At 29.2% G+C, this 57,671-nt stretch carries 47 protein-coding genes, 3 tRNA genes, 1 pseudogene, 2 riboswitches and 1 other annotated feature (2 of these 54 cut by a window edge); of the genes and pseudogenes, 43 read left to right on the forward strand and 8 right to left on the reverse strand.

Translation table 11 applies throughout. The annotated features are described in order from the left end of the window. The 3 genes and pseudogenes from gltX to BHW04_RS03525 all read left to right on the forward strand — a co-directional run. Positions 1 to 424: pseudogene (gene gltX, locus BHW04_RS03515) on the forward strand (glutamate--tRNA ligase); it begins 1,230 nt to the left of the window's first position. A gap of 269 nt (positions 425 to 693) precedes the next feature. Further along, entirely contained in the window at positions 694 to 861 is a 168-nt protein-coding gene (locus BHW04_RS03520) for a hypothetical protein (protein ID WP_022212043.1), read from the forward strand. Positions 862 to 1,037: 176 nt separating this feature from the next. Continuing rightward, positions 1,038 to 1,202 carry a hypothetical protein gene (locus BHW04_RS03525; protein ID WP_022212044.1) on the forward strand — a complete coding sequence of 55 codons (165 nt, stop codon included), beginning with the start codon at positions 1,038 to 1,040 and terminating at the stop codon, positions 1,200 to 1,202. Between the two features lie 8 nt (positions 1,203 to 1,210). On the opposite strand, the gene BHW04_RS03530 is transcribed toward BHW04_RS03525, so the two are convergent. After that, a complete protein-coding gene (locus tag BHW04_RS03530) occupies positions 1,211 to 2,851 on the reverse strand; it encodes a glutamine--tRNA ligase/YqeY domain fusion protein (protein ID WP_302698899.1) in 1,641 nt (546 codons plus the stop codon). Positions 2,852 to 3,037: 186 nt separating this feature from the next. Here BHW04_RS03530 and BHW04_RS03535 point away from each other — a divergent pair, with 186 nt between their 5' ends. The 3 genes from BHW04_RS03535 (at position 3,038) to BHW04_RS03545 (ending at position 5,094) form a co-directional block, all read left to right on the forward strand. Then, on the forward strand, positions 3,038 to 3,370 hold the full coding sequence (locus BHW04_RS03535; RefSeq protein WP_302630704.1) for a DUF1540 domain-containing protein: 333 nt from the start codon (positions 3,038 to 3,040) through the stop codon (positions 3,368 to 3,370). Positions 3,371 to 3,656: 286 nt separating this feature from the next. Further along, positions 3,657 to 4,229 (forward strand): 5-formyltetrahydrofolate cyclo-ligase, encoded by a 573-nt coding sequence (locus BHW04_RS03540; protein WP_302698901.1) that lies wholly within the window; start codon positions 3,657 to 3,659, stop codon positions 4,227 to 4,229. A 178-nt stretch (positions 4,230 to 4,407) separates the two neighbouring features. Beyond that, positions 4,408 to 5,094 carry a YjjG family noncanonical pyrimidine nucleotidase gene (locus BHW04_RS03545; protein ID WP_302630702.1) on the forward strand — a complete coding sequence of 229 codons (687 nt, stop codon included), beginning with the start codon at positions 4,408 to 4,410 and terminating at the stop codon, positions 5,092 to 5,094. 104 nt (positions 5,095 to 5,198) lie between these two features. Here the strand turns inward: BHW04_RS03545 and thrS are convergent, their stop codons facing one another. After that, positions 5,199 to 7,130: a threonine--tRNA ligase gene (gene thrS, locus BHW04_RS03550; protein ID WP_186835013.1), complete on the reverse strand. Its 1,932-nt coding sequence runs from the start codon at positions 7,128 to 7,130 to the stop codon at positions 5,199 to 5,201. 66 nt (positions 7,131 to 7,196) lie between these two features. Further along, positions 7,197 to 7,410, reverse strand: a binding site (T-box leader). A 106-nt stretch (positions 7,411 to 7,516) separates the two neighbouring features. On the opposite strand from thrS, the gene BHW04_RS03555 reads away from it, so the two are divergent. The 3 genes from BHW04_RS03555 to BHW04_RS03565 all read left to right on the forward strand — a co-directional run bounded on the left by BHW04_RS03555 (position 7,517) and on the right by BHW04_RS03565 (position 10,994). Next, a tRNA-Leu gene (locus tag BHW04_RS03555) sits at positions 7,517 to 7,601 on the forward strand. A 5-nt stretch (positions 7,602 to 7,606) separates the two neighbouring features. Continuing rightward, positions 7,607 to 7,682 (forward strand) — tRNA-Gly (locus BHW04_RS03560). A gap of 282 nt (positions 7,683 to 7,964) precedes the next feature. Next, positions 7,965 to 10,994: a glycoside hydrolase family 2 TIM barrel-domain containing protein gene (locus BHW04_RS03565; protein ID WP_302698904.1), complete on the forward strand. Its 3,030-nt coding sequence runs from the start codon at positions 7,965 to 7,967 to the stop codon at positions 10,992 to 10,994. A gap of 79 nt (positions 10,995 to 11,073) precedes the next feature. On the opposite strand, the gene BHW04_RS03570 is transcribed toward BHW04_RS03565, so the two are convergent. After that, on the reverse strand, positions 11,074 to 11,478 hold the full coding sequence (locus BHW04_RS03570; protein WP_186834987.1) for an HNH endonuclease signature motif containing protein: 405 nt from the start codon (positions 11,476 to 11,478) through the stop codon (positions 11,074 to 11,076). A gap of 184 nt (positions 11,479 to 11,662) precedes the next feature. Here BHW04_RS03570 and BHW04_RS03575 point away from each other — a divergent pair, with 184 nt between their 5' ends. Both BHW04_RS03575 and BHW04_RS03580 read left to right on the forward strand, forming a co-directional pair. Beyond that, positions 11,663 to 12,337, forward strand: coding sequence for a hypothetical protein (locus tag BHW04_RS03575; protein ID WP_022212052.1), 675 nt, complete (start codon positions 11,663 to 11,665; stop codon positions 12,335 to 12,337). A gap of 51 nt (positions 12,338 to 12,388) precedes the next feature. Then, a tRNA-Lys gene (locus BHW04_RS03580) sits at positions 12,389 to 12,464 on the forward strand. A 215-nt stretch (positions 12,465 to 12,679) separates the two neighbouring features. Here BHW04_RS03580 and ispF read toward each other — a convergent pair. Next, positions 12,680 to 13,159, reverse strand: a complete 480-nt coding sequence (gene ispF / locus BHW04_RS03585) for a 2-C-methyl-D-erythritol 2,4-cyclodiphosphate synthase (RefSeq protein ID WP_022212053.1) — start codon at positions 13,157 to 13,159, stop codon at positions 12,680 to 12,682. Between the two features lie 63 nt (positions 13,160 to 13,222). Continuing rightward, the gene (locus tag BHW04_RS03590; protein WP_302623280.1) at positions 13,223 to 13,411 is read right to left on the reverse strand and encodes a hypothetical protein; all 189 of its coding nucleotides are present in this window, start codon (positions 13,409 to 13,411) and stop codon (positions 13,223 to 13,225) included. Positions 13,412 to 13,535: 124 nt separating this feature from the next. Between BHW04_RS03590 and BHW04_RS03595 the strand changes: the two genes are divergently transcribed. The 4 genes from BHW04_RS03595 (at position 13,536) to BHW04_RS03610 (ending at position 17,264) form a co-directional block, all read left to right on the forward strand. Then, on the forward strand, positions 13,536 to 14,138 hold the full coding sequence (locus BHW04_RS03595; protein ID WP_302698906.1) for a class D sortase: 603 nt from the start codon (positions 13,536 to 13,538) through the stop codon (positions 14,136 to 14,138). Positions 14,139 to 14,150: 12 nt separating this feature from the next. Beyond that, positions 14,151 to 15,239, forward strand: a complete 1,089-nt coding sequence (locus BHW04_RS03600; protein ID WP_022212056.1) for an anti-sigma factor domain-containing protein — start codon at positions 14,151 to 14,153, stop codon at positions 15,237 to 15,239. Positions 15,240 to 15,284: 45 nt separating this feature from the next. Further along, positions 15,285 to 16,064 (forward strand): 23S rRNA pseudouridine(2604) synthase RluF, encoded by a 780-nt coding sequence (gene rluF / locus BHW04_RS03605; protein WP_022212057.1) that lies wholly within the window; start codon positions 15,285 to 15,287, stop codon positions 16,062 to 16,064. 444 nt (positions 16,065 to 16,508) lie between these two features. Continuing rightward, on the forward strand, positions 16,509 to 17,264 hold the full coding sequence (locus BHW04_RS03610; protein ID WP_022212058.1) for a DUF3298 and DUF4163 domain-containing protein: 756 nt from the start codon (positions 16,509 to 16,511) through the stop codon (positions 17,262 to 17,264). Between the two features lie 107 nt (positions 17,265 to 17,371). Here the strand turns inward: BHW04_RS03610 and BHW04_RS03615 are convergent, their stop codons facing one another. Continuing rightward, positions 17,372 to 20,134, reverse strand: a complete 2,763-nt coding sequence (locus BHW04_RS03615; RefSeq protein ID WP_302698908.1) for a hypothetical protein — start codon at positions 20,132 to 20,134, stop codon at positions 17,372 to 17,374. 289 nt (positions 20,135 to 20,423) lie between these two features. On the opposite strand from BHW04_RS03615, the gene BHW04_RS03620 reads away from it, so the two are divergent. The 9 genes from BHW04_RS03620 to BHW04_RS03660 all read left to right on the forward strand — a co-directional run bounded on the left by BHW04_RS03620 (position 20,424) and on the right by BHW04_RS03660 (position 32,691). Continuing rightward, entirely contained in the window at positions 20,424 to 21,491 is a 1,068-nt protein-coding gene (locus tag BHW04_RS03620) for a mannose-1-phosphate guanylyltransferase (protein WP_302698910.1), read from the forward strand. A 125-nt stretch (positions 21,492 to 21,616) separates the two neighbouring features. Beyond that, complete coding sequence (locus BHW04_RS03625) at positions 21,617 to 23,134, forward strand: type I restriction-modification system subunit M (RefSeq protein ID WP_302630834.1); 1,518 nt, start codon at positions 21,617 to 21,619, stop codon at positions 23,132 to 23,134. A gap of 12 nt (positions 23,135 to 23,146) precedes the next feature. Then, on the forward strand, positions 23,147 to 24,379 hold the full coding sequence (locus tag BHW04_RS03630; RefSeq protein WP_302630833.1) for a restriction endonuclease subunit S: 1,233 nt from the start codon (positions 23,147 to 23,149) through the stop codon (positions 24,377 to 24,379). Positions 24,380 to 24,424: 45 nt separating this feature from the next. Further along, complete coding sequence (locus BHW04_RS03635; protein WP_302630832.1) at positions 24,425 to 25,312, forward strand: hypothetical protein; 888 nt, start codon at positions 24,425 to 24,427, stop codon at positions 25,310 to 25,312. An 82-nt stretch (positions 25,313 to 25,394) separates the two neighbouring features. Beyond that, positions 25,395 to 26,249, forward strand: coding sequence for a Piwi domain-containing protein (locus tag BHW04_RS03640; protein WP_302698943.1), 855 nt, complete (start codon positions 25,395 to 25,397; stop codon positions 26,247 to 26,249). 111 nt (positions 26,250 to 26,360) lie between these two features. Continuing rightward, positions 26,361 to 27,929, forward strand: coding sequence for an SIR2 family protein (locus tag BHW04_RS03645; RefSeq protein WP_302698912.1), 1,569 nt, complete (start codon positions 26,361 to 26,363; stop codon positions 27,927 to 27,929). Positions 27,930 to 28,119: 190 nt separating this feature from the next. Next, the gene (locus BHW04_RS03650; protein WP_302698914.1) at positions 28,120 to 31,305 is read left to right on the forward strand and encodes a type I restriction endonuclease subunit R; all 3,186 of its coding nucleotides are present in this window, start codon (positions 28,120 to 28,122) and stop codon (positions 31,303 to 31,305) included. Positions 31,306 to 31,320: 15 nt separating this feature from the next. Further along, positions 31,321 to 32,037, forward strand: a complete 717-nt coding sequence (locus BHW04_RS03655; RefSeq protein ID WP_022212066.1) for a M48 family metallopeptidase — start codon at positions 31,321 to 31,323, stop codon at positions 32,035 to 32,037. Between the two features lie 312 nt (positions 32,038 to 32,349). Beyond that, a complete protein-coding gene (locus tag BHW04_RS03660; protein WP_302698916.1) occupies positions 32,350 to 32,691 on the forward strand; it encodes a hypothetical protein in 342 nt (113 codons plus the stop codon). Between the two features lie 44 nt (positions 32,692 to 32,735). On the opposite strand, the gene BHW04_RS03665 is transcribed toward BHW04_RS03660, so the two are convergent. Further along, positions 32,736 to 33,965, reverse strand: coding sequence for a cation:proton antiporter domain-containing protein (locus BHW04_RS03665; protein WP_302698917.1), 1,230 nt, complete (start codon positions 33,963 to 33,965; stop codon positions 32,736 to 32,738). Between the two features lie 53 nt (positions 33,966 to 34,018). Further along, positions 34,019 to 34,091: riboswitch (Fluoride riboswitch) on the reverse strand. A gap of 128 nt (positions 34,092 to 34,219) precedes the next feature. Between BHW04_RS03665 and BHW04_RS03670 the strand changes: the two genes are divergently transcribed. The 18 genes from BHW04_RS03670 to guaA all read left to right on the forward strand — a co-directional run bounded on the left by BHW04_RS03670 (position 34,220) and on the right by guaA (position 56,111). Next, positions 34,220 to 34,726 (forward strand): hypothetical protein, encoded by a 507-nt coding sequence (locus BHW04_RS03670; protein ID WP_022212069.1) that lies wholly within the window; start codon positions 34,220 to 34,222, stop codon positions 34,724 to 34,726. Positions 34,727 to 34,798: 72 nt separating this feature from the next. Continuing rightward, the gene (locus tag BHW04_RS03675) at positions 34,799 to 35,227 is read left to right on the forward strand and encodes a PIN domain-containing protein (protein WP_022212070.1); all 429 of its coding nucleotides are present in this window, start codon (positions 34,799 to 34,801) and stop codon (positions 35,225 to 35,227) included. A gap of 229 nt (positions 35,228 to 35,456) precedes the next feature. Further along, on the forward strand, positions 35,457 to 38,075 hold the full coding sequence (locus BHW04_RS03680) for a calcium-translocating P-type ATPase, PMCA-type (protein ID WP_302698919.1): 2,619 nt from the start codon (positions 35,457 to 35,459) through the stop codon (positions 38,073 to 38,075). 191 nt (positions 38,076 to 38,266) lie between these two features. Beyond that, a complete protein-coding gene (locus BHW04_RS03685; protein WP_302622933.1) occupies positions 38,267 to 38,632 on the forward strand; it encodes an ArsR/SmtB family transcription factor in 366 nt (121 codons plus the stop codon). Positions 38,633 to 38,646: 14 nt separating this feature from the next. Beyond that, positions 38,647 to 40,740: a heavy metal translocating P-type ATPase gene (locus BHW04_RS03690; RefSeq protein ID WP_302698921.1), complete on the forward strand. Its 2,094-nt coding sequence runs from the start codon at positions 38,647 to 38,649 to the stop codon at positions 40,738 to 40,740. 415 nt (positions 40,741 to 41,155) lie between these two features. Beyond that, on the forward strand, positions 41,156 to 41,782 hold the full coding sequence (locus tag BHW04_RS03695) for a redox-sensing transcriptional repressor Rex (RefSeq protein ID WP_302698922.1): 627 nt from the start codon (positions 41,156 to 41,158) through the stop codon (positions 41,780 to 41,782). A 210-nt stretch (positions 41,783 to 41,992) separates the two neighbouring features. Further along, complete coding sequence (locus BHW04_RS03700; protein WP_302698924.1) at positions 41,993 to 42,775, forward strand: short-chain-enoyl-CoA hydratase; 783 nt, start codon at positions 41,993 to 41,995, stop codon at positions 42,773 to 42,775. A gap of 61 nt (positions 42,776 to 42,836) precedes the next feature. Next, on the forward strand, positions 42,837 to 43,976 hold the full coding sequence (locus BHW04_RS03705; RefSeq protein WP_022212075.1) for an acyl-CoA dehydrogenase: 1,140 nt from the start codon (positions 42,837 to 42,839) through the stop codon (positions 43,974 to 43,976). Positions 43,977 to 43,995: 19 nt separating this feature from the next. Beyond that, the gene (locus tag BHW04_RS03710) at positions 43,996 to 44,775 is read left to right on the forward strand and encodes an electron transfer flavoprotein subunit beta/FixA family protein (protein ID WP_022212076.1); all 780 of its coding nucleotides are present in this window, start codon (positions 43,996 to 43,998) and stop codon (positions 44,773 to 44,775) included. A gap of 25 nt (positions 44,776 to 44,800) precedes the next feature. Next, positions 44,801 to 45,805 carry an electron transfer flavoprotein subunit alpha/FixB family protein gene (locus tag BHW04_RS03715; protein ID WP_302698926.1) on the forward strand — a complete coding sequence of 335 codons (1,005 nt, stop codon included), beginning with the start codon at positions 44,801 to 44,803 and terminating at the stop codon, positions 45,803 to 45,805. An 82-nt stretch (positions 45,806 to 45,887) separates the two neighbouring features. After that, positions 45,888 to 46,733 carry a 3-hydroxybutyryl-CoA dehydrogenase gene (locus BHW04_RS03720; RefSeq protein ID WP_302630821.1) on the forward strand — a complete coding sequence of 282 codons (846 nt, stop codon included), beginning with the start codon at positions 45,888 to 45,890 and terminating at the stop codon, positions 46,731 to 46,733. A 274-nt stretch (positions 46,734 to 47,007) separates the two neighbouring features. Beyond that, the gene (locus BHW04_RS03725) at positions 47,008 to 47,928 is read left to right on the forward strand and encodes a DNA-3-methyladenine glycosylase family protein (RefSeq protein WP_302698927.1); all 921 of its coding nucleotides are present in this window, start codon (positions 47,008 to 47,010) and stop codon (positions 47,926 to 47,928) included. 144 nt (positions 47,929 to 48,072) lie between these two features. Further along, on the forward strand, positions 48,073 to 49,578 hold the full coding sequence (locus BHW04_RS03730; protein ID WP_302698928.1) for a 4Fe-4S dicluster domain-containing protein: 1,506 nt from the start codon (positions 48,073 to 48,075) through the stop codon (positions 49,576 to 49,578). A gap of 269 nt (positions 49,579 to 49,847) precedes the next feature. Further along, on the forward strand, positions 49,848 to 50,132 hold the full coding sequence (gene groES, locus BHW04_RS03735; protein WP_022212081.1) for a co-chaperone GroES: 285 nt from the start codon (positions 49,848 to 49,850) through the stop codon (positions 50,130 to 50,132). Between the two features lie 17 nt (positions 50,133 to 50,149). Continuing rightward, on the forward strand, positions 50,150 to 51,772 hold the full coding sequence (gene groL / locus BHW04_RS03740; protein ID WP_022212082.1) for a chaperonin GroEL: 1,623 nt from the start codon (positions 50,150 to 50,152) through the stop codon (positions 51,770 to 51,772). A gap of 143 nt (positions 51,773 to 51,915) precedes the next feature. Beyond that, positions 51,916 to 52,671: a prepilin peptidase gene (locus BHW04_RS03745; RefSeq protein ID WP_302698930.1), complete on the forward strand. Its 756-nt coding sequence runs from the start codon at positions 51,916 to 51,918 to the stop codon at positions 52,669 to 52,671. A gap of 184 nt (positions 52,672 to 52,855) precedes the next feature. Beyond that, positions 52,856 to 52,953: riboswitch (purine riboswitch) on the forward strand. A gap of 132 nt (positions 52,954 to 53,085) precedes the next feature. After that, positions 53,086 to 54,540, forward strand: a complete 1,455-nt coding sequence (guaB, locus tag BHW04_RS03750) for an IMP dehydrogenase (RefSeq protein ID WP_022212084.1) — start codon at positions 53,086 to 53,088, stop codon at positions 54,538 to 54,540. A gap of 29 nt (positions 54,541 to 54,569) precedes the next feature. Next, complete coding sequence (gene guaA / locus BHW04_RS03755) at positions 54,570 to 56,111, forward strand: glutamine-hydrolyzing GMP synthase (protein ID WP_022212085.1); 1,542 nt, start codon at positions 54,570 to 54,572, stop codon at positions 56,109 to 56,111. A gap of 123 nt (positions 56,112 to 56,234) precedes the next feature. Here guaA and BHW04_RS03760 read toward each other — a convergent pair whose 3' ends face one another. After that, positions 56,235 to 56,849 (reverse strand): ECF transporter S component, encoded by a 615-nt coding sequence (locus tag BHW04_RS03760; protein WP_302633266.1) that lies wholly within the window; start codon positions 56,847 to 56,849, stop codon positions 56,235 to 56,237. Between the two features lie 340 nt (positions 56,850 to 57,189). On the opposite strand from BHW04_RS03760, the gene BHW04_RS03765 reads away from it, so the two are divergent. Beyond that, positions 57,190 to 57,671: the 5' portion of an undecaprenyl-diphosphate phosphatase gene (locus BHW04_RS03765; RefSeq protein ID WP_022212087.1), read on the forward strand. 355 nt of this gene lie beyond the right edge of the window; 482 of the gene's 837 nt are visible here — the first part of the coding sequence; it begins with the start codon at positions 57,190 to 57,192; its stop codon lies beyond the right edge, outside the window.

The following is a 57,671-nucleotide window of genomic DNA, read 5'->3' on the forward strand; positions in this document are numbered from 1 at the left end:
AGAAGGCCCAAAACCAAGAAAAGACTTTGCAAAGTGGGATGAAGTTAAAGATAAGATATTCTACTTCTTTGATGAATTATTCTACAAGGAAACTGTAGAGCAAGTAGAATTACCAAAGAATTTATCATTAGAAAATGCTAAGGCTATAATTGAAGAATATGCTAAAAAATTTACATTTAATGTTGGAAGCCAAGAAGAATGGTTTGAAGAATTAAAAGTAATAGGAGCTGAGCTTGGATACTGTGCTAATAGAAAAGAATATAAAGCAAACCCAGAAAATTATAAAGGAATGATTTCTGATGTTGCTGGTGCTGTAAGAACTGCTTTAGCACATAGAACAAATACTCCAGACCTTTATACTATAATGCAAATTATGGGTGAAGAAAAAGTTAGAGAAAGATTCAACAAGTTTTTAAATTTATAATTAATAAAGGTTTGTTCCAAACTTAATCTTTAATCACTCATATTTCATAAGTATCTAATTAATTACTGTTCTTCATAATAAAATCAGGTATAGAGTTTGTCTAAAAAGCACACAATAGTAATGACTTAAGGATAGGATGTTGCTTTAGTCGATAGTCCTAAGAGTCTTAACAACTGAATAGAAAATTTAATGAGCAATGCTATAACTAGAGTTTTTGGACTGGCTATAGTATTGCAAAAATAAAAGATAGTTTATAGGAGGGCAAAAGTATGAGCAAATCTAAAAAATGTCACTGTAATCATGAACTGTCATCAACATCAGTGGAGGGCCATGGCTGCGGATGCGGCCAAAAGGCAAAAAAGAGTGCGACAAATAATCAATGGACAACTGCCAGCAGAGGAAGTTGTGTATGTGAATGTAACGAAGAGCATAAATAAGTAAAGAGACTTGGACAGAAAAATACCATTTTATAAGTGGGTTATATGAAGTTTTCAACCAATAAACTATTATTGGAAAGAAAAGCTTCATGTAGCTCATTTTTTAAATGAATAAAAATAGTAGAAAAACTAAAACTATATATAACTAAAAATTAGAAAGGAGAAGAATAAGAAAGATGACTAATGAAAAGAAAGGCATAAAGAAAAGTGCATTATTGAAGCTTAATAATATACGAGCAAATAATTGGGACATAGATTGTGATACAAATTTTTTAAATGACTATAGTGATGATTATGGTTTTTATGAAGATAGAATAAATATAGAAAATAAGTGGAGATAATTCTCCACTTATTTATTAAGTTTAAAAGAAGATTTTAAGGATACTATTCTATTGAAAACTAACTTTTCAGCTGTAGTATATTTAGGATCAACATTAAAGAAACCGTTTCTTACCATTTGGAATTTATCTTGAGGTTTAGCATTCTTAATAGCTGTTGGCTCAATAAATCCGTCTAATATTTCTATTGAATGAGGATTTATTTGTTCTAAGAAGTGTTTTCCTTCATTTCCTTCTGCAGCATCTAAGATTAATGGTTCATATAATCTAAATTCAGCAGGAATAGCATTTTTAGCATCTACCCAGTGGATAGTTCCTTTTACTTTTCTGCCTGTAAATCCTGAACCACTCTTAGTTTCTGAATCGTAAGTACAATGAACTTCAAGTACATTACCATTTTCATCTTTGATTACATCAGTACATTTAACAAAATATGCACCAATTAATCTAACTTCATTTCCAGGGAATAATCTAAAGTATTTTTTTATTGGAACTTCCATAAAATCTTCTTGTTCAATGTATAATTCTCTTGAGAAAGGAACTAATCTTTTACCAAAAGATTCATCTTTTGCATTATTGCTTACTTCTAGCATTTCAGTTTGTCCTTCAGGATAGTTAGTGATAACTAATTTTAAAGGATTTAGGATAGCCATAGCATTTGGTGCTTTCATTTGTAAGTCTTCTCTTACAAAGTAATCAAGCATTTGAGAATCAACTGTTGAGTTTGCTTTAGCAACACCTATAGCTGAGCAGAAGTTTCTTAAAGCTTCAGGAGTACATCCTCTTCTTCTAAGACCAGAAATAGTAGGCATTCTTGGATCATCCCAGCCATCAACAACACCTTCATCTACTAATTGCTTAAGCTTTCTCTTTAATCTAGCAAATTCAATTTGTCTAGGAACACATTCCATTTCACATTCTCTTACAACCCAGTCATAAAGAGGTCTATGATCTTCAAATTCTAACGTACAAATAGAGTGAGTAATTCCTTCTATAGCATCTTCTAATGGATGAGCAAAGTCATACATTGGGTAGATACACCATTTGTCTCCTGTATTATGGTGAGTTGCATGTGCAATTCTATAGATTATTGGATCTCTCATATTAAGGTTTGGAGAAGCCATATCTATTTTAGCTCTAAGAACTTTTTCTCCATCTTTGAATTCACCATTTTTCATTCTTTCGAATAAATTTAGGTTTTCTTCAATGGATCTATTTCTATATGGGCTTTCTTTACCAGGTTCAGTTAATGATCCTCTATATGCTTTTGCTTCTTCTGGAGTAAGATCACATACATAAGCTAATCCTTTCTTAATTAAAAGAACAGCTTTTTCATACATAGTATCAAAGTAATCAGATGCAAAGAATAAAGCATCCCAATTTCCACCTAACCATTTAACATCTTCTTTAATAGATTCAACATATTCTGTATCTTCCTTTACAGGGTTAGTATCATCAAATCTTAAATGTGTTTTACCATGGAATTCTTCAGCTAAACCAAAGTTTAATAATATAGATTTTGCATGACCTATATGTAAATAACCATTTGGCTCTGGTGGGAAACGAGTGATTATCTCATTATGTTTTCCACTCTCTAAGTCATTAATGATTATATTTCTTATAAAATTAGAAGAATTAATTTCATTTGACATTGTTTTACCTCGCTCAAAGTTTATTTATTAATTAAGTAAAAATATATAAATTTACCCTATTAACATAGTTTACTATTAATAATAATTTTAATCTAATATACAGAAAAAATAAAGAAAAACATTAAAAGACTGATTTATGTATAAATAAAGAAAGAAATTGTAAAAATAAATAGGTGGAATTTAGTAATGGATAGGAGTGATTTTATGCCAAATTTAATGTGTAATGTTACTACTTGTGGTCATAATAAGAATAGTCTTTGTTGTAAAGATGGTATACAAGTAGGTGGAAGTCAAGCTTTTGTAAGTGAAACTACATGTTGTGAAAGCTTTATTGAAAAAACAAAGGAATTTTTAAATAGTGCAGAAGAACCAAAGGCTGCTATGCCAGTTAATTGTGAAGCTGTAAATTGTGTATACAATGAACTAGGAATGTGCGGAGCAGAGTCAATAAGTATAGCTGGAGGCCCAGTTTCATCTGTTTCTAAGACAGAGTGCAACACCTTTGTTCCAAAATTCTAAATTATTTTAGAAGTTAATGCTACGCTAATTAAACACTTCGTTGACTAAGTAGGTTTATAGCTAATATAAAACCTAATTAAATTCTAAATGAATTATTAGTAATTGAATTAGCGTAGCTATATTCATGGTTTAATTGATATAATTATATATTTAGTGATATTGAGTACGAATATTTGACTAATAGTTTTGTAATGGTAGGACAAGCACTAACTAGATTGCTTATAGAGAAAAGGATATGGTAATTATTGAATGTAATTTTATTTGCATAAAATGAGTGAGGGTAAATATGGAAAAAAAGTTAGTAAGAAAAGAAATATTAAATATGAGAAATAATATGAGTAATGAAAAAAGAATCTTAAAGGATAAGCTTATATATAATATTTTTATAAATAGTGATTTATACAAAAAAGCTAAAGATATATTTATATATGTAAGTTTTGGTTCTGAAGTAAATACTCATGAAATTATTAAGAAAGCAATAATTGATAAGAAAAATATATATGTACCTAAAATAGATATGAAGAAAAAAGAAATGATAGCTGTAAAAATCCACAGTCTTACTGAATTAAGTGTGAACAACTATGGAATATTAGAGCCTATAAATGTGGATAAAGATAAAATAGCCAATGATTTTGATATAATTGTAATGCCAGGAGTGGCGTTTGATGAAAATGGAAATAGAATAGGTTATGGTGGTGGATACTACGATAAGTATTTAGAAAAAAATATTTTTAAAGCAAAAAAGGTAGCTTTAGCTTATGAAGAGCAGATTTTGGAAAAGATAGAAAGTGATTTTCATGATATAAAAGTTGATTTTATAATAAATACAAAAAAAATTATAAAAAAATATTGTGAATAAATTCTATATATATAATTAAGTAAGTTTCAATTGATAAAACTTTCGATTTATTTTTTTAACAAAAATGAGCTGTGCACTAATTATTTAGTGCAATAGCCCTTTTTTTATTCTATAAGAAGAAAGTATTATAAATTATTATGGTGAAATAATAAAATAAGAAAATGCTGGAGGTAAAGAAATGAAGTATGAAGTAATATTATTTGATGCAGATGAGACTTTGTTTGACTTTAAAAAGTCAGAGAGAGAAGCTTTTAGAAAAGCAATGATTGATATTGGAATAGAATATGATGAAAATTATCATTTTAAAATATATCATGAAATTAATAAAAAGATTTGGCGAGAATTTGAAGAGGGACTTATAACTCAGGAAAAGCTTAAGGTAGAAAGATTTAGAAGATTAGCAGATAAATTATCAATTAAATTAGATGAATATAAGTTAGCAGAGTTATATATTAATCATTTATCAGAAGCTTCCTTTTTATATGATGAAAGTATAAAACTATTGGAAGAACTTAAGGACAAGTATAAGTTAATAATTATTACTAATGGACTTACTAAGGTGCAAGATAAGAGAATAAGAAAATCTAAAATAGCAAAATACTTTAAGGATATAATAATTTCTGAAGAAGTTGCTATATCGAAGCCAAATGCAGAAATATTTCATCATGCTCTTGATAAAATAAATTATCATGATAAGAAAAAAGTATTAATGGTGGGGGATAGCCTTACTTCAGATATACAAGGTGGTATAAATGCAGGAATTGATACATGTTGGTATAATCCAAATGAATATATTAATAACACAAATATTAAGCCTACATATGAAATTAAATCATTATTTCAGCTTAGAGAATTATTAAAATAAAACCTAAAGGATGAGATACAGATATATTGAATCTCATCCTTTATATAATTTAAAGTTATTGAAACTCTACTTTTGTTGCATCAAATGTATTATTAAGTTTAAAATTAACGTTCTTTTTTAGCTATTTCATCAGATATTCTAGCAACAATAGTATTTAAAGCTATTGGACCTTCTTCTCCGTTCTTCCTGCTTCTTACAGCAACTTCGTTGTTAGCTTCCTCTTTTTCACCTACAACGAAGATGTAAGGAACTCTTTCAAGTCTAGCTTCTCTAATTTTATAACCAATTTTTTCAGTTCTGTAGTCAGCTTCAACTCTGATTCCATTGTTTCTTAATTCACTTACAACTTTAGCAGTGTAGTCATTGTACTTATCTGATAAAGGTAATACCTTAACTTGAACTGGAGCTAACCAAGTTGGGAACGCACCAGCATATTTTTCTATAAGCATAGCAATAGTTCTTTCATAGCAGCCAATTGATGATCTATGAATAACGAATGGTGTTTTCTTGTTACCATCTTTATCAATGTAAGACATTCCTAATCTTTCACCTAAAGCAAAGTCAATTTGAACTGTGATGATAGTATCTTCTTTACCGTGAACGTTCTTGAATTGGATATCAAGCTTTGGTCCATAGAATGCAGCTTCACCTTCAGCTTCAACATAATCTATATTTAAGTGATCTAATATGGTTCTCATTTGGTTTTGAGTAGCTTCCCAAGCTTCTGGGTTATTGATGTACTTTTCAGTGTTGCTTGGGTCCCATTTAGAGAATCTGTAAGATATATCTCCATCAATTCCTAAAGTACTCATAACATAGTTAATTAAATCAATAACTTCTTTAAATTCTGATTCTAATTGCTCAGGAGTACAGATTATATGTCCTTCAGATAATGTAAATTGTCTTACTCTTATAAGACCATGCATTTCTCCTGAAGCTTCTTTTCTAAATAGAGTAGAAGTTTCAGCATATCTGATTGGAAGGTCTCTGTAGCTGTGTTGTTCTGCATTGTATACTGTAAATTGGAATGGACAAGTCATTGGTCTTAATGCCATAACTTCAGTATCTTGTATTTCGTCACCTAAAACAAACATTCCATCTTTATAGTGATCCCAGTGTCCTGAAGCTTTAAATAAATCATTTTTAGACATGAAAGGAGTCTTAGTTAAAACATAGCCTCTTCTTTCTTCTTCATCTTCAATCCATCTTTGAAGAGTTTGGAATATCTTAGCTCCCTTAGGCATGAATAGTGGTAAACCTTGACCAACCTTTTCGTCAGTTGTGAAGATTCCAAGTTCTCTACCTAATTTGTTATGATCTCTTTTTTTAGCTTCTTCTAATGCTTCTAAGTGAGCATCTAAATCAGCTTTCTTTAAGAATGCAGTACCGTAAATTCTAGAAAGCATCTTATTCTTTTCGTCACCTTTCCAGTAAGCACCAGCACTTCTAAGTAATTTAATAGCTTTTATATTCTTTAATGACATTACGTGAGGACCAGCACAAAGATCTGTAAAATCACCTATTTTGTAGAATGATATTATTTCATCTTCAGCTAAGTCGTTGATTAATTCAACTTTGTAAGGCTCATCCTTCATAAGTTCTAAAGCTTCGTTTCTTGGAAGTTCAAATCTTTCTATAGCAGGATTTTCCTTGATTATTTTTCTCATTTCATCTTCTATTTTAACTAAGTCTTCAGCTGAAAAAGCTTTTTCAGTATCGAAGTCATAATAGAATCCATTTTCAATTGATGGTCCAATAGCTATTTTAGCTTCTGGGAATAATCTCTTAACAGCAGCAGCTAATACGTGAGAAACACTGTGTCTTACAGCATCTTTTCCTTCCTTGCTATCAAATGTGCAAATTTCAAGAGTACAGTCTTCATTTAAAATAGTTCTTAAATCTTTAACCTCTCCATTTACTTTTCCACATTGTGCATTTCTAGCTAAACCTTCACTGATTGATTTAGCAACATCTAAGATTGATGAACCTTTAGCAGCTTCTCTAACTGATCCATCTTTTAAAGTTATTTTAATCATTTTTTTTTCGTCCTTTCATTATGTATTTTTTAAAATAAAAAAAGCTCATCGTCTCTTTTCGTATAGAAAAGGGACGAGAGCATATATATTCCCGTGGTTCCACCCTTAATTGCCTAAAATAATAGGCCACTTAAGAATCATCGTAACGTGATGACAAACGGACTGGATTAGAGTCACTCCGAGTTAGTTTTCAACTAATTTCATTTAAATCTGCTTCCAGCTATTGCAGATTATCTCTGGAAATATACCTTTAGTTTACTCTTCTCATCATAGTATTTTTATATTTAAGATTATTATATGTAGCAAATTAAATTATGTCAATATTGAAAATTTGTTAAAATAAATATTGCATTAATTTACAAAAAATAGTAAAATTAAAATATCAAGCAGGTGTGGCGGAATTGGCAGACGCACTAGACTTAGGATCTAGCGCCAATCGGTGTAAGGGTTCGACTCCCTTCACCTGCACCATTTAAGCGGTAATGACTCAATTGGCAGAGTGTCACCTTCCCAAGGTGGACGTTGCGGGTTCGAGTCCCGTTTACCGCTCCATTTTTATAATTGAAAATTGATAATTTGGAATTGAATTCATAAGGGAGTTAATTTTTATTGCATAAATAATAAAAAAGTATTGGCAAAAATTAATGGATTGTAATAAAATAAACTATGTAAGAATAAAAGATATATGTATATATAATAAATTTGCGTAGTAGGAATGCGTAAGCCTAGAAATAGGTTTACGCATTTTTTTTTGAAAAAAATACTAAAAAAATAAGTAAACAAATGATATAATGAAAATGTATACAAAGGTGTTTAAGAGGAGGAATTTTATAAATGATAAATGAAGCAACATTAAAATGGCTTAATAATCCAGAGGTTTTTAGAGTTAATAGAATAGATGCTCATTCAGATCATCTTTTCTATGAAAAAAAAGAAGACTTAAAATTAGGATATAGCATGCCATTAAGACAAAGTTTAAACGGAAAATGGAAATTTAGTTATGCAGTAAATCCTCATGAAAGAATTGCTGATTTTTATAAAGAGGATTTTAATTGTGATAATTTTGATGAAATAAATGTACCAGGGCATATTCAAATGCAAGGTTATGATAAGTGTCAATATATTAATACAATGTATCCATGGGATGGACAAGAATTCTTACGTCCTCCATTTGTTTCAGAAGAGTATAATCCAGTAGGAAGCTATGTGAAGAATTTCGAAATAAAGGAAGAATTAAAGGGTAAAAGAACTTTTATTTCATTCCAAGGTGTAGAAACAGCATTTTATCTTTGGTTAAATGGTAAATTTATAGGATATAGTGAGGATACATTTACGCCATCAGAATTTGATATTACGGATTTCTTAAAGAGCGGAGAAAATAAGCTAGCGGTGGAAGTATATAAAAGAAGTAGTGCTAGTTGGTTAGAGGATCAAGATTTCTGGAGATTTTCAGGAATATTTAGAGATGTATATATTTATGCAGTACCGAAAACTCATGTAAAGGATATGTTTGTTAAGGCAAATTTAGATAGAAATTATAGTGATGGAATCTTAAGTGTAGCTCTTAAATTAGAAGGCTATGAAGAATGTACTGTAGAAGTAGCTCTTAAAGATAGGCTTGGAGAAATAGTATATAGCAGTGGAAAGGAAGACTTTAATAAAGAAATTTATTTTGATGCAATTATTGAAAACGTATATAAATGGAGTGCAGAAGATCCATATTTATATACATTATATGTAGAAGTAAGAGATAGAGAGGATAAGTTAATTGAAATAATACCTCAAAGAATTGGATTCCGTAAATTTGAATTAGTGGATAAAGTCATGAAGCTAAATGGTAAGAGAATTGTTTTCAAAGGTGTAAATAGACACGAATTTAATTATCAAAGAGGTCGTGCTATTACTAAAGAAGACATGCTATGGGATATAAAATTCATGAAACAACATAATATTAATGCTGTAAGAACATCTCATTATCCTAATCAAAGTTTATGGTATGATCTTTGTGATGAGTATGGAGTTTATTTAATTGATGAAGCAAACCTTGAAAGTCATGGTTCATGGCAAAAGATGGGAGCTTGTGATCCAGAGTGGAATATTCCAGGGAGCTTGCCAGAATGGAAAGAAGTTGTTATAGATAGAGCTGCATCTATGCTGCAAAGAGATAAAAATCACCCAGCTATATTAATATGGTCATGTGGTAATGAATCATATGCTGGAGAAAATATTTTGAAAATGACTGAGTATTTTCATGAAAATGATGATACAAGAATAGTTCATTATGAAGGCGTATTTTGGAATAGAGATTTTAATGAAATAAGTGATATGGAAAGCAGAATGTATGCAAAACCTTTAGATATTGAAGAATACTTAAATAATAATCCACAAAAACCATATATAAGCTGTGAATATATGCATGCCATGGGCAATTCATGTGGAGGAATGCACTTATATACAGAACTTGAAGAAAAGTATGAAATGTATCAAGGCGGATTTATTTGGGATTATATAGATCAATCTGTGGAAAAAGTTAATGAAGATGGGGAAAAAATCTTTGCTTATGGAGGAGATTTTGATGATAGAGCTACAGATTATTGTTTCTGTACCAATGGAATAGTATATGCTGATAGAAAGGCATCACCAAAGGCACAAGAAGTAAAATATCTTTATGCTAATGTAAAGCTTGTAGCTGATAGCAAAGGAGTAAGTATTAAAAATGATAATTTATTTATATCTACAGATGCATATGATTTTGTATGTTATGTAGAACATGAAGGAATTAAAATTTTTGAGACAACTATCAAACCTTCTGTAAAAGCAGGAGAAGAGTTATATGTGCCAATTGATTATCCTCAATTTAAAGAAGAAGGAAATTACACTTATAATATATCTATGAGATTATCAGAAGATACATTATGGGCAGAAAAAGGCTTTGAAGTTACTTTCGGACAAGCCGTAAAGGAAATAGCAAGAGAAAATAATAAAGAAGATCTTTTGAAGAATTATAAAATCCAAGTGGTTCATGGTGATGTAAATATAGGTATTAAAGGTGAAGGATTCACAGCTATGTTCTCTAAGCAAGAAGGGGGAATAATCTCTCTTTGTTATGATGGGATTGAATATATCACTAGAGTTCCTAAGACTTCTTTCTGGAGAGCAACAACTGATAATGATAGAGGAAATAGACATGATTTCAGATGTGCTACATGGCTTACAGCAGGAATGATGCAAAGACCTAGTAGTTTCCATTTAAAAGAAGAAGAGTATAAGATTATCTTAACTTATACTTATGATGTTCCAACTGTTGTGCCTACAAAGAATATCATTGAATATACAGTCACTGGTGATGGAACTATTAGAATTCAAGGAACTTACCATGGAGTAAATGGTCTTCCAGAGCTACCGGTTTACGGAATGGATTTTAAATTAAAGAAGGATTTAAATAGATTTGAATACTTTGGTTTTGGACCAGAAGAAAACTATATAGACCGTAATAAAGGAGCTAGATTAGGCTTATTTACAAGTAATGCAGTAGAAAATATGTCTAATTATCTTGTTCCACAAGAATGTGGAAATAGAACTAATACTAGATTTGTAAAGGTGGTTAATAAGGAAAATAAGGGATTATGCTTTAGTTATGAAAAAGAACCTTTTGAATTTAGCGTACTTCCTTACAGTGCATATGAGTTGGAGAATGCTCTTCATAAAGAAGAACTTCCAAGAGTTAATTATACTTGGGTGCGTATATTAGCAAAACAAATGGGTGTTGGAGGCGATGATAGTTGGGGTGCACCAGTTCATAGCAGATATTTAATACCATCAAATAAGGATATTAGTTTTACAGTAAATATTTCAAGAGCATAAATATTAATGTATATGGATGCTATAAAAAGAGGAAGTTTGAAAACTTCCTCTTTTTATAGATATATTATATAATAGCATTTTAAATAAAGTCTAATTCTAACAAGTCCAAGGCTAATTCATCTAAGGCTTCGTAGTTATATAATCTACAGCCCATTAGTTTCCAAATTATATCATCCTTTTTAAAGCCTTCCTTATATAGTTTTAAGTCCTTTAATAATCGTTTAAGAGCTCCATTATGGACTCCTAGTATAATTGATAATTCTTTAGGCCAGTAGTACTTTTTTGGTAAGATTTCGTATAGTTTTTGTTGTAATTCGAGCTTGTATTGCAAATCAATCATTTTGTTTTGATGAGGACCGCATTTTCCACGATGATGAAGAGCACAAAGATACTTATAGTTGAGCTCTATATCAAACCCACCCTCACTTCTATAAACAATATGATGCACATCAGCTTTTTCTCCACAAATACTACACTTATACAAACTGTTGCCCCCTTTATCTATATAAATTAATTATATTACGAAACATAATAACATTCAATTCAGAAATTAATTAGGATTTTTATAAGATTTTTACATTTAATTAAAAAACGGTTATAATTATAGTAGAAGTGGTAAATATAGTTTATAGTATATTATATTAATTTTTGAAAGAAAGGTGATAGATATGAAGAATAAATACGATTCTTTTAAGTATTGGGAAAGCCTTATAAGTGAAAATAAAACTATTAGAGGGCATATGTTCATGGATGAACTTCCAACAGAAAAAAGCCTATATATACACACGTTAATTTTTTCAAAATTTAATGGATTAAAAAATATATGGAGTTATTTTCCAGATGAGATGGCTCTTCTTGGATATATACAATATTCATTTTTACAAGAAGCTTTTTATATATGGATAAATGGTAGAAAAGATGTGGTTTCCTATATTCCTATAAAGCCTGTGGAAGAAATAATTAAAGATGGAGAAAGAAGAGATAGGATTACTAGAGAAGAAGCTATTGAAATGAAAAAACAAGTAGATAGAGTTAAGAAGTTATGGTCACTACCTAGAAATAAGATATTATTAGAGCTTAAGAAATTTGTTAGAGATTTTAATAAAGCATGGTATGGTGATAGCACAGAATTTTTATATTTAAAGATATTTAATACACCAGAAGAGCTTTGTGAGTTTGTAATAAACTCTAGTTATATGAGTAGTTCTGTAGAGGAGTTTGAGCGAAATACTAGCAAGAATATAGAAGACTGGAGAATAATTTGTAGTACAGCAGATAAAGATAAGATAACGGGAGAAGCTTTCAAAAAAATTCTATTGAAATATTTAACAGAAGTTATATAGTATTGTTGACAGTAAAATTCCAAAGTGCTATAATTTTATTGTAAACGATAAGCGCTATTAGCTCAGTTGGTAGAGCACCTGACTCTTAATCAGGGTGTCCCCGGTTCGAACCCGTGATGGCGCACCATAAAAACGTTGTGATTAAATTTCACAACGTTTTTATTTTTAATATAAATAATAAAATAATTAAGTGGACGAACAAATGAAGAAGGTAAGCATAAGTGCATTACTACCATTATTGATATTTTTAATATCTTATATAGGATTATCGATAATAGCTGGGGATATGTATGGTGTATAAGTTATAATACTATTACAATAGGAAAAGAGCAGCTAAATAATCTAGCTACTCTTTTTTGTAAGTAGGCAGATACTTTGAGAAGAAATTCCTTTACCTTCACCGGTAAAGCCTAAACCTTCTTCAGTTGTTGCCTTTACATTAATTTGACCAATATCTATGTTTAAAGCTTCTGATATATTTTTTCGCATATTTTCTATATGTGGAGCCATCTTTGGCTTTTGTGCAATTATAGTAGAATCTATATTTTCGATAAGCCAATCATTTTCTTTTAATAATGAGCCTACATATTTTAATAGTTCAATACTTGAAATTCCCTTATATCTATCATCACTATCAGGAAAGTGTTTTCCTATATCACCTAAAGCAGCAGCACCTAATAAAGAATCCATGATAGCATGAAGCAATACATCTGCATCTGAATGACCTAATAATCCAAGGGAATAAGGTATTTTAACTCCACCCAAAATAAGATCTCTATTTTCAACTAATTTATGGACATCATATCCCATTCCTATTCTCATTTTATCACCTCGTATAAATTATAAAACAAATATATTAATTTATAAATAGTAATGGGACTTTAATTAATAATTTGATGTTTTTCTTTTGGTAGTATTATTTAAACGTTTACTACTCTTATTATACTTAGGTAATGGTAAAATTTTAACTAATGAGAATGTTATTTTATATAAAATCATTAGAGTTTTTGATTTAATTTTTTTCTTTGTAAAAGTGAAATCAACATATATAACATTTTTTTTACCTCTTTTCATAAAACCACACCCCTCTATATTATTATCTTATGATAAGTAATCATTTTTAAAACCCTTTATGATATAATATATGTAATAAAATTTATATATGTAACAAAATATAAACAGGTAATGGGAGGTCTATATGGATAAGTTTAGAAGAATAATAGGTATCTTACTAATCATTATTGGTGTGGTAATAATTGGTGATGTTGCCTATAACAAAATTATAACACTTAACAAACAAAAAGAAATAGTAAAATTGTTTGAAAATGGTTTTTCTGAGGGTACTTCTACAGAAGAATCTACTGAGTCTAGTGAATCAGTAAATTTAGATGTGGTAAATGGATATAAGCCAATAGCAATGGTTGAAATACCAAGTATTAATTTATCACAAGCATTAGTAGAAGGAATTAGTGATGATGTATTAAAATATTTTTTAGGACATTTTCCAGATTCAGCAGCGCCTGGACAAGTAGGTAATTTTGCTATTGCAGGACATAGGGTATCTGATTATACAGATGCATTTATAAATTTATATAAAGTTTCAGCAGGGGATAAAATTATAGTTAAAACACACGATAAAAAATATACGTATGTAATAGAAGAAAACTATATTGTAAATCCAGATCAAATAGAAGTTTTAGATGCTACAGAAAATGCCACTATCACATTAATTACATGTACAGTGGGAGCAAAGCAAAGAGTTATTGTGAAGGGAACATTACAATCAACAGAAGACTTATAAAAGGTGGAAAAAATGAGTGAATATAAAAAGGGCAAATATAGCTTTTCTTTAGCTCCAGCTTTAGTATTAGTTGGCAAGGAAATAGTTGAAGAAAGAAAGAATCAGGTAGAAAAGTTTATTAGAGAATTAGAGGATTATGACGTAATATTAAGAGATCTGGCAGAGGAAGAAGTTAGCTTTGATTTGAGAAATGATCTTTTAAATATAGCAATGTATATTTCTGAAACTGCAGAAATATACAATGAGTTTTATGAAAAAAAAGAACTTCCCATTAACAAAATAAGTAAAGGTGTTCTTAAGTCAAGACAATTTTTACAAAAATGGCGAGATTATATAATAGTATATTCTTTAATATTAGGGGATTATAATTATAAATATATTGCAGATTATTTAAAGATAATTCAAAAGAAAGAAGATGTTGAAGAGAAAATAGATAATAATGTAATAAGCTTTAATAATATAGATAATTTTAATTCTAAAGATAAAGAGGATGAAAATGATGAATATTCTAATGAAGAGTCAGAAGAGCCATCATTGTTAGAAGATAATTCAGAAAAGGTAAAAGGTGTTATTTTATATAAAAGAAAAGAAAAGGCAATTATCCTTACATCTAGTGGAGAATTCATTAAATCAAAAATAGATAACGAAAATATAGGTGAGGAAGTAAGCGTAAATATAAAAAAGAAGTTTAAAAATATAAAGTTTTATATAGTTATCTTAATATTATTTACAATATGTGGATTATCTATAGGGACATATAAATATTTTAAGGGAGTGACCACTATCATATTTGAAGCTGATGAGCAGATAACATTAGAAGTCAATGTTTTTAACAGGGTAGTTAGAAGTAAATCTAATGTAAGCAATGTAAGAAGCATATTAGAAAAAGTAGAAGTGCAGGATAGAGATGTGGATACTGCTATTTATAAGTTAATAAAGTATTGTAATGAAGAGGAACAGATAAGCAAAGGACAGGTATTGATTACTGTAACAGGAAATGCCATTAAACATGGAGTTTTAAGTGATACAAGCCAGTATATCTCAGAAGAAGGAATTAATGTGAAGTTTAATAATGCAGGGTATGAGTCAAACTTAAAATAATAGCAACTAATGATGATTTTACAATTAAACTAAAGGAAGGTTCATATGAAATCAAATAAAAAGAAAGATCCAATAATAGTACATAATGATAGAGGAGAGAGCATAAGGCTTAATAAATATATAAGTGAATCAGGATTTTGCTCAAGAAGAGAAGCTGATAAGTTTATAGAAAGTGGCAAAGTTACTGTTGATGGAGTGAAAGCAGTTATGGGAACTAAGGTACAAAAGGGCCAAAAAGTAAAGGTAAATGGTAAGCTTATAAGCAAAGTTGAGGAAATGATTTATATAGTATTAAATAAGCCGGTAGGAATAACATGTACTACAGAGCATAAGGTACGCGGAAATATTGTTGATTTTGTTAATCATGAAAAAAGAATATTTCCTGTAGGTAGATTGGATAAGGACTCTGAAGGATTAATTATATTAACTAATGATGGGGATATAGTCAATAAAATATTAAGAGCTGGAAATAACCATGAAAAAGAATATATAGTTAAGGTAGATAAACCTATTAATGATGAGTTTGTTAAAAAGATGAGAAACGGTGTAAAAATATTAGGTCAAGTAACTAAAAAGTGCTATGTGAAAAAAGAAGGTCCTAATACATTTAGAATAATACTTACACAAGGCTTAAACAGACAAATAAGAAGAATGTGTGAAGTACTTGGATATAATGTTACTAAGCTTAAAAGAATTAGAATAATGAATATAAATCTTGGCGAACTTAAAAAAGGTCAATGGAGGGATCTTACAGTAAGAGAGCTTAAAGGTCTTAATAATCTTATTGTAGATTCAGGAAAAACTAAAGAAGTAGACGAAGAGTAAAAGGATTGAGCAGAAGCTCAGTCCTTTTATTTAGTAAGAACATTAAGAAAGTTAAGAATTAAGATAGTGTGTAAATAACTATAACTTTGAGCGAAACGTGTTATAAATTTTTAGCATACAGCAGAGAAGGAAAGATAGAAATTATTAATAAAGTTTAGTAATTACCAGAGACTTTCTAATATATGAATTTATCCACCGAAAATTATAAAATGTGGATAATTCTGTGGATAATTTTACTGATAAATATAAGTAAATTAAAGAAAGTTTTAAATAGTAAAATCATTGTTTATATATATAAAATTGGAAGTTACGCACATAATCCACAGATGCTTGTGGATAAGTTGTGATAAACTTGTTGATATATATGTTAATAATTATTTGGAGATTTGTAGATAATAATAAAAAAGATTAGAAAAGTATCGAAAGATAAGGGGTGAAAGTTACATGAAATGTCTAAAAAAGGCTATTTTACTGACTTGTGGAGTTTTATTTTTATTAACAAGTTATCCACAGGGGGTGTTGATAGATTGTGTATTAAATAATTATGCAGAAAAGTATAAAGTTGTGGATAAAAAGTATAAGAGTGAAAATGATTATCTTATTATTGATGTAATTATTCCAGTAATAGAAAACATTGATAGTAACCCTAATATAGATAAACTAAATAATAATATTATAAAGTGGACAGAAGATTGGATAAATGATGTGAAAAAGATTTCTGATGAATACTTTAAGGGATTAGTACCTCCACCAATCGGTCCATATCAACTTTATAGTCGATATAAGGTTACTAATAGTCAGAATATAACTAGCTTTTATATAGATTATTATCAGTTTACAGGAGGGGCTCATGGAATAACAACTAGGCTTTCGTATAATGTGGATAACATAACTGGTAAAGAACTTAAATTAAGCGATTTGTTTAAAGGTGGATATGAGTATAAGAATGTAATTAATTTAGAAATTGCTAATGCTATACAATTTGATAAGGATAAGTACTTTACTGGGAAGGATGGCTTTAAAGGTATTAGTGAAAAGCAAGGATTCTATGTAAGTTCAGGCAACGTTGTAATATACTTTAATGTTTATGAAATTGCACCTTATGTTACAGGAATTCCTGAATTTTATATACCATTTGAAAAATTTGATCAAAAAGAACTTAAATATGAATTACAACCATATAATATAAAAAATATATGAATAGAGTGTACTAATTTTAAGTTTTAATAAAAATTATTTATGAAAAATAAAAAATTATCTTATCCTATAATTAATGAACTATAGGAATAAGATAATTTTTTTATTTTTTAATTATTTTTTTTAGTAAATTTAAGCCCTGATAATATAGCTAATATTGCAACAAATAAACCTGTACATATAGCTATAAATTTAGGAATAAATGATTTCTTTGAATTTATAGTAGATGAAGATTCAATACTGGAAGGTATAACAGTATCATTAACAGATTTATCTATATTTGATGAAGTTGTAGCATTAGCTGAAGAGGTAATACTTTCAGGTGTATTTGTATCAACATCATTTTTAATTTCATTTATATTCTTATTGAGTTCATTAGTAGTATTAGTATTTATAGTATTATTTGCATATGTAATATTTGAACTTTTACTACTAGAAGTATTAATAACAGTAGATGTATATTTGTTATTAGAAGTATTAGAACTAATATTGTTATTTGTATTATCATTTCCATTAGTGTTGCTGCTACTATTATTACTATTGATATTGCTGTTAGTATTACTATTACTATTATTACCGTTGATATTGCTATTAGTATTACTATTATTACTATTGATATTGCTGTTAGTATTACTATTATTACCGTTGATATTGCTGTTAGTATTACTATTATTACCGTTGATATTGTTGTTAGTATTACTATTATTACTATTGATACTGCTATTAGTATTACTATTATTACCGTTGTTGTTAGATTTTATGTATATTTCTTGAGATATAGAAGAGCCATCATCTAATCTAATGTTAATTTTATAATTATTAGAATTAGAACTTATATAAGATAAAGTTTCAATAGGAATAAATAGTTTATTATTTTCAATATACACACTATGTTTAGAATTTCTATAAGTATATCCAGTTCTTAAATAAGAATTATTATCTCTATAAATAACATCTAAAATTTTATTATTAATAGTAATAGAAGTAATTTTAGAACCTTCAGGAATTAAATTAGGAATTTCTATTTCTCCATTAGTATTTGCATTAACATTTATCATTGGTTTAGTAGTTATATTTGTAGAATTAATAACAATTAAATCTGAATATCCAGATAAAGTAACACCATTTGAAAAAGTAAATACAATTTGATGAGTATTTACATCTAGGTTTAATGATTTTAATACATCAGCAGATATAATTATTGAATTATCAGTTGTAGAGAATTTTGATGAATTTAAAATTTTATTACCTATTGTAATATTTTTAAGTTTAGTTCCATCAAAGTTAACATGAGTTATTTCAATTCCCATTGGATTAGATAAATCAAACTCAAAATTTTGAGTTATCATGTTTGGCTGTCTAATAGTATCATCAGTATATTCATCTTTATTCCCTGGATTAAGGATATCATTATCTACTATTTGAATTGCTGCAACACCTGAAACATATGTGCCGTTAGAGAATATAGCAGATGTATAATAAGTACTATTTTTTAAATATAAATCAAAAATAACTTCTTTAGGGATAGTTATGGAGTTTTCAGTTATTTTTAATTTATTTATATCTATTTTTCTTCCATATATATAAAATTCAGTTAAAGTTAATCCTTTAAAGTCTACATTTTTTATAACAACATCAGTAGCATTATCTCTATTGAATACTATAGTTTGTTTTTCTACTTCTGGTTGTATGATTTCAACTTTATCATCAGATGTTGGTGGTTTAGCAATACTATCATTTCCTGAGTTATTATCAGGATTAGGAGTTTCATTATTATTATTATTATTATTGTTGTTGTTGTTGTTGTTGTTGTTGTCAGGATTGCTGTTAGGTGGTGGAGTAATTGCTCCAATGTTTTCATTAACTTGTGGAGGCTTAACATTAGCAACATTATCAGAATCAGTTATAGTAATAGATACATAATTTGATATAATTGCTCCATTAGAGAAATGGAAAGCTAAATAGTAAGTACCATTTTTAAATCCTAAATCAAAAATAGCTTCTTTAGATATTACTATAGAATTATCAACAACTTTTACTTTGTTTACGTCCATTTTAGCGCCATACATATATATATCAGTTATAGTTAATCCATTTAAGTCTACATTTTGTATAACCAAATCTTTAGCATCATCTCTATTGAAAACAAAATTCTCTCTGTTTATTGTAGGAATATGAGTGTTTTCAGTATCTCCATTAGGTTTATTATTATCGCTACTACCTTGATCAGGATTAGTTTCAGTATCATTTTTATTATCATCTGGATTATTAGGTGTATCTGTATTATCATTATCATCAGGCTTTTGCTCTGGTTTATTTGTTATATCATCTTTACCACTTGAATCTTCTTCAGGTTTAGAAGAACCACTATCAGAATCAGTGTTAGGTGGTATAGATGGATCATTTATTATATTAATAAAGATATATCCTGATGCATAAGAGCCATCTGTAAAATTTATTGATGTATTATAAAGTCTATTAGGAGTAAATTTTAATGCTAATATTTCTTCTTTAGGGATAGTAATAGAATTTTGAGTTATTCTTAATTTACTTGGATCTATTCTTTTAGCATAAACCATTAACTCAGATACTGTTAAACCTGATAAATCTATATTATCGATAACTAAGTCAGTAGGATGAGCCATATTAAATGTAATAGTTTTTTTAGTCAATCCAGGGATTTTTTTTGCATTTATTGAATTTTTATAATTTTCATAAGAGAAAGTATCAATTGATTGAGCAGATACAACTTGTGCACCTATAGTGCAGCTAACTAATCCCCCAGATAAAAAAACAGCTAATAATTTGTTTTTATTTTTTTTACTCAGTGTATTACGAGCATTTTGTTTTTGCAATATTTCTTTTGTATTCATAAGTAGCTCCTTTATTTAATTTATTGATTAAAGTGATTTTTTCTTTAGTTAAAGCCAATAAGCATTATGAAATAAATATCGAATAAAGTTTAATATAACTTAAATAGGCATGGTAATATTCTATAAATATATAAGAATTTAATCTGTACTGTTAATTGTATTGACCAATAATATTTAATTTTTGCAATAACAGAGTAGTTCACATAAAAGAATGAAATGATATTATAATTTCACAATTGATAAAAAGACCTCATATAATGAAATATAGCATTACATGGAGTTGAAGTGTGTGATATACGCGCTAATTTTAGCAGGGGGAAAAGGCACTAGGTTATATCCTTTATCAAGAATGAATAAACCGAAGCAATTTTTAAAAGTTATAAATAACAAAAGTTTTTTAGAAAATACAGTTGAAAGAATTACTCCCTTAATTAATAAGGATAATATCTATGTGGTAACTAATACTGATTATTTAGATAAAATAAAAAAAGAGTTATCATATATTAATTCTGACAATATATTCACAGAACCTTCAAATAAGGAAACTGCTACATGCATTGGGTTATCAGCAGTGAAATTATTGAAAAAGGATAATAATGCAGTAATGGTGGTGTTACCTTCTGATCATCATATAAAGGGTGAAAAGGAGTATACAGACACTTTATTAGAGGCTATTGAATTGGCCAATAGACGTAGGGGAATAGTAACTATAGGAATTACACCTACAAGACCTGAAACAGGATATGGTTATATAGAAATGGGGGACAGGCTCCAGTCATCAGATGGTGCTTATAAAATATCTAGATTTACAGAAAAACCTAATATTGAAGTAGCTAAGGATTTCTTGCTTAAGGAAACTTATCTTTGGAATTCAGGCATATTTGTTTTTAGAGCTGATGTTATCTTAAGGGAAATGGAAAAATATCTACCTAAGATATATAAATCATTAATGGAAATATATACACACATAGGAGAAGATGACGAAGAAGAGGTCATTAAGGAACAATATAATTTAATTGATGGAATATCTATTGATTTTGGAATTATGCAAAAAACAAGAAAAGCATATGTCATTAAAGGCAATTTTTATTGGGATGATATCGGTACTTTTAATGCCTTAAGTAGATATTTAAATAAGTGTAGTGGAAATGAAATAAGTAAAAATGTATATGTACAGGAATGTGAAAATTGCTCTATCTTTGGTGATAAAAATTTAATCATAGGTTTTGGCGTCAAGGATTTAGTGATAGTTGATGCTGGTGATGTTATTTTGGTAATGGATAAAAACAAGGATCAAGAAATTAAACATCTATTAAATGATTTAAATGAAAATGTTGATTACGGAAGCTATATTTAGCTTCCGTTTTTTATTGTAATACAAAAGTTAAATTAACATAACATAAATTATAATATTATATTTTTACTTTTATTTTATGATAGAATTAATACTATAAAAAATGTAGTAGATAGGAGACAATTATAATGTCAAAGCTTACATTACAAGAGTTAGAATCAACACTTTGGCAATGTGCTGATATTCTTAGAGGAGAATTAACTGGTGCAGAGTACAAAGATTATATATTTGGAATGTTATTTTTAAAGAGATTAAATGATGAATTTGATGAAGAAAGAGAAGCTAGAAAAAAAGAGTTCCTAGAAGATGGTCTTGAAGAAGATGAAATAGAAGAACTTTTAGAAGATGCTAGTATTTATGAAACTTTCTTTGTTCCAGAACAAGCAAGATGGTCAAAGCTTAAAGATTTAACTTTAAATATAGGACCTGAATTAGATAAGGCATTTAAAGCAATTGAAGATGAGCCTAAAAATTCAGAGCTTGTTGGTGTTTTAAGTACAACTAACTATAATGATAAAGAAAAAGTTCCAGATAAGAAATTATCTCAACTTTTAATATTATTTAATAGCATTAATTTAGCTAATTCAAATTTAGAATCAGAAGATATGCTTGGAGATGCTTATCAGTATTTAATTAAACAATTTGCAGACCAAGGTGGTAAGAAAGGTGGAGAATTCTATACTCCTACAGAAGTAGTTAAGATTCTTACTAATATCTTAAAGCCTCAAGAAGGGGATAGAATTTATGACCCAACTTGTGGTTCTGGTGGTATGCTTATTCAAAGTATAGAGTACGTTAAAAAGCATGGTGGAAATCCTAAGAATTTAAGTCTTTTTGGTCAAGAAATAAATCTTTCTACATGGGCAATATGTAAGATGAATATGTTATTCCATGGAGCAAGAGGAGCAGATATTCAAAAGGGTGATACTATAAGAGAACCTAAGCATACAGAAGGTGGAGCATTAAAGGTATTCGATAAGGTACTTGCTAATCCACCATTTTCTTTAAAGAACTGGGGAGTAGAAGAAGCAGAACATGATGCTTTCCATAGATTTAGTTATGGAATTCCACCAAAGTCTTATGGAGATTTAGCTTTTGTTGAGCATATGTTATCTAGTTTAAATATGAAAGGTAAAATGGCATCAGTTGTTCCTCATGGGGTTTTATTTAGAGGTTCTGCTGAAGGTAAGATAAGAAAAGGTTTTATTAATGATGATTTAATAGAAGCTGTAATTGGAGTTCCATCAAATATTTTCTATGGAACAGGTATACCTGCTGCTATATTAGTTCTTAACAAGGCTAAGTCAGAAGAAAGAAAAGGTAAGATTTTATTTATTGATGGTAGCAATGATTTTGTTAAAGATGGAAATAAGAATAAGCTTAGAGATGAGGATATAGAAAAAATAGTATCCACATTTGATGCTTTTGAAGATGTGGAAAAGTATGCAACTGTTGTGGATATTGAAACTATTAAAGAAAATGACTGTAATTTAAATATTAGTAGATATGTTGATACTACTGAAGAAGAAGAGCAAGTTGATATTCAAAAAGTTTTAGGAGAAATAGCTGAACTTGAAAAGAGAGAAGTTGAAACTAAAGAAAAGCTTAATGGATATTTAAAAGAACTTGGCTTTGATGTACTGTAGGGTGGTGATTTGGTGAATAAAATTAGAGAAGGATATAAGATGACTGAGTTGGGTGAGATACCTAGTGAATGGGAAATAAGTAAAATTGGAGAATTAACAGAGATAAAAACAGGAGGTACACCATCAACTAAATGTGAAAAGTATTGGAAAGATGGAGATATACCTTGGATGGCATCTGGAGATGTAAATAAAAAGATAATTAATGAAGTAGATGGTAGAATAACAAAGAGTGGAATGGAAAATTCAGCAGCAAAATTATTGCCTAAAGATACAGTAATGATAGCTCTAAATGGGCAGGGAAAAACTAAAGGAACAGTAGCATACTTGAATATTGAACTTACTTGTAATCAGTCGTTAGCGGGTTTTTTACCTAGTTATAATGTATTTAATTCAAAATATTTGTATTATAACTTACAAAGTAGATATTTTGAGATAAGAGGATTAGCTGGTGATGGTGCAAGGAATGGTTTGAATTTAGGATTATTAAGAGAGATATTAATACCTATACCATCAATAAAGGAACAAGAAAAAATAGCTTCAATTCTTTCAACTGTAGATGAGCAAATTGATAATGTTGATGCTCTTATTGAAAAAAATAAAGAATTAAAGAAAGGGTTAATGCAAACTTTATTGACTAAGGGAATTGGACATACAAAGTTTAAAAAGACTGAGATTGGAGAAATTCCTGAGGAGTGGGATGTTAAAAAATTAGAGTGTGTTTTTGAGATTTTAGATAGTATGAGAAAACCTATAAAAGCAAGTGATAGAGAGAAAATTGAAGGTAATATTCCGTATTATGGTGCTTCAGGAGTAATAGATTGGATTAATGATTATATTTTTGATGAAGAACTAATATTACTAGGGGAAGATGGTGAAAATCTTAATTCGAGAAATAGTGATTTGGCATTTAAAATATCTGGAAAAACATGGGTAAATAATCATGCTCATGTATTTAGAGTAATCAATAAAAAGGAATGTAATATTGACTTTATGGTTTACTACTTAGAAGCTAAGGATTATTCAATTTATATTGCTGGTTCTGCACAACCTAAAATAACTCAAGCACAGTGTAGAAAATTTTTATTACCATTACCAGAAAAACAAGAACAAGATAAAATTGCATCAATATTACTAGAGAGTGATAAAAAAATAGAAGAATATGAAAATAAGAAACAAAAATTAGAAGAACTTAAAAAGGGTTTAATGCAAGAATTATTAACAGGAATGATAAGAGTTACAGTATAAAAGAAATTTATAAATATATAAGACAACATAAAGAGAGGATATTTAATGAGAGAGTTTAATGTAATAACTGAATTTAAGAATAGTATTAATGCAAATAATATTGAAATTTATATTTATAAAATGAGAGTAAGGGATTTTGAAAATAAACATAATGAAAATTATGATATAGTTAAGGAATTAATTAAGCTAAATAACAATCCTACTATAATTTTCTATGAACAATATATTGCTTCATTTATTGAAATACAAAATTGGGGTAGTGAGAAATATATTGATGTAGAGAAGAGAATTATAACTTTAGATAGTAATGAAAAAAAGATATTGGAAAGATTACTATTAAAAGAAATAAAAGATAGTATAGATAAAGAAAAATATAAGGTTATTAAAAATTCAATTTATATTAACAAACCAGTATATTATGAAAAAGGAATAAAGATAGATAGATATTTTAATTTTGACATTAATATAAATTGTAATAATGAGATTATTATAGGCTTTGATGCAAAACATATTTTTGAATATATAAATACACTAGAGTGTGAGATAAAGAATGATAATGTAAAAATAGGAGATAAGGTTAAAGATTATTTTTATAATTTAACTTATGAATATGTTGGCATAGCTCCATTTACTATAAGTGAAGCTAATGAATATATGGGATGTTCTATAATAGATTATTATGAAAACAAAAATCAAGGTTATATAGTAAATAAGCTACCAAAAGATATGAAAGCTGTATTAGTAAAAAACAATAAAAATAGTATATTTCCTTACATACCAAGTAGATTAAAGAAAGTATGTAGATTTGAGAATTTACCACAAAATGTACTTAAAGATTTTAATAATAGAGTTAAGCAAAAAACAAATGAAAAGATGCAGTTTATGGTTAGTGAAGTTATAAATATAGTTAAAAATAGTGAGCATATAATTTAAAGAAATAAAAATTGATAATGAAGATATATTCAGTTATGAACTAAAGAAAATAGCGTCTAATTACAATGAAACCACTATAGTTATTTTAAGTGAAGAAAATCTAAGTAAATATTACAATATAATAAAGAAAACATTTAGTGGTGGAAATGAGATTCCAACACAGTGTATTGGATTTGATACTCTTAGTTATAATGAAAAGAATAAAGATAATATTTTTTTAAATATATTATTAGGTATTTATGCTAAAAGTGGTATACAACCTTGGATTTTAAAAGAAAAGCTAAATTCAGATTGTTTTATAGGTTTAGATGTAAGTAGAGAAAATAAAGTTAATAAAGCAGGAGTTATTCAGGTTGTAGGCAAGGATGGTAAAGTATTAAAAACAAAAGTTATTTCAGCATCACAAAGTGGTGAAAAGATAAAGTTGGAAACATTAAAAGAGATAGTTTTTGAAGCTGTAGGTTCATACGAAAATGCATATGGATGTAGACCTAAGCATATTACTTTTCATAGAGATGGAATAAGTAGAGAAGAACTTGAAAACTTAAAAAATACTATGAATAATTTAGAAATAGAATTTGATTATATTGAAATAACTAAAGGTATTAATAGAAGAATAGCAACAATATCGGATGATAAGCAGTGGAAAACAGTTATGGGAAGATGCTATTATAAAGATGATTCAGCATTTATTTGTACAACTAAACCATACGAAGGAATGGGCATGGCTCAACCAATAAGAATAAGAAGGGTATTTGGTTCTTTAGATATAGAAAAAATTGTTGAAGATGCATATAAATTAACTTTTATGCATGTTGGTGCAATAAACAAGGTAAGATTACCTATAACAACATATTATGCAGATTTAAGTTCGACTTATGGAAATAGAGATTTAATACCAAGTAACATAGATACAAATTGTTTATATTTTATTTAATATGAAAGAGTCACAGACAAATCTGTGGCTTTTTAATATTAAATAGAAGATTAATAGTTTTTAAAATAGTATATAATTGAGATAATAACTTTATTTATAGGAGAAATTTTTATGAAAAATAAAATAAAAGATATTTTAAATATACATGACACTCTTCCAATATTATTTGTAGGAGCAGGATTATCTAGAAGATATTTAGGTTTAGAGAATTGGGAAGGTTTATTAAGATATTTAGCTCAAAGAATATCAGATAATGAATTTGGATTTGAAATGTACAATAGTATGGCTGAGTCGTCTACAATTCAAGTTGGATTATATCAAAAAATTGCTGAGTTAATAGGAAATGATTTTTCAAAGAAATGGTTTATTGATGATAAATTCAAAGAAGTAAGAGAAGAATATAGAGATGATATTAAAAATAAAGTATCACCTATTAAGATACAAATAGCAAAATATATAAAGGATAATAGTTTAAATTTTGTAGAAGATCAAAAAAGTGAACTTGAGTTATTAAAAAAAGTTGGTAAAAAGAGTATTGCAGGGGTTATAACTACTAATTATGATTTGTTATTAGAAAATATTTTACTAGGATATAAAACATATATAGGACAAGAAGAATTAATTTTTTCACAACTACAAGGTGTTGGTGAAATATATAAAATACATGGATGTTGTACAAATCCATCTTCAATAGTAATAAATGAAGAGGACTATAAAGAGTTTGATGATAAAAATGCATACTTAGCATCTAAGATACTTACTCTATTTTTAGAACATCCAATAGTATTTATGGGGTACTCTATAGAAGATGAAAATATTAGAAATATATTAAAATCTATAGTGAGATGCTTATCTAAAGAAAATTTAAAAAAGTTAAAGAAAAGATTAATATTCATTGAATGGAGTTCTAATGATGAAAGTGAAATATCATCTCATACATTGAGCTTTGATGATGGAAAAGTAATTGAAATGACTAAAATTAAATTAAATAGATTTGAAGCATTATATGAGGCTATGTTAGAAAATAAAGCTAAATATTCTGCTCCCATATTAAGAAAACTTAAACAAGATATATATGAATTAGTTTTAACTAATGAAGCAACAGAGAAAATGAAAGTTGTAGGATTAACAGAAGATGATAAATTAGAAGATATTGAAGTTGTATTAGGTGTTGGTATACTTTCAGAATTAGGTAAAAAGGGATATGAAACATTTAGTGCAGAAGAAATTTATAATGATATAGTATTTAATCATAAGGATATAAATCCACAAATGATAGTTGAAACAAGTCTACCTAATTTGCTTAAACAGCATAGTAAAAGCATTCCAATATACAAATATATTAAAGAATTTAATGGAGTTTTACCTAGTATAGTAAGCCAGTCAATAAAAACAGAATTTGATGATTTTTTAAATAAAACATTAAAGGAAAGAAGAGAGAGTTTAAATTTAGGAGAGTTTACTATAAAAGATTTAAGAAAAGATTATGGTGATATGAGGTGTTTAGAATATATACCTCTACTTAATAAAGATAAAATATTTATAGAAGAATTGAGTGAATTTTTACAGTATATATTAACAGAATATCCAAAGTTATTAAGTACAGAAGGGAAACAGAGTGATAGAACAAATTTAAAGCGATTAATAAGAATTTATGACTGGATAAAGTATTACAAATAAATTAAAGAGCCCTAATTTAAGCAAGGAACATTCACTTACCTAAATTAGGACCCTTTATAACGATCAGTAAAAAGTACTATATTTTATTAGCAAAATCACCAATAAAATATGCACTATTTATTACATATGCAATTATAATTAAATTATACATTAAATTTGAAAAAAAGCAATAGAAATTAGGGGGATTGGCATGTCGTACTTAGGAAATGAAGAAACCTTAGTAGAGCTACCAGCAATTGAATATTTAGAGAATAAATTAGGCTATAACTTTATTCATGGAAAAGAATTAACTTCTATAAGTGGAGAAAGAGACTCTTTAGCTGATGTTGTATTATCTAAAAGATTAAAAGCTTCATTAAGAAAGCTTAATCCTTGGATGAATGAAGATAATTTAGATAGAGCAATAAGATATATTAGTAGAGCTAATAGTTTAGGAACAGGTTTATTAGAGATAAACGAAAAGATTTATGATGCTCTTGTAGATTTAACTTTTACTGTTGAGCAGGATTTACATGGGGATGGTCAAAAGAAGCATCACACTGTTCATTTTATAGATTGGGATAATGTTGATAACAATGACTTTTTAGTTGTTCGTCAATTTGAAGTTCAAACTTTAAGTGGAAAGTCTATCTTCCCTGATATAGTTATTTTTATAAATGGTATTCCTGTAGTTGTTTTAGAAGCTAAGTCTCCTTTCTTAGAAAAAGGAAATAATGAGAGCATTGGAAAAAAACAAGCTTTTGAACAATTAAGAAGATATATGAATGTTAGAGATGAAGCTTTAGGTGAAGGAGCTCCAAGATTATTTTATACTAACTTCTTTACTGGAATTTTAAATAGATATAATGCTTATGTTGGAACAATAAGCTCAAAATATAATCACTATTCACAATGGAAGGACCCACATCCATTTAAGAAAGAAGAGATAGAAAACTATAAAGATTGTGGACAAAACATATTTATTCAAGGATTTTTAGAAAAGAAAAATTTACTTGATTTAATGAGAAATTTTATTGTCTTTGAAGCTGATAATGGAATTGTTATTAAAAAGGTTTGTAGATATCAACAGTTCAGAGCTGTTAATAAAGCTATAGATAGAATTGTTAATGGAAAAGATAAGCTTACTAGAGGTGGAGTTGTTTGGCATACTCAAGGTTCTGGTAAGTCTTTAACTATGGTTTTCTTAGCTAGAAAGATAAAGAGAACTAAAGGGTTAACTGATTCTACAATAGTTGTAGTTACAGATAGAATAGATTTAGATAAGCAAATTTATGCAACATTTGATAGAACTTTATCTAAAATAACTACTCCAGTTAGAGCAGATAAAATTGATATTATGAAGAAGCTATTATCTAATCCACAACCACAAATAATAATGACAACAATACAGAAGTTCCAAAATGAAACTGAAGAAAGAGAAGTATTATTTGAAGATAAAAAAATTAAACAAAAATATGCTGTAGATTATCCTCTTTTAAGTACAAAACAAAATATTATTGTTTTATCTGATGAGGCTCATAGAAGCCAATATAAAGACACGGCAGCTAATATGAGAACTGCATTACCTAATGCTGTTTTTATTGGATTTACAGGTACTCCGATAGATAAAGAAGATAAATCAACACCAAGAACTTTTGGTGGATATATAGATAAATATTCTATTAAATCAGCAGTTGAAGATGGAGCTACGGTTAAGATTGTTTATGAAGGCAGAAGACCTGATTTACAAGTAGTAGGTGATTCTTTAGAAGAATTATTTGACCAAGCTTTTAGCGATAGAACTGAAGAAGAAAAAGAAGCTATAAAAGCAAAGTATGGAACTAAGAAAACTATTGTTGAAAGTGAAGAAAGAATTAACGATATAGTAGTTGATTTACTTAATCATTATAAGGAGCAAATACTTCCAAATGGATTTAAAGCTCAAATAGTATGTGTTTCAAGAGAAGCTTGTGTTAAGTATTATGATGCTTTAAATAAACACATGCCAGAAATATTAGGTGAAGATTTTGAAGCTAAAGTAATATTCTCTGGAGATAATAATGATTTACCACATTTAAAGAAACATTTTACTACAAAAGCAGAGCAAGAAAATCTAATTAATAGATTTAAACAACCTATAAATAAAGATAAACTTTGCTTCTTAATAGTAAAAGATATGCTTTTAACAGGCTTTGATGCTCCAATTGAGCAAGTTATGTATATAGATAGACCACTTAAGGAACATACATTACTTCAAGCTATAGCTAGAGTTAATAGAACTTGTACTAGGGAAGTTGAAGTAACTTTAGAAAGTGGTAAAACTACAAAAGAAAATATTATAAAACAATGTGGATATGTTGTTGATTATTATGGTATTTCCAACTTCTTAGAAGAAGCATTAGCTATTTTTGATAAAGAAGATTTAGGTAAGCCTATGGAATCATTAGATGATTTATATAATGAAATGCTTTCTTATAGAGAGGCTATAATGTCTATGTTCAGAGGTATAAATAAAAACAATTTAGATGAGTTAGTTAATAAAATTGAGCCTGATGATAAAAGGGCGGAATTTGAGCTTATGTACAAAAAGTTTTCTGGAGCAGTAGAAAGTTTATTACCTGCTCATGTAGATACAGATATTTTAAATGATTTAAGATGGCTTTCTTATATTAGAGCTGCTGCAAAAGCTAAGTTCAATCCAAGTGATTCTATAGATATTTCAGATTGTGGTGAAAAGGTAAGAGAAATAATTGAAAATCACTTAAAATCTCTTGGAGTTAGGGGATGGATTGAACCTATAACTTTATTTGAAGATAATTTTAAAGCCAAAGTAAATACTCTAAAATCAGATGAAGCACAAGCATCAGCTATGGAACATGCTATAAAGCATATTATTAATGTAAAAATAAAAGAGAATCCAGTTTACTATGAATCCTTATTTGAAAGACTTCAAAGAATTTTGGATGAAACTAAAAATGACTGGATTGCAAGAAAGAAGCAACTAGAAGAGTTTATTAAAAATGATGTTGAAACAGGAGCTTCTAATAAAGCTAATGATTTAGGACTTGATGAAAAGGAGTTTGCTTTCTTTGAAGTTATTAGAAAGTATTTAGAAGATGATGCAAATGAATTTAAACTTAAAGAAGAAGAGGCAACATATATTAGCGATGAAACAATGGAAATTTCCAAGGAAATAGCGAAAGATGTCAAAGCTGTGGTTAAAGATAATTACGTTATTGATTGGGTAATTAATCAAAGTAAAACTAATGATATTCAAAGAGCTATTAAGCTTATGATAATTAAGAAATATGCTAAGAGAATTCCTAGAGATGTTAGGGAAAAGATAATGGAACCATTATTAAATTTAGCTAAGATACATTTTGATGTATTAAATTAAAGAGGCGATAAAAATATGAAGTACAGTGTTAAGTACGGAACTAAAAATATAGAATTCAATGTTGAATTTAAGAATAGAAAAACAATGAGTATTTCTGTTGAGCCACCTAAGAAAATTACTGTAGTGGCTCCGGTAGGTACCAGTGAGAAAGAAATTAAGGAATCTGTTAAGTCTAAAGGAGCTTGGATAGTTCAAAAGCTTTTTGAGTTTAGAAATATTGAGAGTAAAAGAGTTAATAGAGAGTTTGTAAATGGAGAATCTTTTATTTATTTAGGAAGAAATTATTCTCTACAAATTCATGTAGATGAAAATTTACAGAATGGATCAAGTGTTAAATTATTTAGAGGAAAATTTCATGTTTATGTTAAAGAAAAGAATGATGAATTAATAAAAAAAGCCATGGAAGCTTGGTATAGGGAAAAAACTGATGAACAGGTAAAGAAAAGAATTAAATATTATCAGAAGTTCTTCAATAAAAAGCCAAGTGCCATAAAGGTTAAAGAACAAAAGAAAAGATGGGCTAGTTGCACTTCTAATAATGAACTTTTATTTAATTGGAGATGTGTAATGGCTAAATCTACAGCTCTTGATTATATAATTGTTCATGAGATGTGTCATATGTATTATATGAATCATTCACAAGAGTTTTGGGATTTAGTTTCTTCTGTAATGGCTGATTATGAAGTAAGAAAAGAATGGCTTAGGGATTATGGGATAAAAATGGATTTATAATTAAATATAAATCTAAAGATTACAGAAGGGGATTAGGATTTTATGATAAAAACAATTAAGAATTTTGTTTGCGAAGGAATTATAGTAGCCATAATAGTTGGTGTAATTTTAGATTATAAGAATATACCATCTTCTTTATTATTTTATTGATAATAGCAATGATTTTGTTAATTAAAGAATTAAAAATAGCATTAATATTAAATTATTAACTATAATTATTAGAAAATATAGCAACAATAATTCTAAGAAAAATTAGTTTTATGAAAAGAACTTACATTAACTGATATTGCATGGTTAGAATTTACTCCATTAATGGATAGTAAAATTAGTAAAGATAAAGTAATAGAGTCTGCACTAGAGTTAAGTACAGATATTAGTGATAAAGATGTGAAAAACCAATGTCAAACTATTTTATTATCATTGGCATTAAAATTTAATATTGAAATTAGTGATGAATTAGGAATGAAGATACGTATGTCACCATTAGGGCAAAAGATATTTAATGAAGGAATTGAAGAAGGAAAAATTGAAAAACAAAGAGAAATAGCAAGAAATTTACTAGATGTATTAAATGACCAAATGATTGCAAAAAAATGTGATTTATCATTAGAAGAAGTAAAGCAGCTTAGAAAAGAATATGAGAATAAGAAATAAGATATGGACATAGATTTTTCTATAACCATATCTTATTTTATTTATTAAGCTGATAATTCTCCAGAATAACCTTGAGATAAAAATCTAGGTGAAGTAAGTTTTATTCCAATGGCGCCTATAGGAGCTGTAATTAATACGCTTAATATGGCTAAAGCTTGCATTATTTCTCCACCAGCTATACCCATTTGTAGTGGAATACCAGCTTTGGCAGATTGAACAGTTGCTTTAGGAAGATAAGCTATTACACAAAAGATTCTTTCTTTTATACTTAAATTTGTACCTATCAATGAAATAAGGACACCTATGGAGCGAATACTTAAGGAAATCATAAGCATAATAACTCCAATCCAGATATATTCACCTACTAAAGTAGGGTTTATGGCCATTCCTACAAAAGCAAAGAGATATAGTTTGCCGTACTTCCATACAACATTAATTTTATCTTGTATATTCTTAGCAGTATCACCTAAATATGTTCTTAAAAAGAAACCATAAATCATAATTGTTAATAATGAATTAAAACCTCCTAAATGAAAATAGTTTTCCACAAATCTTATTAAAAGACAAAGAGAAAATGTGGATAATACTCTTATGTTTTGTGAATTAATATTTTTTAATAAGGCTTTAGTGGCTAATGATAAAATCCAGCCAATAAAAATACTGATAATAATAGTTAAAGGAATAGAAATAAGTTCATTAATAATAGAAACAGATTCACCATTTATACCTGCAAAATAAATGCTGATAAAAGTAGTAAACAGTGTTATGGCTACAGTGTCATCAGCAGATGCTCCAACTAAAAGCATTTGAGGAATAGCTTTATCCTGTCCTATTTTTCTATTTATCAAATCTACCATGGAAGGAACTAAAACAGCTGGACTTACAGCTGCAATAATAAATCCAAGTATGGCACCTTGTACAAAGGTGAATTTTAAAAATATGGTTGCTAAAAAAGCAATGGTCAATCCTTCTAATGTGGCAGGAACAACACTTAATAATATTGCAGGGCGTCCAATTTGCTTCATTTGCTTTAAGCTTATGCCAAGTCCGCCAATGAAAAGTACAGTAACTAAGGCAATATCCTTTAATGTAGGAGCTATATTTAAAGTTGCTTTTGGCACAAGATTAAGAAAAGAAGGACCTATAATCATTCCAATAAGAATCATGCCTATAAGAGAAGGTAATTTTAATTTTTCAGCTAGCTTTCCGCTAAAATGTGCTAAGAATCCTATTAAAATTAAGCTTAAAATAATTAGTATAATTTTAGTTAACATAAGAAACCTCCAGTTTAAAATAATAAAAAAAGCTAATGAATTCCACAACAAAAAAAGTTGTAGAAGTCATCAGCTATTACGCAGTTTTGATATTAATCAAGGGAGAACTTCATTCCCTACGTTAATGAATTATATCAAAATCTATCTTAGTATTCAATATATAAATAAGAAGTAAAAATAGAGGAAATATATGTAAAAAATATAGAGATATGGTATTATATACATATAAGTAAGAGGTAAATGGAGGAGAAATAATGAAAAAGGTTATATTAGCAGCAGTTATAGGAATATCAGCAATGTCTTTTGTTTCCTGTGGAAATACTGAAGTAAATGAAGATAATATTAAAAATAAATATAATGTTGATGAATATGTTGAAAAGGGAGCCACTGTAGAAAAATATTTGCCATCAGGTTCAGTAGTTATGAAGGATTCTAAAGGAACGAAGTTTTATTTAGGTAAAGATAGTTCCTATAAAGTAGCATTAAATGATGAGGGCATAATACTACCATATGTGGATGTAAATGATAATGTTTATTATTTTGATAGTTCGGTAAAAGCTTTACCAGAAGGCTTTGAAAGGTCAGGAAGAATAAGTAGTTATGGTGGGAGTGAAAATTTAGTGAAAAGTGATATTAAGGATAGTTATTCTTTTATTCAGAGTTTAACAGTATATAGTAATCCAAAAGAAAAAGATCTTATATATACACAATATAGAGGTGAAGATACCTATGATGTATGGAAAGTTTATGAAGAGCTATAATTAATCTAAGATTAAAAATAATATTATGGAAAATAAAGTCATAAAAAGTGTAGAATAGAGGGAAGTAAATTAATGAGTAAGATTTTTTTAGTGGATTGTGAAAATGAATTTAATGATGATTTTATAGAGCTGTATAATGCTAGAAAAGGAGATGAAGTACATTTTTTTATATCTCCAAATGCCCATAAGATAGATGGATATTTAATGAATAAACTAAAGGAAAAGCAAATAAAGTATTGGTTTGAAGAATGTGTAGTTGATGAAGATAATGATATGGGGAAATGCCTTATAGCCTTTTTAGGAGTTATGATATCTAGGTATCCCTTAAGTGGATGTGAATTTTATATTGTTTCTAATGATAAAGGATATGAAAATCCTGTTACCTTTATAAAAAATACCATTAGAGGAAATTATGAAGTCAATTATATTAATACATTTAAGGTAAGAAATAAGGATATAGAAACAGCTATAACTGAAATTCCTGAAATAGTTTTAGAATAATATAGTAATGATACACATATAATTTTAAAAATAACATAAGCACAAAATATTTATGATTTTAAAAGGGAGTAGTTTAAATTATAGCATCAACAATCCCGGCATTGCCTGGTGCTATAAGCCACCTAATGGTAACGAGACTTTTAATATAATTCTTAGGAATTAAGAATTATATTAAAGGTCTTTTTTATTTATCTAAAAATATTATTTAATAAATGAATGGAGGGATTATATGGAAAAGTTATATGCTAAAGATAGTGAAACTATATTAAAAGAATTTCAAACTACGGAAAAGGGGCTATCAGATAAGGAAGTAGAAAAAAGAATGGAAAGCTTCGGTAATAATGCTTTAAAAGAAAAAAAGAGAAAAGGTATTTTGAAAGTATTTTTCAATCAATTTAAGGATTTATTAGTAGGCATATTAATAGTTGCTGGAATTATATCTATAATTACCGATAATGTTGAAAGTACTTTAGTTATTTTTGTAGTAATACTTCTAAATGCAATTCTAGGAACTGTGCAATATTTTAAAGCAGAACAGTCATTAGAAGCATTAAAATCACTTACAGCAGCAAAATGCAGGGTTATAAGAAATGGAGTGAAGCAGGAGATATTATCTAAAGATATTGTGCCAGGAGATATTTTGTTTTTAGAGGCAGGGGATCTTATTGCAGCAGATGGTAGAATAATAGAAAATCATTCATTGCAAGTAAATGAAAGCTCTCTTACAGGAGAATCTTTAGCTGTTGAAAAAAGTGTAGAGGTACTTAGTGATGGGGAAATACCATTAAGTGAACGAAAAAATATGGTCTTTGGAGGAACATTAGTAACTTATGGACGAGCAATAGCTGTAGTAACTGCCACTGGTATGGATTCAGAGTTAGGAAAGATAGCAAATTTAATGGAAAATACTAAAGCTAAAGAAACACCATTGCAAAAGTCATTAGATAAGTTTAGTGGAAAGTTAGCTATAATAATAATTACCATATGTATTATAGTATTTGTTTTAGAAATATACAGAAATGAAAGTATATTAAATGCATTGATGTTTGCTGTAGCATTGGCTGTGGCGGCAATTCCAGAAGCACTAAGCTCAATAGTAACGATTGTATTAGCTTTAGGAACAGAAAAAATGGCAAAAGAAAATGCCATAATTAAAGATTTAAAAGCAGTTGAAGGATTAGGAGCAGTTTCAGTAATATGTTCCGATAAGACAGGAACACTTACACAAAATAAGATGACTGTACAAAAGGTTTATGTAGATAATAATCTTATTGAAGGACGAGAGCTTAAAAAAGATAATTTAGCACATACATTCCTAATTAATAATGCCCTTCTTTGCAATGATTCAGTAACAGTAGAGGGTAAAGAAATTGGTGACCCTACAGAAGTTGCTTTAGTAAATTTAGGTGAAGAACTTCATTTAGATGAACTGGTTATACGTGAAAAGTATCAGCGAATTTCTGAAATACCTTTTGATTCAGATAGGAAACTAATGAGTACGGTAAATATAGTAAATAATAAGAGCGTATTATTTACTAAAGGTGCGTTAGATGCATTAATTAATAAAGTTAATTATTTGACTACTTCTGATGGTGTAAGAAGGTTAAGTGATGAAGAAAGAAAGAAAATAATACTTGTAAATAAGCAATTATCAGAACAGGGGCTTAGGATTTTAGCCTTTGCTTATAAAGAATTGCAAGATAGAGAAGAAATAACAAAGGAAGATGAAAATGATTATGTATTTACAGGGCTTATTTCTATGATAGATCCACCAAGATTAGAAAGTAAAGATGCTGTTTATAAATGTATAATGGCAGGAATTAAGCCAGTTATGATCACAGGTGATAATAAAGTTACAGCAGTGGCTATTGCTAAGGAAATTGGTATAATGTCAAAAGGTGATATAGCTATTGAAGGACTTGAAATTGATAAATTAAATGATGAACAGTTAAAAGATAAAGTGAAAAATATAGCTGTTTATGCCAGAGTTTCTCCGGAACATAAAATTAGAATTGTTAGAGCTTGGCAGGCACTAGGAGAAATTGTAGCAATGACAGGTGATGGAGTTAATGATGCTCCTGCACTAAAGCAAGCAGATATAGGAGTGGCAATGGGCATAACAGGAACAGAAGTATCCAAGGATGCAGCCTCTGTAATACTAACAGATGATAATTTTTCAACCATAGTTAAGGCAGTTGAAAATGGTAGAAATATATATAACAATATCAAAAATTCTATAAAGTTTTTATTATCAGGAAATCTTTCAGCCATAATAGCTGTTCTATATTCAGCTATAATTAATTTGCCTATGCCTTTTGCAGCAGTACACCTATTATTTATAAATTTATTAACTGATAGTATGCCAGCTATAGCTATTGGAATGGAAAAAAGTAATGGTAATTTATTAAGGGAGAAACCAAGAGGTAGAAATGAAAGTATTTTAAATAAAGAATTATTAAAAATAGTAGCATTTGAAGGTATTATAATATCTATTTTTACTATAATATCTTTTTATGGTGGAAACCCTCATTTAAATCCTAAAGCGGCATCTACCATGGCATTTTCAACATTATGTCTTGCAAGATTATTTCATGGATTCAATTGCAGAGGAAATAAATCTATTTTTAAATTAGGAATTACTACAAATATATATACTATATTTGCATTTTGCATAGGAGTGCTTTTATTAAGTATAGTTTTGTTTATGCCACCTTTAAAGCAGGTTTTTAATGTTGTGTCATTAAGGGGTAATCAGTATTTGTTATTAATATTTTGTGCAATTATGCCTACAGTAATTATACAATTGTTAAAAATAATAGTTTTGTATAAAAAAGTTCAAAATAAGTAATAAGGAAGCCCAGAAGTTTATGGGCTTCCTTATTAATATATAATAATTTTTTAATCATTATTTTAAAAGGGAATACTAGTAGTAACAATTTTTTTAAAAAATATATAAAATTGTTGACAATAGAAGGTAACAAGCATAATATATAAATATAAACATATGAACAATTATTCATATGAAAAAGAGGTGCAGTTATGGAAAATAATGAAAGAAAAATTGAAAATTGTAATGGAAATATAATTCATGAAGATATTGTAGTAAGAGTTAAGGATAAATTACCAGCAGAAGAAACACTATATGATTTGGCAGAACTTTTTAAAGTTTTTGGAGATACAACAAGGATTAAGATAATATGTGCACTATTTGAATCAGAAATGTGTGTATGTGATTTATCTTGTCTTTTAAATATGACTCAATCAGCTATTTCTCATCAACTTAGAGTTTTAAAGTCAGCTAGATTAGTTAAGTTTAGAAGAGAAGGAAAAGTGGTTTATTATTCATTAGACGATGAGCATATAAAACACATATATGATGCAGGATTAAATCATATAAGCGAATAAAAGGGAGGATGGTTATGGAAAACAAAGAAGAATTGCAATTGACTTTAGAAGGATTAAATTGTGCTAATTGTGCAAGGAAGATTGAAGAAAAAGTTGGCAAGATGGAAGGAGTAAAAGAAAGTAATTTAAATTTTACAACTACAACATTAAATGTAAAGCTAGAAAGAAAAGTTAAGGAAGAGCATGCCATAAATGAAATTAAAAAGATAGTTGAAGCATTAGAACCTCATGTTAAAGTAGAAAAAAAGGTCTCTGGAAAAACAAATGTACAAAGGGCAAAATTTGAAGTAAAACCAACCCTTATAATTGGTACAATATTATATTTAATTGCTGTAATTGGTGATTTCCAAGGAACCTTAGGATTAATATTATTTGGAGCTAGTTATTTATTAATAGGTGGAGAAGTTGTTCTTACAGCAATTAAGAATATAGCCAAAGGACAGGTATTTGATGAAAACTTTTTAATGACTGTGGCAACTATAGGAGCATTTACTATCAATCAATATCCAGAAGCTGTAGCAGTAATGTTATTTTATGAAATAGGAGAAACTATTCAAGGGTATGCTGTTAATAAATCTAGAAGTTCTATATCATCACTTATGGATATAAGAGCTGACTATGCAAATCTTATTATAAATGGAAAAGAAAAAAAAGTATCACCTGAAACAGTGAAGGTTGAAGATGTGATTTTAGTTAAACCAGGAGAAAAAATTCCTTTAGATGGCATTGTTGTTGAAGGAGAAAGTTTTGTTGATACTTCTGCACTTACAGGAGAGTCAGTTCCTAGAAAAATTGCAGTTAATGATGAAATATTATCAGGTGGAATAAATACCAATGGTGTATTAAAGGTTAAAGTAACTAAAAAATTTGGTGAATCTACAGTTTCAAGAATATTAGAAATGGTAGAAAATGCAGCAAATAAAAAAGCCAATACAGAAAAATTTATAACTAAATTTGCAAAAGTATATACACCTATAGTTGTAGCTTTAGCAATATTAATAGCTGTAGTACCATCAATATTTATAAAGGATGCTTTATTTTCAACCTGGCTTTATAGAGCATTGGTATTTCTTGTTGTTTCTTGTCCATGTGCTTTAGTTGTTTCAGTACCTTTATGCTTCTTTGCAGGTATAGGTGGAGCTTCAAAAAAAGGTGTACTAGTTAAAGGTAGTAACTATTTAGAACTATTAAAAGATTTAGAAACTGTTGTATTTGATAAGACTGGTACTTTAACAGAAGGAGTATTTAGTGTTACAGAAATAAATACTAATGGCATTGATAAAGAAAAACTTATTGAAGTAGCAGCTATGGCTGAAAGTTTTTCTAATCATCCAATAGCTATTTCTATCATAAAAGAATATGGTAAAGAAATAGATAAGGAAGTTATAAAAGAGTATAAAGAAATATCAGGACACGGAATAAAAGCTGTAATAAATAATGAAGAAGTGCTTGTAGGGAATTCAAAGTTAATGAATGAATTTAATATTTTATATAATGAAGTGGATTCAATAGGAACAGTAGTATATTGTGCTATAAATGGAGAATTTAAAGGTAGTATAGTGATTTCAGATAAGATTAAGGAGAATGCAGTTGAAGCTTTAATAAATCTAAAGAAAGCTGGAGTTAAAAAGACAGTAATGCTTACAGGTGATAATAAAAAGACGGCATACAAGGTTGGAGAAAAGATTAATATTGATGAAGTTCATTCAGAGTTACTACCATTAGATAAAGTAAGGGAAGTAGAAGAACTTCTGAAAAGATCTAATAAGAATGGTAAACTTGCTTTTGTAGGTGATGGAGTAAATGATGCACCTGTACTTGCAAGAGCAGATATAGGTATTGCCATGGGAGGGATTGGATCAGATGCAGCTATTGAAGCAGCAGATATAGTATTAATGAAAGATGATATAAATGCTTTAGTAGATGCAATAAATGTGTCAAAGAAAACTAATAAAATATTATGGCAAAATATAGTTTTTGCACTGGGAATAAAGATATTAGTTATGGTACTTGGAACATTTGGCATAGCTAATATGTGGACAGCAGTATTTGCAGATGTAGGAGTAACCATAATTGCCATAATTAACTCTACTAGATGCTTTCGATAAATATTGACAAAAATCATCAACTTAACTATAATAAAGAAAGTCGAGAACATTTTAGGCATAGGGATGCATACAAAATTATTTTGTATCTTTATATAGAGCCGTTTGTTTAGGCATTTGGCTTTATATTTAGCTAGGGAGACTTATGTATAACGGATCTGCTACGTTATACATAAGTCTTTATTTTTATAATATATATTTAAAAAATGCTTAAAATAAGCTTATAGAAATAGTTGAGTTAATTGTTGGTTAAATTTTGAAAATGTATGAGGGAATATAGATTTAGAAAAAAAAGTATGTTATTATATTATCAAAGTATTTAAAGTTATGGGAGATACAGGGTAATAGAAAATATATTTTTAGGATAATTAAATTATCATAATGTTAGGTAAAATATAGGAAAGTGAGAGAATATACTATGGAAAAGAAGAAAAATGTTTCTATGGCAGTAATAAAAAGAATGCCAAAATACTATAGATATTTAGGAGAACTTGTCAAAAATGATGTTGATAGGATATCTTCAAAAGAATTAGGTGAAAAAATAGGTTTTACTGCTTCTCAAATAAGACAGGATTTAAATAACTTCGGAGATTTTGGTCAACAAGGTTATGGATATAATGTAAAAGAGTTGCATAATCAAATAGGAACTATTCTTGGTGTAGGAAAAGAATATAATGCAGTACTTATTGGAGCAGGAAATATAGGGCAGGCAATAGCAAATTATAGTAGGTTTACAGATATAGGTCTTGGAATAACAGCAATTTTTGATGCAAATCCAAAACTAGTAGGTATGAGAATAAGAGATGTTGAAATAAAAGATATAGATGAACTTAAAGAATATTTAGAAGAAAATAATATAGATATGGGAATTCTTTGTGTTCCTAGAATAAATGCACAAAAAGTATGTGATGTTTTGGTAAATGGTGGAGTTAAAGGCATATGGAACTTTGCACCAATAGATCTTCATGTACCAGAAACTGTTAAGGTAGAAAATGTTCATTTATCTGAAAGTTTATTAACTTTAGTTTATCAGATGAATAAATAAGAAATCATAGAAAAGATCAATAGTAATATTGTTCTTTTTTTATGTTAGTGAATGGAAAATAAAGTTGCAAATGTAAAAAAAAGTTATTATAATTAGAGTGTAATTAAGAATTAAATTAAGATTCACTTTATAAAAGGTATAAATTTTTTTGTTGATATTTGTTATATAATTAACAAATAGTATGTGGGATTGATGTATAGGGAGGCAACTATGGAATTTAATAATGTTCTTTTAGAAAAAGAGGGTAATATTGCTATTGTAACAATAAACAGACCTAAAGCTTTAAATGCTTTAAACTCTGAAACTTTAAAAGAGTTAAATGCAGTGATAGAAGATTTAGAAAATGATAAAGAGATTTACTGTGTAATTTTAACTGGTTCAGGAGAAAAATCCTTTGTTGCTGGTGCTGACATTTCAGAAATGAAAGATCTTGATTCAAAAGGTGGAAAGGAGTTTGGGTTACTAGGTAATAAAGTATTTAGAAGACTTGAAAATTTAGATAAACCTGTCATAGCAGCAATTTCAGGATTTGCTTTAGGAGGAGGATGTGAACTTGCAATGGCATGTGATATAAGAATTGCATCTGAAAAAGCTAAGTTTGCGCAACCTGAGGCAGGACTTGGTATAACTCCTGGGTTTGGTGGAACTCAAAGACTTCCAAGACTTGTTGGTGAAGGAAAGGCAAAGGAATTAATCTATACGTGTGTAATGGTAAAAGCTGATGAAGCATTAGCAATAGGATTAGTAAATAAAGTTGTGCCTTTAGATAAATTAATGGATGAAGCAAGAACTATGGCTAAAGCTATATGTTCCAATGCACCAATAGCTGTTAAAACATGTAAGGATGCTATAAATAGAGGTATGCAAGTGGATATAGATAAGGCTATAGAAATAGAGGCAGGGGATTTCGGAAGCTGCTTTGATTCTTTAGATCAAAAAGAAGGAATGAGTGCATTTCTAGAAAGAAGAGAAAAGAATTTCCAAAATAAATAATAATTTGTTTTAAATAAATGTGTTTAAGTATGTATAAGGGCAATTTATGGGAGGTAAAAGTATGAATTTTACATTGACTAAGGAGCAAGAATTAGTTAGGCAAATGGTTAGAGATTTTGCAGTTAATGAAGTTAAACCAATAGCTGCTGAAATAGATGTAACAGAAAGATTTCCAATGGAAAACGTTAAGAAAATGGGAGAGTTAGGAATGATGGGAATTCCTTTCCCTACTGAATTTGGTGGAGCTGGTGGTGATGTATTATCTTATATCCTAGCAGTGGAAGAGCTATCAAAAGTTTGTGCTACTACAGGAGTTATTCTTTCAGCACATACATCACTTTGTGCTTCATTAATAAATGAAAATGGTACTCCTGAACAAAAAGAAAAATATTTAAGAGACTTATGTACAGGAAATAAGATTGGTGCATTTGGACTTACTGAACCAGGAGCAGGTACAGATGCAGCAGGACAACAAACTACAGCAGTATTAGATGGAGATAACTATATATTAAATGGTTCTAAGATATTTATCACTAATGGGGGCGTAGCTGATACATTTATCGTATTTGCCATGACTGATAAATCAAAGGGTACTAAGGGAATATCAGCATTTATTGTTGAAAAAGGCTTCCTAGGATTCTCAATAGGAAAGAAAGAGGACAAGCTTGGTATAAGAGCATCTTCTACTACAGAGCTTATATTTGAAAACTGTGTAGTTCCAAAGGAAAATTTAATTGGTAGAGAAGGAAAAGGTTTTGGTATAGCAATGAAAACTCTTGATGGAGGAAGAATTGGTATAGCTGCTCAAGCATTAGGAATTGCAGAAGGTGCTTTAGAGGAAGCTATTAAATATATGAAGGAAAGAAAACAATTTGGTAGACCTATATCAGCATTTCAAGGATTACAATGGATGGTTGCTGAAATGAGCACAAAAATTGAAGCTGCTAGATTCTTAGTATATAAAGCTGCATGGTTAAAAGAAAATAAACAACCATATTCAGTAGATGCTGCTAGAGCAAAATTATATGCAGCAGAGGTAGCTATGGATGTTACAACTAAGGCTGTTCAATTATTTGGTGGATATGGATATACTAAGGAATATCCAATGGAAAGAATGATGAGAGATGCTAAGATTACTGAAATTTATGAAGGAACTTCTGAAGTTCAAAAGATGGTTATTTCAGGAAGCTTATTAAAGTAATTAAGGGAGGCTTAAAATAATGAATATAGTAGTTTGTTTAAAACAAGTTCCAGATACAACTGTTGTTAAAATAGATCAAAAAACAGGAACATTAATTAGAGAAGGTGTTCCTTCAATAATAAATCCAGAGGATAAGCATGCCTTAGAAGCTGCACTATGCTTAAAAGAAAGTCATGGAGGAAAAATTACAGTAATAAGCATGGGACCTCTTCAAGCAAAGGATGCTTTAAGAGAAGCTTTATGTATGGGTGCAGATGAGGCAATATTAATTACAGATAGAGCTTTTGGTGGAGCTGATACATTAGCTACATCAAGAACAATAGCATCAGCCATAAGAAATTTAGATTATGATGTTATATTTGGAGGTAGACAAGCTATTGATGGTGATACAGCACAAGTTGGTCCTGAAATTGCTGAACATTTAGAAATACCTCAAGTAACATATGTACAAGATGTTAAAGTAGAAAGTGATGGATTATTAGTTAATAGAGCATTAGAAGATGGATATGAAATAATTAAGGTTAAAACTCCAGTACTTTTAACTGCTATAGCTGAATTAAACCATCCTAGATATATGAATGTTGGAAGGATATTTGCCACTAAGGATAAAGAAATAACTGTATTTACAGCAAATGATCTTGATATTGATGCATCACAAATAGGATTAAAGGGATCTCCAACTAAAGTTAAGAAATCTATGACTAAAGAAGCTAAAGGTGCTGGAGAAGTGGTAAAGGAAAGTGCACCAGAAGCAGTTTCATATGTTTTAGGTAAATTAAAGGAAAAGCATTATATCTAGGATTGCTTAAGGGAGGAATTGAAAAATGAATATAGCAGATTATAAAGGTATTTGGGTTTTTGCTGAACAAAGAGAAGGTAAATTACAAAAAGTTTCTTTAGAGTTATTAGGAGAGGGAAAGAGACTTGCAAATGAATTAGGAGTTAAGCTTACAGCAATATTATTAGGAAATAATGTAGAAGGATTAGCATCTACTTTAGGAGAACATGGTGCTGACGAAGTACTTGTGGCTGAAAGTCCAGAATTAGAACATTATACAACTGATGGCTATACAAAAGTAATTTGTGATTTGGCAAATGAAAGAAAGCCAGGAATTATATTTATTGGGGCTACATTTATTGGAAGAGATTTAGGGCCAAGAGTAGCTGCAAGATTATCAACAGGGTTAACTGCTGACTGTACTTCATTAGCAGTAGAAGTTAGTAATGGTGCTTTATTAGCTACTAGACCAGCTTTTGGTGGTAACTTAATGGCTACAATTGCATGCCCAGATCATAGACCTCAAATGGCCACTGTAAGACCAGGGGTTTTTGCTAAATCTACTGAAAAGAATACTGAATTCGTTGTGAAAAATGTTAAAGTTCAAATAGAATCTTCAGATATAAGAACTCAAGTTTTAGAAATAGTTAAAGCTAATAAAGAAATAATTGATATCGGTGAAGCTAAGGTAATAGTTTCAGGGGGAAGAGGAGTAGGTTCTGAAGAAAATTTTGGATTATTAAAACAGTTAGCTGATATTTTAGGTGGTGTTGTGGCTGGATCTAGAGCAGCTGTTGAAAAAGGATGGATAGATGCAGCATATCAAGTTGGACAAACAGGAAAAACTGTTAAACCTATAATATATGTAGCTTGTGGTATTTCAGGAGCTATTCAACATGTTGCTGGTATGCAAGATTCAGATATGATTATAGCAATTAATAAAGATGAAACAGCTCCAATTATGAATGTTGCTGACTATGGAATAGTTGGAGATTTAAATAAAGTAATACCAGAAATGATTACTCAATTAAAAGAAATTCAAGAAGCGTAAAAATTAAAAATGAAGAAAAAACTAGTTTAGAATTTTATCAATAATTTTTCATTATTCATTAAAAGTTATGGAGGGGAATTGAATGGAAAAGATTTTTGTTTTAGGTGCTGGAACTATGGGAGCAGGAATAGTTCAAGCTTTTGCTCAAAAAGGTTATGAAGTTATTGTAAGAGATATAAAAGATGAATTTGTTGAAAGAGGATTAGCTGGAATTAATAAAAACTTAAGTAAATTAGTTGCTAAAGGAAAAATGGATGAAGCTACAAAGGAAGTAGTTCTTTCAAGAATATCAGGAACAACTGATATGAACTTAGCAGCAGATTGTGATTTAGTTGTAGAAGCAGCAATAGAAAATATGGAAATTAAAAAATCTATATTTGCAGAATTAGATGGTATTTGTAAGGAAAGCACAATATTAGCTTCCAATACATCTTCTTTATCAATAACTGAAGTGGCTTCAGCTACTAAGAGACCTGATAAAGTTATTGGAATGCACTTCTTCAATCCAGCTCCAGTAATGAAACTTGTTGAAGTTATTAGAGGAATAGCTACATCAGATGAAACTTTTAATACTGTAAAGGAATTATCAGAAGCTATAGGAAAGAATCCAGTTGAAGTTGCAGAAGCTCCAGGATTTGTTGTTAATAGAATACTTATTCCAATGATTAATGAAGCATCATTTATCCTTCAAGAAGGAATTGCTTCAGCAGAAGATATAGACACAGCTATGAAATATGGTGCAAATCACCCAATGGGGCCTTTAGCACTAGGAGATTTAGTTGGTCTTGATGTATGCTTAGCTATTATGGATGTATTATATAAAGAAACAGGAGATACAAAATATAGAGCAAGTAATATATTAAGAAAATATGTTAGAGCTGGTTGGCTTGGAAGAAAGAGCGGAAGAGGATTCTTTAATTATCAATAATAATTAAGAATTAAAAATTAATGAGGGGTTTCCTTAAGGGGAAATTCCTTTTTATATTTTAAAGAAACTCTATGAGTTTTCTACTTAATTATCAATTAGCAGCATTTTTTATATCTCTATTTTTGATACTTTTATTTTTTTACGTTATAATATAAGAAATAATTATTGTTAATAGATAATTGTATTATTTATAGCTTATAAAAGTTGTTGAGTAATAATCAAGATATTAGTTAAAGATAAAATATAAATAATAGAGCAAAGGATGAGGTGTTTTATGGATTATAGAGAAATAATAGAGTCAAATGATTCAGTGATAATAAAAGGTGTTAAGAATTTTAACATTAAACAAATATTGGAATGTGGACAGTGCTTTAGATGGCAGAGAGTTACTGATACTGATTATATAGTTGTGTCTAATAGGAGAGTAATAGAGATTACTCAAGAAGATGAACAGGTAATAATTCACAATACTAATATGGATGACTTCAAAAATATATGGGAAAATTATTTTGATTTAAATACAGAGTATGGACCATTAAAAGAAGAGTTAAGTAAGGATGACTTATTAAAACAAGCTATAGAATTTGGTTATGGAATAAGATTATTAAACCAAGATCCTTTTGAAATGGTAATCAGTTTTATTATTTCAGCAAGAAACAGTATTCCTTCAATAATGAAGACTATTAAGAAAATTTCAGAAAAGTTTGGTGATAAGATAGAGTATAAAGGTGAAGTGTATCATGCTTTTCCAACACCAGAACAATTAAAGAAAGCAACACTTGAAGATATACAAGAAACAGGAGCATCTTTCAGAAGTAAATACATAATTGATACAATTTATAATATAAATAGGGCTTTAGAAGCAAAGAAATCAGGAAAGTTAACTGATGAATTAAAGATGTATGATTTAGAGTATATAATGTCACTTCCAACAGATGAATGTCATATTGCATTACAAGCTTTTAAAGGAGTAGGTGCTAAGGTGGCAGATTGCATCATGCTTTTCTCTATGGGGAAAAAGTCTGCTTTCCCAGTAGATGTATGGATTAAGAGAGCAATGATTCATTTCTATGTTGCACCAGATGTTTCATTAAATAAGATAAGAGTATTTGGTAGAGAGAAATTTGGTGAACTTTCAGGTTTAGCGCAACAATATTTATTCTATTATGCAAGAGAAAATAGTATTAATGTATAATTGGTAAAAATAGTCAATATATTTAGTGTATTGACTATTTTTTATAGTTTTAAATTACATAATTATGAAAATATATAATAAATTAACAAAATGTAGTATAATATTATGTGGAGTATTGAGAAGGATTTGATAGGGGGAAAAGATATGTTTCAATTTGAAACTCAACTTAAAAAACTTAAGCATGAGGTTCTAACAGCAGTAGCAAAACTTGCTAAAGAAGATAGTGTAACTTTAAATAATATTGAAAAGATTCCATATGAAGTTATTAAAGGGAATAAGCCCACATATAGATGTTGTGTATATAAAGAAAGAGCTATAGTTTTAGAAAGAGCAAAGCTTGCATCAGGATGTTTAGCTGATGGAGATAAGGTTGAGTATAAGCTTGTTGATATAAGGCCAGATGAACAAATAATGTATGTTATTGAGGCAGCCTGCGATAGATGTCCAATTAATAAGTATAATGTAACAGATTCATGTAGAAATTGTATTGCTCATAGATGCAAAGAAGCATGTAATTTTGGTGCAATAAGCATTGTTAATGGAAAGGCATATATTAATCAAGAGCTATGTAGAGAATGTGGAATGTGTAAAAAAGCATGTTCATATGATGCTATATCGGAAGTTATGAGACCATGTAAGAGATCTTGTCCTACTGGAGCTTTGGATATTAATCCTGAAGATAGAAGAGCAATGATAAAAGAAGAAAAATGTGTAAATTGTGGAGCATGTATGACAGCATGTCCTTTTGGTGCTATTTCTGATAAGAGTTTGATAGTACCAGTGGCTAAGAGGTTAGGTAGAGGAAGAAGAATGTATGCCATAGTAGCACCAGCAATTACAGGACAATTTGGAGCAGCAATGAATTATGGTAAGATTAGAAATTCCATTAAAAAGCTTGGTTTTGTGGATATGATAGAAGCTGCTTTAGGAGCTGATGCAGTAACTGTTCATGAAAGCAATGAGTTTATTGAAAGAATGGAAAATGGTGATAAATATATGACTAATTCGTGCTGTCCTGGATTTTTAAGCTTTATTGAAAAGACAGTATCTACTGAAGTAGGAAAGATTTCAGGTACTGTATCACCGATGGTAGCAACAGCTAAATATGTAAAGGCACAAGATCCAGAAGCAAAAATAGTATTTATAGGACCATGTACAGCTAAAAAAGCAGAAGCTATTAGAAATGGTGTTGAAGGTGCTGTTGATTATGTACTTACTTTTGAAGAACTTTTAGCATTATACGCTGCCTTTGCAGTTAATCCATATGAATGTGAGGAAGATGATGTTACTGATGGTTCTGTATTTGGTAGAAACTTTGGTATGTCAGGAGGATTGACAGCAGCTATAGAAAATTACGTTAAAGATAGTGGAGCAACCATTGACTTCAAGCCAGTAAAAGTTTCAGGTTTAGAATGTAAGAAGACAATGACCATGGCCAAAGCAGGTAGACTTTCAGGTAATTTTATAGAAGGTATGATGTGTGAAGGTGGATGTATAAATGGAGCTGGAACAATAGTTACACCTGCTAAAGCTAAGGCAGCCTTTGTTAAGATAAATAATGGATCTCCTATAAAAGCGGTAATAAAAAATGAAAAGTTAGAAAAATTTAAAGACATTAATCTTGAGAGAAAAGTTATAGTAAATAAGTGATTTAGAAAATATAAATCTTATGATAGAAATATACATCAAAAGATTTACTTTAAATGTAAAATATATAAAATTTTAAAAAATGAAGGAATGATAAGAAACATAGAGTAAATAAAATATAAATTTAAATATTAAGTTATATTTAACCATTAAAAGGCAATAATAAAAAAAGTAATATTTGAAAAGTAAGGAAAAAGGATATATTATAAAAATATAGATAGTAGCACTCTGAGATGGTGAGTGCTAACAAAAGTGATAGGAGGTATTTTTAAATGAATATTAGACCATTAGGAGATAGAGTTGTTATAAAGAAACTAGAGGCTGAATCAACTACAAAGAGTGGTATAGTTCTAACAGGTACAGCTAAAGAACAGCCACAAGAAGCTAAAGTTATGGCTGTAGGTCCAGGAGCTGTTGTAGATGGCAAAAGGGTAGAAATGGACGTAAAAGTTGGAGATAAGATTTTATATTCAAAATATGCAGGAACAGATGTAAAAGTTGCTGGAGAAGAATATATAATATTAAGACAAGATGATATATTAGCAATTGTTGAATAAAAAGGAGGATAATTATTATGGCTAAAATGATTGAATTTGGAGAAGAAGCAAGAAGAGCTATGCAATCTGGTGTTGATAAGCTAGCTAATACAGTAAAGGTTACATTAGGACCTAAAGGAAGAAATGTTATATTAGATAAGAAGTTTGGTTCACCATTAATCACAAATGATGGTGTATCTATAGCAAGAGAAATAGAATTAGAAGATCCATATGAAAATATGGGTGCACAATTAGTTAAGGAAGTGGCAACAAAGACTAATGATGTTGCGGGAGACGGTACTACTACTGCTACTCTTTTAGCACAAGCTATAATAAGAGAAGGACTTAAGAATGTTACAGCTGGTGCAAATCCAATACTTATAAGAAGTGGTATAAGAAAAGCTGTGGATGTGGCAGTTGAAGAAATAAAGAATATATCAAAGCCAGTAGCTGGTAAGGAAGATATTGCAAGAGTTGCAGCCATATCAGCAGCTGATGAAGAAATAGGAACTCTTATTTCTGATGCTATGGAAAAAGTAGGAAATGAAGGAGTTATCACTGTAGAAGAATCTAAATCTATGGGAACAGAATTAGATGTAGTAGAAGGTATGCAATTTGATAGAGGATATGTAAGTCCTTATATGGCAACTGATACTGAAAAGATGGAAGCATTACTTGATAACCCATTAATTTTAATAACTGATAAGAAGATTACTAACATACAAGAAATTTTACCAATACTTGAACAAATAGTTCAAAATGGTAGAAAACTTTTAATCATTGCAGAAGATGTTGAAGGTGAAGCAATGGCTACATTAGTAGTTAATAAGTTAAGGGGAACATTTAACTGTGTTGCTGTTAAGGCTCCTGGATTCGGTGATAGAAGAAAAGAAATGCTACAAGATATAGCAGTTTTAACAGGTGGAGAAGTTATATCAGAAGAATTAGGAAGAGATTTAAAGGAAGTAACTTTAGATATGCTTGGTCAAGCTGAAAGTGTAAAAGTTACTAAGGAAAATACTACAATAGTAAATGGAAAAGGTGAAAAATCACTTATTAAAGAAAGAATAAATCAAATAAAGACTCAAATCGAAGAAACATCTTCTGAATTTGATAAAGAAAAGCTTCAAGAAAGATTAGCAAAACTTTCAGGCGGAGTTGCAGTAATCAAAGTTGGAGCTGCTACAGAAACTGAATTAAAAGAAAGAAAGCTAAGAATCGAAGATGCTTTAGCAGCTACAAAAGCAGCTGTGGAAGAAGGAATTGTTCCAGGTGGTGGAACTGCTTATGTAAATGCAATTAATAAAGTAGCAGAATTAACTTCAGAAGTTGATGATACACAAGTAGGTATAAATATAATTGTTAAAGCTCTAGAAGAGCCAATGAGACAAATTGCTATAAATGCAGGACTTGAAGGTTCAGTAATCATTGAAAAAGTTAAATACAGTGAAGCAGGAATTGGATATGATGCATTAAATGATAAATATGTAAATATGCTTCAAGCAGGAATTGTTGATCCAACAAAGGTTACAAGATCAGCACTTCAAAATGCAGCATCAGTAGCATCTACATTCTTAACAACAGAAGCTGCTGTAGTAGATATTCCACAAAAGGAAGCTCCAGCACCAGCTCCAGGAATGGGAATGGATGGAATGTATTAATATAAAAAAACACCAAGCAAGTAAAATTGTTTGGTGTTTTTTTATATTTTCATTAAAGTTTTTATTTTTAATACATTATAAATTATTACTAAAATGTTAATAATTTTAATAATTATTATAAATATAAAGGAAGTGTTATATATTTGGAGATTATATTCATTGCAATTATTGGATTATGTATAGGTAGTTTTTTAAATGTATGTATTTATAGAATTCCACGAGAAGAATCCATTATATTTCCATCATCTCATTGCACCACTTGTAGCTATAAATTGCAGGGCTATGACTTAATTCCTCTTTTAAGTTATTTATTTTTAAAGGGGAGATGCAGAGGATGTGGCAAGAGGATATCTATTAAATATTCTCTTATTGAAATGCTCAATTCATTATTATATGTTCTTATATACTGTAATTATGGAAATTCAATTGATTCATTAAAAGGGTTTTTATTAAGTTCTCTTTTAATAGTTATTGCAGGTATTGATTTAAAAACACACTACATATATAAATCCACTACCATCTTTGGGATAGGAGCCTTTGTCTTTATAGAGATAATAGATTTATTAATTTCATGGCAAATACCCTGGGAAAATTTGTTAGCTGGAGCTTTAGGAGTAATAGTTATTGGAGCAATAGTATTTTTTACTGGAGGTATGGGAGAAGGTGATATTGAGATTGCTTTAATTATAGGATTATTTTTAGGTATTAAAGGGCTTATGCTTGCTTTGTTTATAGCATTTATTTTAGGAGGAATTATAGCTAGCATATTCTTGATATTAAAGTTTAAGGAAAGAAAAGCAGAAATAGCATTTGGTCCATACTTAGCTATAGGAGCAATTATTTCATTATTATATAGTACAGAAATAATTAACTGGTATATATCATTGATGAAAATATAGCATTTTTATTATATAATGAGGGAAGCTTTTACTAGCAACATTAGATTATAGGTATCATCAATGGTGGTAATTATAATAGGGTAAATTATGATATGTCAAAAGTGGAGAAAAATAGATTTGCTAGAGTTGTTTTAATGTTGACAATATAAAGTAAATACTCTATAATTAAAAAAAAAATCGCAAGGCAACAAACATTATGAAAACTTATATATACCCTGAATATGGCAGGGCGTTTCTACCGGAAACCATTAATTTCCGACTATAAGTAAGATTAAATGTCTTTATATCTTATAGAATAAGTTTAAGATTATTAGGCGTATTAACCTTACTTAAAGGTTAATGTGCTTTTTTTTACAATTAAATAGATTATATTAGCAATTATTACATATTTTTATATATTTGGAGGGAATAACAATGGCTCAAATTATTAAAACTGCTTACACATTTGATGATGTGTTATTAGTACCAAACAAATCAGAAATTTTACCTAATGAAGTTAGTTTAAAAACTAAATTAACAAAGAAAATATCATTAAATATACCATTAATGAGTGCAAGTATGGATACTGTTACTGAATCTAAAATGGCTATAGCTATGGCAAGAGAAGGCGGAATTGGTATAATCCATAAGAACATGACTATAGAAGAACAAGCTATAGAAGTAGATAGAGTTAAGAGACAGGAAAATGGCGTAATTACTGATCCAATATTCTTAAATGAAGATAACACAGTAAGACAAGCATTAGAATTAATGGCTAAATATAGAATTTCAGGAGTTCCTGTAACAAGAGGAACTAAATTAGTTGGAATAATAACTAATAGAGATATAGTTTTTGAAACAAACTATGATAAGACACTTGATGAAGTAATGACAAAGAGCCCATTAATAACAGCAAAGGAAGGAACTACTTTAGAAGAAGCTTTAGAAATCTTAAAGAAGCATAAAATAGAAAAACTTCCTTTAATAGATGATGATAACAATTTAAAAGGATTAATTACTATAAAAGATATTGAAAAGGCAAAGGCATATCCTAATGCAGCAAAAGATAGTAAAGGAAGACTTTTATGTGGAGCTTCAGTAGGAATTACTAACGATATGATGGAAAGAGTTGAAGCCTTAGTAAAAGCAAAAGTAGATGTTATTACACTTGATACAGCGCATGGACATAGTAAAGGTGTTATTGAAGGTGTAAGAAAAATAAAGAGTGTTTATCCAGAACTTCAAATAATAGCAGGTAATATTGCTACAGCGGAAGCTGTAAGAGACTTAGTTGAAGCGGGAGCTGATTGTGTTAAAGTTGGTATAGGACCAGGATCAATTTGTACAACAAGAATAGTTGCTGGTGTAGGTGTTCCACAATTAACAGCAGTTATGGATTGTGTAGAAGAAGGAAGAAAATATGGTGTTCCTGTTATTGCTGATGGTGGATTAAAGTATTCAGGAGATATAGTTAAGGCTTTAGCAGCAGGGGCACAGGTTTGTATGATGGGTTCAATGCTAGCTGGATGTGAGGAATCTCCAGGAGAAACTGAAATATATCAAGGAAGAACATACAAAGTATATAGAGGTATGGGATCTTTAGCAGCTATGGAAAAAGGATCTAGTGATAGATATTTCCAAAATGGAACAAAGAAATTTGTACCAGAAGGCGTTGAAGGGAGAGTTGCTTATAAGGGACCAGTATCAGATACTATATTCCAATTATTAGGTGGAATAAAATCAGGTATGGGATATTTAGGAGCACCAACATTAGATAATTTATATGAAAATGCTAAATTTGTGGTTCAAACTGCTTCAGGTATAAGAGAAAGCCATCCACATGATATCAATATAACAAAAGAAGCTCCAAACTATAGCGTTAGAGAGTAATACTATAAAAGGACATTAGGAGGATTTCAATGAAGAAAGAATTAATACTAGTGCTTGACTTTGGTGGTCAGTATAATCAGTTAATAGCAAGAAGAGTCAGAGAATGTAATGTATATTGTGAGGTTCATCCGTATAATTTAAGTATAGAAAAAATAAGAGAAATGAATCCAAAGGGAATAATATTTACTGGTGGACCTAATAGTGTATACGGTGAAAACTCACCGCTATGTGATAAAGAAATATTTAATATTGGAATACCAGTGCTAGGAATATGCTATGGATCACAACTAATGGCTTATTTATTAGGAGGAAGTGTAGCAACTGCTCCAGTTAGTGAATATGGTAAAACAGAAGTTAGTGTGGATGCAAAATCAAAAATATTTGAAGGTGTACAAGACAAGACTATATGTTGGATGAGCCATACAGATTATATAGAAAAAGCTCCAGAAGATTTTAATATAGTAGGAAGTACTCCAGTATGTCCTGTGGCAGCTATGGAATGTGTAGAAAAGAACTTATATGCAGTTCAATTCCATCCTGAAGTTATGCATACTAAAGAAGGAACTAAGATGTTATCAAACTTTGTGTACAATATTTGTAATTGTGCTGGAGATTGGACAATGGATTCTTTTGTTGAAAAATCAATTGAAGAAATTCGTGAAAGAATTGGTAATGGTAAAGCACTATGTGCATTATCAGGTGGTGTTGATTCATCAGTAGCAGCAGTTCTTTTATCAAAAGCAATTGGTAAGCAATTAACATGTGTATTTGTTGATCATGGTTTACTTCGTAAAGATGAAGGTGATGAAGTAGAAGCTATCTTTGGGCCAGAAGGACACTATGATTTAAACTTTATTAGAGTAAATGCACAAGATAGATTCTATGAAGCTCTTGCTGGAGTAGAAGATCCAGAAAGAAAGAGAAAAATTATTGGTGAAGAGTTCATTAGAGTATTTGAAGAAGAAGCTAAGAAAATAGGTATGGTAGATTTCTTAGTTCAAGGAACAATTTATCCAGATATAATTGAAAGTGGTCTTGGTGATTCAGCAGTGATAAAATCTCATCATAATGTTGGTGGGCTTCCTGATTATGTTGATTTTAAAGAAATAATTGAACCTTTAAGATTATTATTTAAGGATGAAGTAAGAAAAGCAGGATTAGAACTTGGTATACCTGAAAAATTAGTATACAGACAACCATTCCCAGGACCAGGATTAGGTATAAGAATAATTGGTGAAGTAACAGCTGAAAAGGTAAAGATAGTTCAAGAAGCTGATGCAATTTATAGAGAAGAAATTGCTAAGGCTGGTTTAGATAAAGAAATCGGGCAATACTTTGCAGCGTTAACTAATATGAGATCTGTAGGAGTTATGGGTGATGAAAGAACTTATGATTATGCAGTTGCACTTAGAGCAGTAACTACAAGTGATTTCATGACAGCAGAATCTGCTGATCTTCCATGGGAAGTACTTGGAAAAGTAACAACTAGAATAGTAAATGAAGTTAATGGAGTTAACCGTGTATTCTATGATTGCACAGGAAAACCACCAGCTACTATAGAATTTGAATAGTTGAAACTGAGCTGTAAAGCCTTTGTTTACAAGGGTTTTACAGCTTTTCCTTTAGAGGCAGTTCACTGAAATATCAAAACTGCTTTTTTATAAAGGTTGATTTTATTCTTTAAAAGAAATTGCTTAATTTTTTTTAAAATAAAGTAATAGTGTTTTACTTACAGTAAAAGAAATTACAGAACAAATAGCAGTTTCTATCAAAGCTTGTACACCAACCATAGATAATATTAATAAAAATGGATTAGTTAAACCAGTAGCTTGACTTAATCCTTGTATATATTCAGTATTATAAAAAATTAGCATTAATAAGCTCATGTAAAAAAATGTGTTTAGTAAAGGAGCTGATATGCTACCAATTAAACAACGAAAATTATCATGTTTTGGTAGAAGTTTTTTTAGACCTAAGACAATAGCTCCAGTGGATAATCCCATTAAAATACGTCCACCTACAGTAACAATAAAGCTACCAATAATACTGGCTGAGAACATAGCTTGTGTCATCAAGCCAGTGCTGGAAAATCCTTTAGCAAAACTTATAAGACCAAAGACTAAACTAAGTATTAGTCCTTCAATTGGTCCTAAAACAATAGCTCCTACTGCTACTGGAATGGAAAGAAGAGAGGCTGCAATAAATCCTAATTGCAGATAACCAAGTGGAGTATAGCCCATAAGTAGTTCTAGTGCAATCAATAAGGCCAATTGGCACATACGACGCACGTCAAAATTTAATGTTTTCATATTTAAATTACCTCCTGCTGCTGTCTCCTATAAAGTGGAGTATAGCGCATATTTTTTGTAAATCAGTTTTTATTCTACAATTATCATTAATTTTTTTCAAGAAGTACGAGGATTTTAAAGCTATAAAGAAACAAAAAATCATTTGTTGTTGACTTGGACTAGACTCTAAATGCTATAATCTGAAAAAAGATGTAAGATGATTATGATAATTTTTTTTGTGAAATAAAAGATAAGTTTTACAGGAATTAAGATAAATGTAATAAATAATATAACTTATGTAATGTTTTTTATGATAAAATATTAAAGTTAAATCAATAAAAAAAGAAATAAGGAGTTAACTATGGACATTATATTAATTTTTAAGGCAATAATACTAGGTATTGTTGAAGGAATTACAGAATGGCTACCAGTAAGTAGTACAGGACATATGATTTTAGTTGATGAATTTATCAAACTTAATGTGTCACCTGCATTTAAAGAAATGTTCTTTGTAGTAATTCAATTAGGAGCTGTAATGGCTGTTGTAGTACTTTATTGGAAAAAGTTGTTTCCATTTTCAACAAGTGAAAAATTCTTAGTAAAAAAAGATACTTTTCAAATGTGGTTTAAAATTGTAGTTGCATGTATTCCAGCAGCAATAGTAGGAATATTATTTGATGATAAGATTGACGAACTATTTTATAATTATCAAACTGTTGCATTAGCATTAATTATTGTTGGTATTGCATTTATTATAGTTGAAAAGAAAAATAAAGGAAGAGTGTTTATGAAAACAAAGCTTTCTGATATTACATATAAGGATGCAGTTATTATTGGATTATT

This window comes from Clostridium sp. 29_15, assembly GCF_001916075.1.
In the GTDB taxonomy this organism is placed as follows: Bacteria; Bacillota; Clostridia; order Clostridiales; family Clostridiaceae; genus Clostridium; species Clostridium lentum.

What these genes read in the sequence shown, in the direction of transcription:
- guaA (WP_022212085.1), top strand. Translation starts at nt 54,570, where the DNA reads ATGAAGAAAGAATTAATACTAGTGCTTGACTTTGGTGGTCAGTATAAT.
- BHW04_RS03655 (WP_022212066.1), top strand. Translation starts at nt 31,321, where the DNA reads ATGAAGTACAGTGTTAAGTACGGAACTAAAAATATAGAATTCAATGTT.
- BHW04_RS03670 (WP_022212069.1), top strand. Translation starts at nt 34,220, where the DNA reads ATGAAAAAGGTTATATTAGCAGCAGTTATAGGAATATCAGCAATGTCT.
- BHW04_RS03685 (WP_302622933.1), top strand. Translation starts at nt 38,267, where the DNA reads ATGGAAAATAATGAAAGAAAAATTGAAAATTGTAATGGAAATATAATT.
- BHW04_RS03720 (WP_302630821.1), top strand. Translation starts at nt 45,888, where the DNA reads ATGGAAAAGATTTTTGTTTTAGGTGCTGGAACTATGGGAGCAGGAATA.
- BHW04_RS03530 (WP_302698899.1), bottom strand. Translation starts at nt 2,851, where the DNA reads ATGTCAAATGAAATTAATTCTTCTAATTTTATAAGAAATATAATCATT.
- BHW04_RS03660 (WP_302698916.1), top strand. Translation starts at nt 32,350, where the DNA reads ATGGATAGTAAAATTAGTAAAGATAAAGTAATAGAGTCTGCACTAGAG.
- BHW04_RS03680 (WP_302698919.1), top strand. Translation starts at nt 35,457, where the DNA reads ATGGAAAAGTTATATGCTAAAGATAGTGAAACTATATTAAAAGAATTT.
- rluF (WP_022212057.1), top strand. Translation starts at nt 15,285, where the DNA reads ATGAAATCAAATAAAAAGAAAGATCCAATAATAGTACATAATGATAGA.
- groES (WP_022212081.1), top strand. Translation starts at nt 49,848, where the DNA reads ATGAATATTAGACCATTAGGAGATAGAGTTGTTATAAAGAAACTAGAG.
- BHW04_RS03615 (WP_302698908.1), bottom strand. Translation starts at nt 20,134, where the DNA reads ATGAATACAAAAGAAATATTGCAAAAACAAAATGCTCGTAATACACTG.
- groL (WP_022212082.1), top strand. Translation starts at nt 50,150, where the DNA reads ATGGCTAAAATGATTGAATTTGGAGAAGAAGCAAGAAGAGCTATGCAA.
- thrS (WP_186835013.1), bottom strand. Translation starts at nt 7,130, where the DNA reads ATGATTAAAATAACTTTAAAAGATGGATCAGTTAGAGAAGCTGCTAAA.
- BHW04_RS03540 (WP_302698901.1), top strand. Translation starts at nt 3,657, where the DNA reads ATGGAAAAAAAGTTAGTAAGAAAAGAAATATTAAATATGAGAAATAAT.
- BHW04_RS03595 (WP_302698906.1), top strand. Translation starts at nt 13,536, where the DNA reads ATGGATAAGTTTAGAAGAATAATAGGTATCTTACTAATCATTATTGGT.
- BHW04_RS03590 (WP_302623280.1), bottom strand. Translation starts at nt 13,411, where the DNA reads ATGAAAAGAGGTAAAAAAAATGTTATATATGTTGATTTCACTTTTACA.
- BHW04_RS03700 (WP_302698924.1), top strand. Translation starts at nt 41,993, where the DNA reads ATGGAATTTAATAATGTTCTTTTAGAAAAAGAGGGTAATATTGCTATT.
- BHW04_RS03715 (WP_302698926.1), top strand. Translation starts at nt 44,801, where the DNA reads ATGAATATAGCAGATTATAAAGGTATTTGGGTTTTTGCTGAACAAAGA.
- BHW04_RS03710 (WP_022212076.1), top strand. Translation starts at nt 43,996, where the DNA reads ATGAATATAGTAGTTTGTTTAAAACAAGTTCCAGATACAACTGTTGTT.
- BHW04_RS03535 (WP_302630704.1), top strand. Translation starts at nt 3,038, where the DNA reads ATGGATAGGAGTGATTTTATGCCAAATTTAATGTGTAATGTTACTACT.
- BHW04_RS03695 (WP_302698922.1), top strand. Translation starts at nt 41,156, where the DNA reads ATGGAAAAGAAGAAAAATGTTTCTATGGCAGTAATAAAAAGAATGCCA.
- BHW04_RS03520 (WP_022212043.1), top strand. Translation starts at nt 694, where the DNA reads ATGAGCAAATCTAAAAAATGTCACTGTAATCATGAACTGTCATCAACA.
- BHW04_RS03600 (WP_022212056.1), top strand. Translation starts at nt 14,151, where the DNA reads ATGAGTGAATATAAAAAGGGCAAATATAGCTTTTCTTTAGCTCCAGCT.
- BHW04_RS03525 (WP_022212044.1), top strand. Translation starts at nt 1,038, where the DNA reads ATGACTAATGAAAAGAAAGGCATAAAGAAAAGTGCATTATTGAAGCTT.
- BHW04_RS03610 (WP_022212058.1), top strand. Translation starts at nt 16,509, where the DNA reads ATGAAATGTCTAAAAAAGGCTATTTTACTGACTTGTGGAGTTTTATTT.
- BHW04_RS03565 (WP_302698904.1), top strand. Translation starts at nt 7,965, where the DNA reads ATGATAAATGAAGCAACATTAAAATGGCTTAATAATCCAGAGGTTTTT.
- BHW04_RS03725 (WP_302698927.1), top strand. Translation starts at nt 47,008, where the DNA reads ATGGATTATAGAGAAATAATAGAGTCAAATGATTCAGTGATAATAAAA.
- ispF (WP_022212053.1), bottom strand. Translation starts at nt 13,159, where the DNA reads ATGAGAATAGGAATGGGATATGATGTCCATAAATTAGTTGAAAATAGA.
- BHW04_RS03730 (WP_302698928.1), top strand. Translation starts at nt 48,073, where the DNA reads ATGTTTCAATTTGAAACTCAACTTAAAAAACTTAAGCATGAGGTTCTA.
- BHW04_RS03690 (WP_302698921.1), top strand. Translation starts at nt 38,647, where the DNA reads ATGGAAAACAAAGAAGAATTGCAATTGACTTTAGAAGGATTAAATTGT.
- guaB (WP_022212084.1), top strand. Translation starts at nt 53,086, where the DNA reads ATGGCTCAAATTATTAAAACTGCTTACACATTTGATGATGTGTTATTA.
- BHW04_RS03760 (WP_302633266.1), bottom strand. Translation starts at nt 56,849, where the DNA reads ATGAAAACATTAAATTTTGACGTGCGTCGTATGTGCCAATTGGCCTTA.
- BHW04_RS03575 (WP_022212052.1), top strand. Translation starts at nt 11,663, where the DNA reads ATGAAGAATAAATACGATTCTTTTAAGTATTGGGAAAGCCTTATAAGT.
- BHW04_RS03645 (WP_302698912.1), top strand. Translation starts at nt 26,361, where the DNA reads ATGAAAAATAAAATAAAAGATATTTTAAATATACATGACACTCTTCCA.
- BHW04_RS03650 (WP_302698914.1), top strand. Translation starts at nt 28,120, where the DNA reads ATGTCGTACTTAGGAAATGAAGAAACCTTAGTAGAGCTACCAGCAATT.
- BHW04_RS03665 (WP_302698917.1), bottom strand. Translation starts at nt 33,965, where the DNA reads ATGTTAACTAAAATTATACTAATTATTTTAAGCTTAATTTTAATAGGA.
- BHW04_RS03675 (WP_022212070.1), top strand. Translation starts at nt 34,799, where the DNA reads ATGAGTAAGATTTTTTTAGTGGATTGTGAAAATGAATTTAATGATGAT.
- BHW04_RS03625 (WP_302630834.1), top strand. Translation starts at nt 21,617, where the DNA reads ATGTCAAAGCTTACATTACAAGAGTTAGAATCAACACTTTGGCAATGT.
- BHW04_RS03705 (WP_022212075.1), top strand. Translation starts at nt 42,837, where the DNA reads ATGAATTTTACATTGACTAAGGAGCAAGAATTAGTTAGGCAAATGGTT.
- BHW04_RS03635 (WP_302630832.1), top strand. Translation starts at nt 24,425, where the DNA reads ATGAGAGAGTTTAATGTAATAACTGAATTTAAGAATAGTATTAATGCA.
- BHW04_RS03545 (WP_302630702.1), top strand. Translation starts at nt 4,408, where the DNA reads ATGAAGTATGAAGTAATATTATTTGATGCAGATGAGACTTTGTTTGAC.